49 protein-coding genes, 1 pseudogene and 1 riboswitch (1 of these 51 cut by a window edge) are annotated in these 56,996 nt (G+C 63.1%); of the genes and pseudogenes, 22 read left to right on the forward strand and 28 right to left on the reverse strand.

The window, feature by feature from the left end:
* The 8 genes in view from PQU96_RS06105 to PQU96_RS06140 are tightly spaced (at most 55 nt apart) and all read right to left on the reverse strand, a layout consistent with a single transcriptional unit that may run on beyond the window.
* Nucleotides 1-2,867, reverse strand: the 5' portion of a protein-coding gene (locus tag PQU96_RS06105; protein ID WP_272771354.1) for a glycosyltransferase family protein. The gene continues 1,102 nt to the left of window position 1, outside the view; the window shows 2,867 of its 3,969 coding nt (coding positions 1-2,867); its start codon is at nucleotides 2,865-2,867; its stop codon lies off the left edge, out of view.
* A 22-nt stretch (nucleotides 2,868-2,889) separates the two neighbouring features.
* Complete coding sequence (gene wecC / locus PQU96_RS06110; RefSeq protein ID WP_272771356.1) at nucleotides 2,890-4,146, reverse strand: UDP-N-acetyl-D-mannosamine dehydrogenase; 1,257 nt, start codon at nucleotides 4,144-4,146, stop codon at nucleotides 2,890-2,892.
* Nucleotides 4,147-4,201: 55 nt separating this feature from the next.
* Complete coding sequence (wecB, locus tag PQU96_RS06115) at nucleotides 4,202-5,338, reverse strand: non-hydrolyzing UDP-N-acetylglucosamine 2-epimerase (RefSeq protein ID WP_272771357.1); 1,137 nt, start codon at nucleotides 5,336-5,338, stop codon at nucleotides 4,202-4,204.
* Nucleotides 5,339-5,362: 24 nt separating this feature from the next.
* Nucleotides 5,363-7,039, reverse strand: coding sequence for a polysaccharide biosynthesis/export family protein (locus tag PQU96_RS06120; RefSeq protein WP_272771358.1), 1,677 nt, complete (start codon nucleotides 7,037-7,039; stop codon nucleotides 5,363-5,365).
* 5 nt (nucleotides 7,040-7,044) lie between these two features.
* Nucleotides 7,045-8,172 (reverse strand): KpsE/RkpR family capsule polysaccharide export protein, encoded by a 1,128-nt coding sequence (locus PQU96_RS06125; protein WP_272771359.1) that lies wholly within the window; start codon nucleotides 8,170-8,172, stop codon nucleotides 7,045-7,047.
* On the reverse strand, nucleotides 8,147-8,821 hold the full coding sequence (locus PQU96_RS06130; RefSeq protein WP_272771360.1) for an ABC transporter ATP-binding protein: 675 nt from the start codon (nucleotides 8,819-8,821) through the stop codon (nucleotides 8,147-8,149). The genes PQU96_RS06125 and PQU96_RS06130 overlap by 26 nt, the downstream gene beginning before the upstream one ends.
* Nucleotides 8,818-9,555 carry an ABC transporter permease gene (locus PQU96_RS06135; RefSeq protein ID WP_272771361.1) on the reverse strand — a complete coding sequence of 246 codons (738 nt, stop codon included), beginning with the start codon at nucleotides 9,553-9,555 and terminating at the stop codon, nucleotides 8,818-8,820. Before PQU96_RS06135 ends, PQU96_RS06130 begins: the two co-directional genes overlap by 4 nt.
* A gap of 35 nt (nucleotides 9,556-9,590) precedes the next feature.
* Nucleotides 9,591-10,574, reverse strand: coding sequence for a KpsF/GutQ family sugar-phosphate isomerase (locus PQU96_RS06140; RefSeq protein WP_272771362.1), 984 nt, complete (start codon nucleotides 10,572-10,574; stop codon nucleotides 9,591-9,593).
* Nucleotides 10,575-10,994: 420 nt separating this feature from the next.
* Between PQU96_RS06140 and PQU96_RS06145 the strand changes: the two genes are divergently transcribed.
* Nucleotides 10,995-11,474 carry a YbaK/EbsC family protein gene (locus PQU96_RS06145; RefSeq protein ID WP_120810687.1) on the forward strand — a complete coding sequence of 160 codons (480 nt, stop codon included), beginning with the start codon at nucleotides 10,995-10,997 and terminating at the stop codon, nucleotides 11,472-11,474.
* 60 nt (nucleotides 11,475-11,534) lie between these two features.
* Here the strand turns inward: PQU96_RS06145 and PQU96_RS06150 are convergent, their stop codons facing one another.
* From PQU96_RS06150 to PQU96_RS06175, 6 genes are all read right to left on the reverse strand, one after another.
* Entirely contained in the window at nucleotides 11,535-13,232 is a 1,698-nt protein-coding gene (locus tag PQU96_RS06150) for a methyl-accepting chemotaxis protein (protein WP_272771363.1), read from the reverse strand.
* Nucleotides 13,233-13,587: 355 nt separating this feature from the next.
* The gene (locus tag PQU96_RS06155; protein WP_272771364.1) at nucleotides 13,588-14,175 is read right to left on the reverse strand and encodes an SIS domain-containing protein; all 588 of its coding nucleotides are present in this window, start codon (nucleotides 14,173-14,175) and stop codon (nucleotides 13,588-13,590) included.
* Nucleotides 14,176-14,288: 113 nt separating this feature from the next.
* A complete protein-coding gene (locus PQU96_RS06160) occupies nucleotides 14,289-15,230 on the reverse strand; it encodes an ABC transporter ATP-binding protein (RefSeq protein ID WP_272771365.1) in 942 nt (313 codons plus the stop codon).
* Entirely contained in the window at nucleotides 15,214-16,785 is a 1,572-nt protein-coding gene (locus PQU96_RS06165; protein WP_272771366.1) for an ABC transporter permease, read from the reverse strand. The genes PQU96_RS06160 and PQU96_RS06165 overlap by 17 nt, the downstream gene beginning before the upstream one ends.
* A gap of 73 nt (nucleotides 16,786-16,858) precedes the next feature.
* Nucleotides 16,859-18,058, reverse strand: coding sequence for an RNA-guided endonuclease InsQ/TnpB family protein (locus tag PQU96_RS06170; protein WP_272771367.1), 1,200 nt, complete (start codon nucleotides 18,056-18,058; stop codon nucleotides 16,859-16,861).
* A 181-nt stretch (nucleotides 18,059-18,239) separates the two neighbouring features.
* Nucleotides 18,240-19,256, reverse strand: a complete 1,017-nt coding sequence (locus PQU96_RS06175; RefSeq protein ID WP_272771368.1) for a thiamine ABC transporter substrate-binding protein — start codon at nucleotides 19,254-19,256, stop codon at nucleotides 18,240-18,242.
* Between the two features lie 54 nt (nucleotides 19,257-19,310).
* A riboswitch (TPP riboswitch) is annotated at nucleotides 19,311-19,406 on the reverse strand.
* Nucleotides 19,407-20,038: 632 nt separating this feature from the next.
* On the opposite strand from PQU96_RS06175, the gene katG reads away from it, so the two are divergent.
* Nucleotides 20,039-22,225 (forward strand): catalase/peroxidase HPI, encoded by a 2,187-nt coding sequence (gene katG, locus PQU96_RS06180; protein WP_272771369.1) that lies wholly within the window; start codon nucleotides 20,039-20,041, stop codon nucleotides 22,223-22,225.
* A gap of 142 nt (nucleotides 22,226-22,367) precedes the next feature.
* On the opposite strand, the gene PQU96_RS06185 is transcribed toward katG, so the two are convergent.
* Entirely contained in the window at nucleotides 22,368-22,919 is a 552-nt protein-coding gene (locus PQU96_RS06185) for a hypothetical protein (protein WP_272771370.1), read from the reverse strand.
* Between the two features lie 333 nt (nucleotides 22,920-23,252).
* Here PQU96_RS06185 and PQU96_RS06190 point away from each other — a divergent pair, with 333 nt between their 5' ends.
* The gene (locus tag PQU96_RS06190) at nucleotides 23,253-24,101 is read left to right on the forward strand and encodes a hypothetical protein (protein WP_272771371.1); all 849 of its coding nucleotides are present in this window, start codon (nucleotides 23,253-23,255) and stop codon (nucleotides 24,099-24,101) included.
* A gap of 43 nt (nucleotides 24,102-24,144) precedes the next feature.
* Here PQU96_RS06190 and PQU96_RS06195 read toward each other — a convergent pair whose 3' ends face one another.
* On the reverse strand, nucleotides 24,145-26,082 hold the full coding sequence (locus PQU96_RS06195; protein WP_272771372.1) for a RecQ family ATP-dependent DNA helicase: 1,938 nt from the start codon (nucleotides 26,080-26,082) through the stop codon (nucleotides 24,145-24,147).
* Between the two features lie 148 nt (nucleotides 26,083-26,230).
* A complete protein-coding gene (ilvD, locus tag PQU96_RS06200) occupies nucleotides 26,231-28,087 on the reverse strand; it encodes a dihydroxy-acid dehydratase (protein WP_272771373.1) in 1,857 nt (618 codons plus the stop codon).
* Nucleotides 28,088-28,297: 210 nt separating this feature from the next.
* Between ilvD and lgt the strand changes: the two genes are divergently transcribed.
* Nucleotides 28,298-29,095, forward strand: a complete 798-nt coding sequence (gene lgt, locus PQU96_RS06205) for a prolipoprotein diacylglyceryl transferase (RefSeq protein ID WP_272771374.1) — start codon at nucleotides 28,298-28,300, stop codon at nucleotides 29,093-29,095.
* Nucleotides 29,096-29,135: 40 nt separating this feature from the next.
* On the opposite strand, the gene PQU96_RS06210 is transcribed toward lgt, so the two are convergent.
* The 3 genes from PQU96_RS06210 to PQU96_RS06220 all read right to left on the reverse strand — a co-directional run bounded on the left by PQU96_RS06210 (nucleotide 29,136) and on the right by PQU96_RS06220 (nucleotide 31,441).
* Nucleotides 29,136-29,828 (reverse strand): amino acid ABC transporter permease, encoded by a 693-nt coding sequence (locus PQU96_RS06210; RefSeq protein ID WP_272771375.1) that lies wholly within the window; start codon nucleotides 29,826-29,828, stop codon nucleotides 29,136-29,138.
* Nucleotides 29,825-30,562, reverse strand: a complete 738-nt coding sequence (locus PQU96_RS06215; RefSeq protein WP_272771376.1) for an amino acid ABC transporter permease — start codon at nucleotides 30,560-30,562, stop codon at nucleotides 29,825-29,827. Before PQU96_RS06215 ends, PQU96_RS06210 begins: the two co-directional genes overlap by 4 nt.
* Before the next feature lie 75 nt (nucleotides 30,563-30,637).
* Nucleotides 30,638-31,441 carry an ABC transporter substrate-binding protein gene (locus PQU96_RS06220; protein ID WP_272771377.1) on the reverse strand — a complete coding sequence of 268 codons (804 nt, stop codon included), beginning with the start codon at nucleotides 31,439-31,441 and terminating at the stop codon, nucleotides 30,638-30,640.
* Nucleotides 31,442-31,617: 176 nt separating this feature from the next.
* Between PQU96_RS06220 and PQU96_RS06225 the strand changes: the two genes are divergently transcribed.
* The 5 genes from PQU96_RS06225 to PQU96_RS06245 all read left to right on the forward strand — a co-directional run bounded on the left by PQU96_RS06225 (nucleotide 31,618) and on the right by PQU96_RS06245 (nucleotide 36,597).
* Complete coding sequence (locus PQU96_RS06225; protein WP_272771379.1) at nucleotides 31,618-31,962, forward strand: hypothetical protein; 345 nt, start codon at nucleotides 31,618-31,620, stop codon at nucleotides 31,960-31,962.
* 252 nt (nucleotides 31,963-32,214) lie between these two features.
* Nucleotides 32,215-33,060 (forward strand): putative selenate ABC transporter substrate-binding protein, encoded by an 846-nt coding sequence (locus PQU96_RS06230; RefSeq protein ID WP_272771380.1) that lies wholly within the window; start codon nucleotides 32,215-32,217, stop codon nucleotides 33,058-33,060.
* On the forward strand, nucleotides 33,057-33,851 hold the full coding sequence (locus PQU96_RS06235; protein WP_272771381.1) for a phosphonate ABC transporter ATP-binding protein: 795 nt from the start codon (nucleotides 33,057-33,059) through the stop codon (nucleotides 33,849-33,851). The genes PQU96_RS06230 and PQU96_RS06235 overlap by 4 nt, the downstream gene beginning before the upstream one ends.
* Complete coding sequence (locus tag PQU96_RS06240; protein WP_272771383.1) at nucleotides 33,845-35,419, forward strand: PhnE/PtxC family ABC transporter permease; 1,575 nt, start codon at nucleotides 33,845-33,847, stop codon at nucleotides 35,417-35,419. Before PQU96_RS06235 ends, PQU96_RS06240 begins: the two co-directional genes overlap by 7 nt.
* Before the next feature lie 107 nt (nucleotides 35,420-35,526).
* Entirely contained in the window at nucleotides 35,527-36,597 is a 1,071-nt protein-coding gene (locus PQU96_RS06245; protein ID WP_272771385.1) for a type I restriction endonuclease, read from the forward strand.
* Nucleotides 36,598-36,600: 3 nt separating this feature from the next.
* On the opposite strand, the gene PQU96_RS06250 is transcribed toward PQU96_RS06245, so the two are convergent.
* The gene (locus PQU96_RS06250) at nucleotides 36,601-36,789 is read right to left on the reverse strand and encodes an Lrp/AsnC ligand binding domain-containing protein (RefSeq protein WP_272771387.1); all 189 of its coding nucleotides are present in this window, start codon (nucleotides 36,787-36,789) and stop codon (nucleotides 36,601-36,603) included.
* Between the two features lie 197 nt (nucleotides 36,790-36,986).
* On the opposite strand from PQU96_RS06250, the gene PQU96_RS06255 reads away from it, so the two are divergent.
* Nucleotides 36,987-39,458 carry a putative bifunctional diguanylate cyclase/phosphodiesterase gene (locus PQU96_RS06255; RefSeq protein WP_272771389.1) on the forward strand — a complete coding sequence of 824 codons (2,472 nt, stop codon included), beginning with the start codon at nucleotides 36,987-36,989 and terminating at the stop codon, nucleotides 39,456-39,458.
* A gap of 85 nt (nucleotides 39,459-39,543) precedes the next feature.
* Here the strand turns inward: PQU96_RS06255 and astD are convergent, their stop codons facing one another.
* From astD to PQU96_RS06290, 7 genes are all read right to left on the reverse strand, one after another.
* Nucleotides 39,544-41,010, reverse strand: a complete 1,467-nt coding sequence (astD, locus tag PQU96_RS06260; RefSeq protein WP_272771391.1) for a succinylglutamate-semialdehyde dehydrogenase — start codon at nucleotides 41,008-41,010, stop codon at nucleotides 39,544-39,546.
* Between the two features lie 101 nt (nucleotides 41,011-41,111).
* Complete coding sequence (gene astA / locus PQU96_RS06265) at nucleotides 41,112-42,137, reverse strand: arginine N-succinyltransferase (RefSeq protein WP_272771392.1); 1,026 nt, start codon at nucleotides 42,135-42,137, stop codon at nucleotides 41,112-41,114.
* Complete coding sequence (gene astA / locus PQU96_RS06270; RefSeq protein ID WP_272771394.1) at nucleotides 42,137-43,177, reverse strand: arginine N-succinyltransferase; 1,041 nt, start codon at nucleotides 43,175-43,177, stop codon at nucleotides 42,137-42,139. The genes astA (PQU96_RS06265) and astA (PQU96_RS06270) overlap by 1 nt, the downstream gene beginning before the upstream one ends.
* Nucleotides 43,178-43,235: 58 nt before the next feature.
* Entirely contained in the window at nucleotides 43,236-44,474 is a 1,239-nt protein-coding gene (locus PQU96_RS06275; RefSeq protein WP_272771395.1) for an aspartate aminotransferase family protein, read from the reverse strand.
* Between the two features lie 136 nt (nucleotides 44,475-44,610).
* Nucleotides 44,611-45,582 (reverse strand): GlxA family transcriptional regulator, encoded by a 972-nt coding sequence (locus PQU96_RS06280; protein ID WP_272771397.1) that lies wholly within the window; start codon nucleotides 45,580-45,582, stop codon nucleotides 44,611-44,613.
* Nucleotides 45,579-45,701, reverse strand: a complete 123-nt coding sequence (locus PQU96_RS06285) for a hypothetical protein (RefSeq protein ID WP_272771398.1) — start codon at nucleotides 45,699-45,701, stop codon at nucleotides 45,579-45,581. Before PQU96_RS06285 ends, PQU96_RS06280 begins: the two co-directional genes overlap by 4 nt.
* 375 nt (nucleotides 45,702-46,076) lie before the next feature.
* Complete coding sequence (locus PQU96_RS06290; RefSeq protein ID WP_272771399.1) at nucleotides 46,077-46,307, reverse strand: DUF3079 domain-containing protein; 231 nt, start codon at nucleotides 46,305-46,307, stop codon at nucleotides 46,077-46,079.
* Nucleotides 46,308-46,584: 277 nt separating this feature from the next.
* Between PQU96_RS06290 and PQU96_RS06295 the strand changes: the two genes are divergently transcribed.
* From PQU96_RS06295 to PQU96_RS06350, 12 genes and pseudogenes are all read left to right on the forward strand, one after another.
* Nucleotides 46,585-47,349, forward strand: a complete 765-nt coding sequence (locus PQU96_RS06295) for a transporter substrate-binding domain-containing protein (RefSeq protein ID WP_272771400.1) — start codon at nucleotides 46,585-46,587, stop codon at nucleotides 47,347-47,349.
* 264 nt (nucleotides 47,350-47,613) lie between these two features.
* Complete coding sequence (locus PQU96_RS06300) at nucleotides 47,614-48,285, forward strand: hypothetical protein (protein ID WP_272771402.1); 672 nt, start codon at nucleotides 47,614-47,616, stop codon at nucleotides 48,283-48,285.
* A 17-nt stretch (nucleotides 48,286-48,302) separates the two neighbouring features.
* Nucleotides 48,303-48,815 carry an Lrp/AsnC family transcriptional regulator gene (locus PQU96_RS06305; protein ID WP_272771403.1) on the forward strand — a complete coding sequence of 171 codons (513 nt, stop codon included), beginning with the start codon at nucleotides 48,303-48,305 and terminating at the stop codon, nucleotides 48,813-48,815.
* Between the two features lie 87 nt (nucleotides 48,816-48,902).
* Nucleotides 48,903-49,970 (forward strand): homoserine dehydrogenase, encoded by a 1,068-nt coding sequence (locus PQU96_RS06310; RefSeq protein ID WP_272771404.1) that lies wholly within the window; start codon nucleotides 48,903-48,905, stop codon nucleotides 49,968-49,970.
* Nucleotides 49,967-51,382, forward strand: a complete 1,416-nt coding sequence (locus tag PQU96_RS06315; RefSeq protein ID WP_272771405.1) for an aldehyde dehydrogenase family protein — start codon at nucleotides 49,967-49,969, stop codon at nucleotides 51,380-51,382. Before PQU96_RS06310 ends, PQU96_RS06315 begins: the two co-directional genes overlap by 4 nt.
* Before the next feature lie 77 nt (nucleotides 51,383-51,459).
* A complete protein-coding gene (locus PQU96_RS06320; protein ID WP_272771407.1) occupies nucleotides 51,460-52,257 on the forward strand; it encodes an ABC transporter ATP-binding protein in 798 nt (265 codons plus the stop codon).
* A gap of 28 nt (nucleotides 52,258-52,285) precedes the next feature.
* Entirely contained in the window at nucleotides 52,286-53,065 is a 780-nt protein-coding gene (locus PQU96_RS06325) for an ABC transporter substrate-binding protein (RefSeq protein WP_272771409.1), read from the forward strand.
* Nucleotides 53,066-53,113: 48 nt separating this feature from the next.
* The gene (locus PQU96_RS06330; protein WP_272771410.1) at nucleotides 53,114-53,791 is read left to right on the forward strand and encodes an ABC transporter permease; all 678 of its coding nucleotides are present in this window, start codon (nucleotides 53,114-53,116) and stop codon (nucleotides 53,789-53,791) included.
* A gap of 11 nt (nucleotides 53,792-53,802) precedes the next feature.
* Nucleotides 53,803-54,489, forward strand: a complete 687-nt coding sequence (locus PQU96_RS06335; RefSeq protein ID WP_272771412.1) for an ABC transporter permease — start codon at nucleotides 53,803-53,805, stop codon at nucleotides 54,487-54,489.
* A gap of 35 nt (nucleotides 54,490-54,524) precedes the next feature.
* Nucleotides 54,525-55,694, forward strand: coding sequence for a trans-sulfuration enzyme family protein (locus PQU96_RS06340; protein ID WP_272771413.1), 1,170 nt, complete (start codon nucleotides 54,525-54,527; stop codon nucleotides 55,692-55,694).
* Nucleotides 55,695-55,738: 44 nt separating this feature from the next.
* Nucleotides 55,739-56,179, forward strand: a complete 441-nt coding sequence (locus tag PQU96_RS06345; RefSeq protein ID WP_272771414.1) for an Lrp/AsnC family transcriptional regulator — start codon at nucleotides 55,739-55,741, stop codon at nucleotides 56,177-56,179.
* 445 nt (nucleotides 56,180-56,624) lie between these two features.
* A pseudogene (locus PQU96_RS06350) lies at nucleotides 56,625-56,996 on the forward strand (transposase); the annotation flags it as partial.

Consider the following 56,996-nt stretch of genomic DNA (forward strand, 5'->3'; position numbering starts at 1 on the left):
GGGTAGTTATTGGTAATAACCAGATAAGGGTTGCATGTCAGTTGCTGGCAGGGGGTCTGCGGCTTGAAATCAAGAATGAGTGATGACAGCGAGGCCGAGCCGGCGGCATAAATCCGCAGGCCAAACTTGACAGACACCGTTCCTAGGGGAAGAGGGACCTCCACATTACGATTGGCAGGTTTCACCACATGGGAAATCCGCTCTTTGTTCCCATCCATAAAGAAGAGGACAAATTGCAGGTTCAGACCCGGAGAGGTCTCCATATGCAGACGCAGCTTGCCATTTTGCACATTGAGCTCGGACAGAGAGTGCTCTCGCTTGGCATACCAGTACTCATGCTTGCCGTCAGGCAATGAAGAGGTCAGTATCAGCAAACCGTTTTCCATCAAAGCAGAAACTTGGGTGTGCTTGGCCGGCTCCAGAAGTTCGTTCAGGGTTGTAGCGTGTAACGTGGGTAGATCATCGACCGCGCGCTCGAATGGCTGGCAATTTTCGGCGACCTGATTGAGCTCGGCCAGGCCATAGCCGGTGGTCAGTTTCGGCGCATTGAATGCATCAAAGCGTTCTGCCTCATCAGCACCATTCATGCAGTAGCTAAACTCATCCACCGAGAAGGCACGGGCATTCTCATAGTGATAGGTGTAAAGACTAGTGATCCACTCTCGAAGATTGTTTTCGGGGATCTGCGGGCCAAATGCAAGGCTACACCGAGCCGGCAGGCTGGACATCTCTTGATAGATGCATTCGCCATGATTCAGCTGCAGATTGCCATCCTTGAGCTTGTAAAGAGCGCCTTTCCCAATGACCTGGGCGTCGGTGTAACGCGTAGCAATGATGATATCAGTCAGATAATGGGGACCGTAATAGTCTTCCACCACCATGACCGATAGCCATGCTCCTCCACAAGTATCGCGCAGCCTGATCTGCTCGGCATCCGATGCGCTCAGCAGGGTGACATTGTCCTGAGGCTCTAGTCCGGTGGTATCCAGTCCATTGGTTGTCACGATAACGAGGCGCTTTTTGTCATATGTCTGACGAGTGAAGTGCTGCATCAAGGTGCCGCACTCTCCTATCGTTCTGGCATACCCAGTGACGCAGATTGCGGGCAGCATATTTTCCAGAGGTGTGCTGCTTACCTTGGAATAGATGTAGGCGAGCCGATCCTGGTAGGTATGCTCCAGCATGATCTTGCGCAGGGCCATCAGTCGTAGCTGCTTCACTTTCAACGGATTACCGGCGATGCTCTTCAACCGTCTGACCAACTCACTCCCCGAGTCACCCGTAAAGACCAGGTCGCCAAACATGGCACGGACCCCGCGGGAGAAGTTACTGACGGTGATAGTATTGGAGGCCAGCAGCTCAAAGACGCGGCGTGCAAACATCGACTGCGACTGCTTGATTGAATTCAGATTGATAGCGTAGTAATAGCCCTTGTAGGCCTTGTCGATTTCACTGTAGGGTAGCGTACCGACGATAAATGGCTGATACTCTGCCGGGAACTGGTAATTAGGATCGTTCTTACCATAGTTTCTGTCATATATTTCAACCGGTTTGAAACTGGGCAGACTCAGTAAGAAATCACCAAGATCACGGGTGCGATCAGGGTATTTTGCATAGTAAGCACCGGCAAAGCAGAACGCATCCCGACGTTGATAACTCTCTATTGGGTTGTTAACCTTTGGTTGGGCCGCGAATGGCAGGAAATAAACATGATCATGACCAAGTGCTGTCTTATATCGGCTGATGCAGTCAATATCCGTGGTAAATACATAGTCAAACAGCTTGGCTGTATTTAGGAAAGTCTCAAAATGAACCGGATCTTCTTTGTTCCAGAAGATGGTAGGCACATTCTTGCTGCGACACCACTCGACGATACTGACGACTTCCTGACTCATGTGTCCGACTTTACTGCCCCAGAGATCATTCTTACCGCGCCATGCCGACTCAATCATCAGTAATTCCGGGCGGAATGATTCGAGCTCGGTCAGCCAGTTCTGCGGAGTAAGCTGCAGCAGGTTGCATTCAGGCTCGTAGGAGAGATAAGTAAATTCATCCATAATGCTTGCGACTTTGAGACGTCGCAGTGCATTGGTGATACCATCACCAGTATCGAGCACAAGTTTTTCGATTGCACGTTCAAGATGAAGGATATCGGTCCGGGCGGTGATATCAGTCGTTTCAAGCAATGGCGTAGGTTGCATGCTCGGGGGAACAGGAATTCTACGCCTCTCCTTGGCAATTTTTTTCAATGCCAACAGCTTTAGGGGTAAAGAGAGGAGACCTTTCCAACTTCTGGTGGAAAAAATAAGCGCATGGCCAAGTTGGTAGGAAAGAGTATTTTTTAGATTAGCTGCTTTCAGGCGCTGCTCGCCCAGCTCGCCTTGAACACGTGCTAGTTCTTGTCTCATGTCATGAAGAGCAAGTCTGGAACGTAAAAACTCCATCTTCATGTGTTCTTGTTCAGACTGGATTGACTGTGTCACCGCCATATTGACTGACAGGGCACTATCTTTTTCCAAAAGGTTATTATTGAGCTGTTCAACCTGATGATTTAATAGAGCCAGTTGCTGTTCAATAACATCTCGTTGCTCAAGCGCCTCACCATATTTCTTTCCGATGAGCGATAACTCTTGCTTATAACCAGCAACTTGCTTGGTAACATTTCGGTATTTTATCCGAGCTTCGCGCAGTTGACTGGAGGATGCTTCAATTTCACCCTCTAGTATTTCAATTTTTTCTGCAGCCGCACTAGTTACCAGATCTAGTTTCTTTTCCAAATCAGCTTTGGACGTTGCAGTCACTTTTCTCTTAGTAACTCGATTGTTTTTTTGATTTTTCATTTTCACATATGATGTGAACGTGGCCATGCTAACATAGCCACATTGTTAATTACTGAATGGCGTTAACAAAGTCAAGTATTTTGCGGGACCTAGTGTCGTGCTTGGTCATGCCCAAGAACTGCTTGTGCTTAACCAGGATCACGATCACATCGGCTTGCTGCAGCACATCAGAGAGAGTGGAGAGCGCCACGTTATTACGGTTTTCCAGCGCGAGCGGCAAGGTCTCGATATTGGGCTCGACAGCCAAGATCTGGTAGGCAGAGTTGTTGGCCAGGGTCTTGGTGATATCTAGCGCAGGACTTTCACGCAGGTCGTCGATGTCCGGTTTGAAGGCCAAGCCCAGGCAGGCGATCTTCGGGTTAGCCAGACCAGCGACAGCCCGCTCGACCTTCTCGACCACATAGTGCGGCTTGTAGTCGTTAATAAGGCGCGCCTGGTGGATGATCTTGGCGGCATCCGGATTCTGGTTGACGATAAACCAGGGATCGACCGCGATGCAGTGACCGCCCACGCCGCAGCCAGGCTGCAGGATGTTGACGCGTGGGTGGCGGTTGGCCAGCGAGATCAGCTCCCACACATTGATGCCCTGTTTATCGCAGATCAGCGACAGCTCGTTGGCAAAGGCGATGTTGACGTCTCGGAAGGCGTTTTCGGTCAGTTTGCTCATCTCGGCGGTACGGGCGTCGGTGGCAATACACTCTCCCTTCTTCACAAACATCTTGTAGACCTGGGAAGCGGCCTCGGTGCTCGCTGCATCCATACCACCGATGATGCGATCGTTTTCGACCAGCTCACGGATAACCTGACCAGGCAGTACACGCTCGGGGCAGTGCGCCACAAAGATGTCAGGGATCTGACCTTCAGCCACGGTGTGCGGGAAGGTCAGATCCCTGCGCTCTTCGGCCAGCCACTTGGCCATCTGCTCGGTGGCACCAACCGGCGAGGTGGACTCCAGCACTACCAGGTTGCCCTTCTCGAGGATCGGAGCCAGCGCACGGGAGGCAGTCTCGATATACTTAAGATCCGGCTCGTGCTGCTCACCTTTGAAAGGAGTAGGAACGGCAATCAGGAAGGCGTCTGCTTTCTGCGGGGTAGAGTGGGCGCTCAGGTGGCCGTCGGCGACGGCCTGCTTGACCAGCTCCTCCAGACCCGGCTCAACGATATGGATCTTGCCTTGATTGATGGTATCGACTGCATGCTGGTTGACATCAACCCCGACTACTCGAATACCATTACTAGCAATAACAGCTGCCGTAGGCAAACCAATATAGCCAAGACCAACAACCGAAACAGTATTAAAATTCATAAAACCACACCCTATTTACAATATTAAGAATATTTATTTAAAAAATAATTATTAATTACGCGAAAATACGCTGTTTCTCGCCAACCAGAAAATCGACAATGCGCTGACTTGCTTGTCCATCTCCATATGGGTTATGTGCATGTGACATCTTGTGGTAACTAACCTCATTATCCAGAAGGTCGATGCAGCCACTAACGATACTATCAACCTGCGAACCAACCAGCTTCACTGTTCCCGCTGCAACCGCCTCAGGTCGCTCGGTGGTATCCCGCATCACCAGCACAGGCTTACCCAGCGATGGCGCTTCCTCTTGGATACCGCCAGAATCTGTCAAGATCAGCTTGGAACGAGTCATCAAGTAGACGAATGGCAGATAATCTTGCGGCGCGATCAAATAGACATTACTGATGTCAGCAAGAATTTCATTTGCCGGCCCGGAGACTTGCGGGTTGAGATGGACAGGATAAACAAAGTCGACATCAGGATAGCGCATGGCCAGTTTGGCAATTGCAGTACAGATATTACGGATTCCCTCACCAAAATTTTCACGACGATGCGCGGTAATCAACACCATGCTGCAACCTTCTCGCAAGAATGAAAAATCGCGGCTCACTTCTTTGCGTAAATTCAAGTCATTCTTCAGACGATCCTGAACAGTCAACAAGGCGTCAATTACTGTATTACCCGTCACCAACACCTTTTCGGGAGCGACCTGCTCTGCCAAAAGGTTAGCCATCGACTCTTCGGTTGGTGCGAAATGACAATCCGCCAGCACGCCAGTCAATCGGCGATTTCCCTCTTCAGGCCACGGAGAGGACATATCACCAGTGCGCAAACCGGCTTCAATATGGCCAACCCGAATCTTGCGATAAAATGCGGCCAGTGCAGCAGCAAAGGTCGTGGTAGTGTCACCATGAACCAATACATAATCAGGTTTGAACTGATCAAAGACATCGTTCATCCGCTCGACAATATCAATTGTGATTGACTGTAGGGTCTGACCAGCCTTCATGATATCCAGATCAAAATCGGGAGCAATCTCAAATAAATCGAGAACCTGATCCAGCATTTGGCGGTGCTGAGCAGTCACGCACACCTTTGTCTTTACTTCAGGGCATGCCTGGAGAGCATGCACCAAGGGTGCCATCTTGATGGCTTCTGGCCTCGTCCCAAAAACAGTCAATACCTTCATTTGCCCACACCTTTTAAATAAAAATCAAAGATTGAAAATCACTTTTGATGCAATCGCAATTTGGTAAAGAATCGCCGTTAAGCCACGGGTTATTTCAATATTCTTGGTTTCTACTTTAGGCAAAACCATAATTTCGTCGCCGGCAGAGATATCAGCAGAGCGGCTTAGCTCTTTCACTTCACCATTCTGTCGGACCAACATTACTTTTGATGCATCCGCCCCCTGGCTAAAGCCACCAACCCGGTCGATATAATCGCGGGCTTTCATCTCTTCTTCCCAACCCACTGCATTCGGGAACAGCACCTCGCCGTGCACCATCACCACCGACGTCTTTTCAGGGATGCGGATCACGTCGCCGTCTTCCAGCAGGGTGGTGGCTAGCGTTTTATCGTTGAGAACCACCTGCCCCTTGGGCTGGACATTGCGGGCACGCTTGACAAACTGCAGCACCAGTTCGGCTTCCTTCACCCGCAGATTGGCTTCTTCCGATGTGGCGGAGCGGGCCGACAGCACGCTCTCTTCCAGCTTGTTGAGGGCAACGTCCAGCATTTCCTTCTGGCGCTGTGCCACGCTCTTGCGGAACAGTTGCATGGCGTCGACACGCGACATGGAGTTGGCATTGATCTTGTCGAGCACATCCTTCATCGACGCACCGTAGGGCAATACGATAGCGTGCTCGCCGGAGTGGGCCCCCTCGATGCGGACCTGGATGGTGCCGGCGTAGCGGTCGGCTGACACAATCAGGCTGTCACCGTCCTGCAGCACAACGTTGGCCGCATCAGCCAATGGGTAGTACTCGCTGCGCTTTTGTGTACCCTGTCGTCGCACGATGCTAACGTGGGTGGCACCGGGCTTGGGGCGGGCAACCTGCAGGGCACGTGTCAGGGTGACGCTGGACTGGTCGAATTCGAAGTCGTAAGCGTTGAATACTTCTCCCTCGACACTGAAGGTGTGTTTGCGCGGGCCAACCACGATCACGTCACCATCATTGAACTGCACCAGATCAATATTGCCGTTGAGCAGGAAGTCGTACAGATTGATGCGACGGCGCACCACATCGCCACGCTTGACCACCACATCGACATAACTGCCACGTGCCGAATCGACACCACCAGCCTTGTCGAGATAAGACAGCAGCGAGTCGGACGCTACCCCACCGTACAGGCCCGGTTGTTTGACGAAACCGGTAACAAAAACCTTCACCGGTTGTGCCACATCAAGCGAGGCGTAAACCTGCACATTGGAGACATAGACGCGACGGATCTGAGCTTCGATCTGGCTATTGAGCTGGCCATTGCTCACTCCCGCTACCCGCACAGGCCCCACGTTGGGGACAAAGATATTGCCCTGCGGATCTACCACCAGCTGGCCATCAAACATGAACGCCCCCCACATGCGCAGCTGGATACGATCCCCGACGCTGATCTGGTAGCTGGGATTGAAGCCTGGCCCCAATGCGTTGCGGAACATGCCGCCGAACAGTTGCGCGCCGAACATGCGACTGGTCACCGGCGCGACTGGAGGCAACACCTCCGGCCCGGTTTCGACGTCTTTCTGGCGCAGCTGTGCTGCGGCGGCTGTTTGGCCAAATCCTGCTACATTGTCCGTTCCCGCTTGCGGGAGCAGTGATATCGCACTGGCTGGCGTGATCATCCCTGCCAGCATCAGTGCAAGGGGGATGGTTTTGTTGATTGGTTTCATCGGACTCAGTCTTTGTGATCTTCGACGATGGCGATCACCAGCTTGGTTACGCCATACAGCAAGAACAGGCACAGCAACAGCGTGCCCAGAATGTGGAATTTGCGCGGGTATTCAGCTTCTTCTGCCAGTTGGGGCGACACCACCACCACCAGGTTTTTCAGCTTGCGCGCGGCTTCGATGCGGATTTTCTCGACAGCAGTGAGCGACAGCCTGTAGAGATCGGCATTGAACTCGGCCTGCGCTTTGAGCTCCTGGAACTGGGCCGCCTTGCGGTTGAGTTTGTCGCCTTCTGGCGCGGTGAGCTTGGCTTTTTCCGCCGATATCTGCTCACGCAAGGCATTGATACCGTTACTGATACCCTGCACCTGCGGCGCATCAGTATTCAGGTAGGTCTGTAGGTTGCGCTGCTCGGCTTCCATCTGGGCGAGGCGCGCCTCCATCTCGGCAATCAGCTTGCTGGCGGCCTCGGCCTTGGCCTGTGGGTCAAGCACGCCGTTCTTGTTCTGGTAGGCAAGCAGTCGCTCCCGGGCACTATTCAATCGAGCATAGGACTGATCGAGCTCGCTCTGTGCATAGCGCATCTGTTCGCGGGCGATGCCATGCGAAAGCTCGTTGATGAAACGTTCCGACTCGGCCAGTACCGCCTTGTTGAAGCGCAAGGCGAAAACTGGAGTGAAACCGATGGTCCGGATGGTCAACAGCGAGCTTTTATCGTCGTAGCCGACCTCAACACGATTGCGGTAATACTCGAGAAATGCTTCTTGCGTGGCATCGGCCGGCAGATGGTGCAACAGGTCGAACCCTGCACTGCCGAACTCGTGGCGCAACTTCAGTTGTGCATCCAGCCTTTTCAGCATGTCGAGCGACAGGATGTACTCCTTGAGATACATCGCATCCTCGCGGGCAACAGGGTTGGCCGCCCCAAGCAGCATCCCAAGATTCAGTCCGGAGCCTTCGATATCACTGGAACGCTTGACCACAACGGTGGCCTGACTTACATAGCGATCTTTCGCAACGGCAACCAGATAGACAGCCGTGCACAGCATCGGCAGCACGATGAGCCACAGGAGCAGGTTCGCTTTACCCGGCGTACGCCGGAAGAGCAGGTCAGGCAGGCTTTTTATCAACTTCATGGGAGAGGTAGGTTTCGATGGCTTCATCAATGTTTTCGAAGTAGTGCGCGCCCTGGCGGTCAAGCAGTACCGCCACATCGCAGAATTGTTTGAGCGACCCAAGACTATGGGACACCATTATGAAATTGGCCTGTTCACGCTTTTGCGCCATCAGCGCTGCGCTCTTAGCCTTGAATGCCGCATCGCCCACCGCGGTCACTTCGTCGATCAGGTAGTAATCGAAGTCGAAAGCCATGCTGAGGCCGAAAGCCAGCCGCGAACGCATGCCGGACGAATAGCTCTTGACCGGCATGTCGAAGTACTTGCCGATCTCGGCAAACTCCTCGATGAAGTTCAGCTTTCTGGCAATGTTCTCCTTGCGGGAGTAGATACGGCAGACGAACTTGACGTTTTCACGCCCGGTCATGCTGCCCTGAAAACCACCAGCCAGGGCAACCGGCCAGGAAATGGTCTTGTCGGTAATCACCCGGCCGGAATCGGGCCGGTCGATGCCGCCCATGATGCGCAACAGTGTCGATTTGCCGGCGCCGTTATGGCCGATCAGGCCGACGCTTTTCCCCGATGGGATCACCAGGTTCAGATCGCGAAAGACGTGATGGCGTCCTTTCGGGGTCCGGTAGGATTTACTGAGATTGTGTAGTTCGATCATGTGGTCAACATCGCCTCCTCTCGATGGCGATACAGCACCAGCCCGACGAACAGCATCACCAGAGCCGAGACCGCAAGATAGCCAAGGCTGACGTGTTGAGCGTCGTACTGGTGGAAAACGGCATGGCGCGCCAACTCGATGGCATGCACCACCGGATTCCACAGAATGTAAGGGTGGTATTGCTCTGGGATCGAGTGCAGGGAAAACATAATGCCCGATACGAAATACAAGGGTTTGAGTGCTAGCGTAACCACCTTGGCGATTTCTTTTGACATGTCCCCGACAATCATCAGTACCAGACCAAAACCGAAGGAAAACAGCAGCAACAGCAGTAGCGACACGATCAGCAACGGTAGGTCGTCCAGCCGGATCGGATCGCCCAAAGCCCACATCAGCACGGTCAGCACAATGTAGACCTGACCGAAGATCAGCGACTCGACCCAACTGCGGGCAATCAGGGTATCGATGGGTTTGACTGGCCGATAACTGAACAGCCCGCTATTGGCCTCGATCGCATTCAGGGAACGGGTGGCCACACTGCTGAACAAAAGCCACGGCACAACACCGTTGATCAGGAACACCGGATAGGAAATATCGGGCATGACACGGGACATCAATACCCCGAACAGCACCAGCGTCAGGCCTATGTGAAAAACCGGCTCCAGCACCGCCCAGACATAACCCAGACGGTACTCACCAAAGCGCGTTCTTAATTCACGCAGAAAAAGCGCCATTACCGTGGCACTTTGTACCTCTAGACCAGTTCGTTTCATGATGCGTCGAAGAACTTGACGATCCCGACAGGTTTGCCTGCCTGATCTATAGCGATGATCGACGACAGTTTGCGACTCACCATAAGCGACTCGGCTTTGGCAAACATCTCGTCAGCACCGATGGTGACGGGTTTGGTGTGCATGATGTCACGCGCAGTTAGCTGCTTCAGGTCTTCGTATTTTTCAATGGCGCGACGCAGATCCCCATCGGTAATCACCCCAAGCAACTCGCCCTGTTCCGAGCAGACCGTGGTGATGCCAACACAACCTTGCGTAATGACGGAGACAACCTTCTTGAACGAATCGGCAGGCAAATTGCGGGGGAGCGGGCAATGCATCACATCCTGAACCCGGGTCAGCAACTTACGCCCTAGAGAGCCACCTGGGTGATAACGAGCAAAGTCGTGCGGCTGAAAATCACGCAGCCTGATCAGAGCAACTGCCAGCGCATCGCCCATTGCCATGGTGGCGGTCGTGGACGTGGTAGGTGCCAGGTTGTTAGGGCAGGACTCTTTCTCGACCCGGACACTCAGTGTGACATCAGCATTACGTGCCAAGGTCGAGTTGACATCCCCAGTCAAGGCAATGATTTTTGCATCAACATGCTTGAGGTACGGCAACAACTTGAGCACTTCGTCAGTTTCGCCACTATACGACAGAAGGATAACCACGTCGCCAGACTGGATCATGCCCAGATCGCCGTGATAAGCCTCGCCGGGGTGAACAAAGTGGCTTGCTGTACCGGTAGAAGAAAGCGTAGCCGCGATCTTGCGGCCAACGATACCGGACTTGCCCATGCCGCTGACGATGACCCGCCCCTGACATTGCAAGCAAAGATCAACCGCCAGTACGAAGGCGCTACCCAGCTTGTCACCAATCGCGTTCAATGCGGCAGCTTGCTGAAAAAAAACATTTTTAGCCGCTTCGATGACTTTATTTTGCATCTTTAGTTTTTTACTTGAAAAATATTCTTTTAACATAATACAACAAACCAGACTCGATGTGAATCCGTAGAAATACGAACAAGCAAAGGCGCAGTGCAGAGCAAACTATAAACAAATAATTTAAAATAAAAACAAAATTTAAATTAAATGCATTAGACATAATTTAAATGAAAAATATATGCAAAATATTTTTTTAAAATCAATAGAAAAGGCAAGTAATAAATTTTTTTGATAATTCCAAATTAATTCAAAATGATTGCATAGATGTTACGCCTTCACACCGAACACTCCTCACAACACAACAGATAACGGCCACTGTCACCATCGCGTCAATTTACCCCCTCGCACAGCATCCAATCAGGCGGCATCCGATACCCCACAACGTCCACCGCAGGGGATGTTCAAACCCCGCCGACCTTGTCAAGATAAGCGCTTCGCTATCGAGCCGAGGTCGCCATGAGTCTGCAATCCGTCCGTGAATTTTTTGCCGCCCGCCAACTGGATATCGCCATCATCGAGCTGGAAACCAGCACCGCCACAGTGGCGCTGGCGGCCGAGGCGCACGGGGTCGAGCCGGGACGCATCGCCAAGACGCTGGCGTTCCGCCTGGGCGACGGCCGGGTGGTGTTGCTGGTGGCGCGCGGCGATGCCCGCATCGACAACCGCAAGTTCAAGGAAGCCTTCGGCAAGGGCCGCATGCTGCCGTCCGACGAGGTGGAGGCGCTGACCGGGCACCCGGTCGGCGGCGTGTGCCCGTTCGGCCTCGCCACCGACTTGCCGGTGTATCTGGACAGCTCGCTGCAGGCTTTCGACGAGGTGCTGCCCGCCGCCGGCGACGTGCACACCGCGGTGCGCATCAGCCTGGCGCAGCTAGTCGCCGTGGTCGACGGCCACTGGGTGGACGTGTGCCAGCCGCAGGAAACCGTCGCCGCCTGAGTCGCCATAACAACACGGCCCCGCCCGGGGCCGTGTCGCCAGGCAAGGCCTAGCCCGACATCAGGCCGGCTGCAGCCGGCTCACCAGCGACGGCGTGAACGCCGTGTCACGCACCGGCGCGCTGGCGACGGGCAACGAGAAGAAGTCGATGGCCGCCTTCAGCTCGTGTGCCATCTGCTCCAGCTGGCCGGCCGATGCTGCCGTCTGCGCCGCGGCACTGCACGTTTCCTCCGACATCTGCGCCACCTGCTCGACATTGCCGGCGATGCCGCTGCCGGCCGCCTGCTGCTGCACCAGCGCCACCGAGATTTCGGCGATGGCGTGGTTGATGCGGCCAACATTGTCGCCGATGCCGGCCACCGCGCCCTGCGCCTGCCGGCTCTGCTGCAGGCCATCCTCCATCTGCCCGACCGTGCCGTGTATGCCGGCCACCACCCGCTGGCTGTTGTCCAGCATCTCGCCGATGATGCTGCTGATCTCGGCAGTGGAGTGCGCGGTGCGCTCCGACAGCTTGCGTACCTCGTCGGCGACCACGGCAAAGCCACGCCCCTGCTCGCCGGCACGGGCGGCCTCGATCGCCGCGTTCAGCGCCAGCAGATTGGTCTGCTCCGCCACGTCACGGATCACCTGCACCACGTTGGCGATCTGCTGCGACTTGTTGCCGAGCTGGTCCGCCTGGGCGCTGGCGTCGCGTGCCTGCTCTGCCACCTGCTGGATCGCGTACACGGTGCGCTCGATGACGCCCTGCCCCTGCTGCGCCAGGCTGCCGGACGCCTGCGCGTCAGCGGCAACATCACGGGCATTGTCGCTGACCGAGGCGATGCTCACCGACAGCTGCTCCACCGCGGCGGACATCGACGCCGCGGAGCGGGTCTGCTCCTCGGCGCTGACCGCCACCTGCTCCGAGGCGGCCGCCAGTTCCGACGCGTTCACCGTCAGCCGCGCCACGATGCCGTCCAGATTGCACACCAGCGCGATCAACGCCTGCTGCATCAGCGCCATCGACGCGACGATGCTGTGGCGGTCACCGGCGCGCACCGGCAGCTGCCGGCTGAGGTCGCCGCCGGCGATGTGCCCGGCCAGCGCCACCACATCATCCGGCTCGCCGCCCAGCTGCGACAGCAGGCGGCGGATGATGGTGTAACCCAGCGCCGCGCCCAGCACCATGCCCAGCAGCATCAGCGCCAGTGACACCCGCGCGCAGAAGGCGGCGTCGGCCTCGGCCGCGGCGTACTCCTGTGCCGCCACCTTCAGTTGCAGGTCGATCAGCGCGGAGATGCGCCCGGATACCGGATCCAGCCCCGGATAAAGCTGCGTGTCATTAAACGTCTGCAAACCGGCACTATCTTCGGCCACCACCAGTTCGCGCAGGCGGTCGACACTGTGATCCGCCTGCTTCATGCTGGTTTCGGCATCCTGCGCCAGCTGCAACTCCTGCGCGGTCAGCTCAGTGGCGCGATAGGCCTGCCACTGCTGGCGGATCTGCGCGCGGGCCCGGTCCAGATTGGCGAGGAAACCGTCGCGGTTCAGCGCGCCGGCGCGGACCTTGTGCGCGGCGTCGACAATGCTGACCGCGTAGCCGTCCGCCACCAGCTTCAGCTGCTGCAACGGCACCACGCGGTCGTGATAGGTGCTTGAAAAGTCGGCAAGAATCTTGGATTGGGTATACATGCCGTAGCCGCCGAGAAAGGCGGCAATGGCAAGGAGGACGACAACCAGAAAACTGAGACGCTGACCAATGGTGGGATTGCGCAGCATGGGGGTGGCTCCGGTGGGTTGAGCGCGTCAGCAGGGGTAATCCCGATGACATCACTGTTGATGTCTAGTGCCAACCCGGGCCTAGTGCAATGTGATCTTTCTGCACTCGGTGTTTTTACTTAGTTGCCAAAGGCATAGCCTATAAGCAATTTCATGACGAAATTTGTAATATTCAACGCACAATCCACAAGCCAGGCCTTGCCAGAACATACCGGAACGATTTTTATGCCAATCCTTAACTAATAAAGCCTGGACACCAGCAGAAAAGCACGAAGAAAAATCCGTAACACCATGTCGCAATTGAATAAAAAAAAACCTGCGCTGGCGCAGGCTTTATATTTCATGCAGATGACAATCAGGCGTAGTTTTCCGGGAATAGCTCGCGCTCTACCGACTCGATCAGGATGTGGATCACCTTGATGTGCAGCTCCTGCACGCGGTCGGCGTACTGGCCGCCGGGGGTGCAAACGTCGATGTCGGCCAGCTCGCCGATCACCGAGCCGGGGCGGCCGGTCAGCGCCACCACGGTGACGCCCAGCGCCTTGGCCGCGTTCACCGCGGCAAGGATGTTCTTGCTGCTGCCGCTGGTGCTGATCGCCAGCAGCACGTCGCCCTGCCCGGCGTGCGCCTCCAGATAGCGCGAGAAGATCGCCTCGTAGCCGTAGTCGTTGCCGACGCAGCTGATGTGGCTGGGGTCGCTGATGCTGGCCGCCGGCAACGCCTTGCGGTTCAGCCGGTAGCGGCCAGACAGCTCCTCGGCAAAGTGCATCGCGTCACACATCGAGCCGCCGTTGCCGCAGCTGAACACCCGCTTGCCCTGACGGAAGGCCTTCACCAGCGCATCACCGGCGTCGCCGATGGCAGCCAGCGCCGCCGGATTGGCCAGCAGCGCGTCCAGCGCACTGCGGGCTTGGTGGAGGGTGTCGAGAATATGCGGCTTCATGGTGCGTTCTTTCTGCAATTATCCGGAAACAGGCGTGGCAGTTTACACCAAAAGCCGCGCCCGGCACCTGTTCCGCCTCAAGCCCGGCGACGGACGCCTGCCACGTAACAGGGCTACCAGCGCAGCAACGCCGCGTGATCGATGCCCACCGCCAGATGGCCGCCGCGCTGCGGGTATGGCTGCGCGGCCAGCTCGCGCGCCGACAGCGACAGCACCCAGTCACCGTCGTCGCCGGCCACCACCACGCGGCAGCCCTCCACCCGCGGCTCGACCAGTTTCACCGTGCGCAGCGGCTGGCCGTCGCCGAGCCGGAACGCCGCCGGCGGGATGGCGTGATCGGCGGCGACGTTGTCGAAGCCGACGAAGCGCGCAACCCAGGCGCTGGCCGGTCGCGCCAGCACCTCGCCCGGGGTGCCGACCTGGATCAGACGCCCACCCTGCAAAATGGCGACGCGGTCGGCCAGCGCGAACGCCTCGTGGCGGTCGTGCGTCACCAGCAGCGTCGGCACCGCCATCGCGGACAGCCGCTGGCGCAGGTCGTCGATCAGCTGCTGCTTGAGATGGGTGTCGAGGCTGGAAAACGGTTCGTCGAGCAGAAACAGCGCCGGCTCGCCGATCAGCGCCCGCGCCAGCGCCACCCGCTGCTGCTCGCCGCCGGACAGCTGATGGCAGGCCGCCGCGCCACGGCCGGCCAGGCCCACCGCCGCCAGCGCCGCCTCGGCACGCTGCCGCGCGACGGCGCGCGGCACGCCGCGTTCCTGCAGGCCGAAGGCGACGTTGGCCGCGGCGTCGAGGTGCGGAAACAAGGCGTGGTCCTGGAACATCATCGCCAGCTGGCGCTCTTCCGGCGGCAGGCGGCTGATGTCGCGCCCACCCAGCCACACCTGCCCGCGCTGCGGCCGCAGCAGGCCGGCGACCACCGCCAGCAGGCTGGACTTGCCCTCGCCGGAGGGGCCAAGCAGGGCCACGGTTTCGCCGGCGGCCACCTGCAGCGACAGGCCGTCCAGCACGCGGCGGCCGGCAAAGGCCAGCGCCAGGTCACGAAGTTCGAGCATGGGTCTTCTCCGGCCACTCGATGGCCATGAATGCCAGCAGCGCCAGCAGCAACAGCACGCTGGACAACACCAGCGCCGCCTCAAGGTTGGCCGCACCGGGGCGGCCCAGATGCTGGTAGATCAGCGTGGTCAGCGTCAGCCACTCCGGGCGCGACAGGAACAGGCTGACCGCGAACTCGCCGACGGCGGTGGCGGCGGCAAACGCCATGCCGCGCCGCAGCGCCGGGCGCATCAGCGGCAGGCTGACGCGCCAGAATACGCGCCACGGCGACGCGCCCAGCGTGCGCGCGGCATTGGGCAGCGCCGCCGGCAAGGCGTCGCGGGCGCTGACCACCGCCTTGGCGACAAACGGGTAGGCCAGGAGCGCGTAGGCGGCCACCAGCAGCGCCAGCGTCGCGCTGTAGGCGGGATAGGCGAGCAGCAGGCCGAAGGCGACGCACACCGGCGACACCATGAAGGGCAGGAACATCAGCGCGCGCAGGCCGGCGCTGCTTCTGGCCGCCAGCCCGTGCAGCAGGCCCAGGAGAGTCGCCAGCAGCAGCGCCAGCAGCGAGAAACGCAGCGTATTGCCCAGCGCCAGCAGGGTGTCGTCCTGCAGCAGCACCTGCCACGCCGCAGCATCGGCCAGCAACGCGCGCAAGAGCACCGCCAGCAGCGGCGCGGCGGCGAACAGCGCCAGCACGAGCAGGCAGGCCAAGAGCAGCAGTCGTTGCGGCCAACCTTGCACCGGCTGGCGCAGCGGCGGGCTGCGCTTGTCCGGCCGCGCCAGCCGGCGCTCGATCAGCGCGTACAGCAACGCGATGACGGCGCCGAGCAGCAGCATCAGCAGCGCCAGCGCACCGGCGTCGGCCAGGTTCAGCTCGTAGGCGACCAGCGAGTAGATCTCGACCTCCACCGTGGCGTAACGCTGGCCGCCGAGCAGCAGCGCGAGGCCGAAGCCGGAGAAGCAGTACAGGAAGATCAGGCACAGCGCCGACGCCAGCCACGGCCGCACCACCGGCCACTCCACGCGCCAGAACGCGCGCCAGCGCGAGGCGCCCAGCGTGCGCGCCACCATCAGCCGGCTGGCCGGCACGTGGTCGAAGCCATCCACCGCGGCGCGGATCAAGAGCGGCAGGTTGTAGAACAGGTTGCCGTACAAGAGCAGCCACGGCGTGTCCTGCAAGTTCAGCCCGCTGACGCCGTGCGGGCCGAACAGCGCCAGCACGCCGAGGCCGGCGACCAGCGTCGGCATCACGAAGGGCAGCATCAGCACCCGCAACAGCAGCGCGCGGCCGCGAAACTCGAAGTGCGCCAACACCCACGCCAGCGGCAGGCCCAACAGCAGCGTCAGCCCGCAGGTGGCCGCCGCCTGCAGCAGCGACCAGCCGAGGCGCCACTGCAGGTAGGCGTCGCTCAGCAGCGCCGGGCTGAACGCCAGCCCGCCCTCGTACAGCAGGCGCGACAAGGGCAGCCCGACCAGCAGCAGCAGGAATGACAGCGGCGGCAAGGCCAGCCAGCGAAAATCAGACAAGGGCAACACTTTCTGCATCACGACAATGGAAAACGTTGACATCCTCCCCGTCCTCTCGCTATCGCTCGCCAGCCTCAAGACTGGGAAGGACGGGGATTCCTACCGCGGCCAGCCGCTAGGCGGCCAGATCGCCTCGGTGGGTTCCTGCTGCTGACGCCATTACCTCAGCGTTCACTTCACAGGCTAACCGGGCGTGTCCCGCCCTTAGTACATTGATCGCACCGACTACATCGGCGTTTTCATCGAGCCCGCACGCCACACACTCGAACCTTGCCTGCGTCCGTCGGTTATCTGCCGAGACATGATCGCAGCACGGACAGGTGCGGCTGGTATTGCGTGGCGGCACAGCGATCAGGTGTCCGCCCTGCCAAGCCAGCTTGTAGCTCAACTGCCGGCGAAACTCGAACCAGCTCTGATCCAAGATCGCTTTGTTCAACCCCGCCTTGGCGCGGACGTTCCGCCCTGGTTGTTCGGCGCTGCCCGCTGCTGACTTGGACATATTCCGCACCTTCAGGTCTTCGATACACACAATCGCGTGGTTTTGGCTGATTGCAGTCGTGGCCTGGTGCAAAAAGTCTTTGCGGACGTTGCTGATACGGGCATGCAGCCGCTGGACGCGGGCTTTCGCCTTTTTCCAGTTGTTCGAGAACTTGGTTTTCCGGCTTAACGCCTGCTGCGCCTTGCGCAGCCCAGCCTGGTGCCGTTTGAAGCTATTTGCCGGCGCGATGAAACTGCCATCGCTCAAGGTGGCAAAACGGGCGATACCCATGTCGATACCGACGATACCGCCTTGCGGGACAGGCTGCGCCACCTCACGCTCGGTCTGGATGCTGACAAACCACTTGCCAGCATGATGAGAAACCGTGATCTGCTTGATCTCGCCCAACACCTCACGGCTGTTGCGGTAGCGCAGCCAGCCGAGTTTTGGCAGGAAGAGGCGACTATTCGCCTGATCGATCTTGCAGCCTTGCGGGTAGCGGAAGCTGTTTCTTTGCCCCTTCTTCTTGAAACGGGGAAACGCAGCGCGTTTGGCGAAAAAGTTACTGTAGGCGCGGTCGAGGTCCTTGAGCGACTGCTGCAAAGCTTGGCTGGGTGTTTCGTTCAACCAAAGCGTTTGGGCTTGCTGCTTCCACTCGACCAACGCCTTGCAGATCGCAGCGTAGCTCAGTTTCTTCTCGCCCTGCGCCTGGCGATCCTTCTGCAACGCCAGCGCCTTGTTAAACACGAAACGGCACGCTCCGGCGAAGCGGCGCATGTTGCGCTGCTGTTCGCCGTTGGGCATGAGTTCGTATTTGAAGGCTTGAAGTCGTTGCATGGCGTTTAGTGTATCGCGTCCGCTTTAGAATCCTAAGCATTTGCCAAAAAGGACACCTGCTGCGTCCGCGCTATCCATCCCCGGCATGAATGCCGGGGCTTTCCGCGCAAACTGGTAACGGCCGCCGCCGTTACCGTTGCTTGGTACACCCGCTGCCGGAGCACGCCGGCAGCTTGCCGCATCACGGCGCGTTCTTGATCACCAGCCGCGTCCAGCGGCTGACCCAAGCGGCGGTCTTGTGCTGCATCGCCTTCAGATCCGGGTTGCTGAAGCTGGCCGGCTGCTCGGCGTGCTTGAACACCGGCGCCAGCGCCACGCCGGCCACCGCCGGGTACATCCACATGCTGGTCTGCAGCTCTTTCTGCACCGCCTCGCCGCGCAGGAAATCGACGAACTGCTGCGCGAGCGCAGGCTGCTGCCCGCCCTTGACCCTGGCCACGCCCTCCACCTGCATGAACACGCCGCCCTTCAGCGCCAGGTTGGCGGTCGGCGATTCGGCCAGTTTTTCCTTGCTGTAGAACACTTCCGCCGCCGGGCTGGTGGCATAGCTGACCACGATAGGCCGCGCGCCGCCGTTGCGGGTGAAATCGGTGTAGTAGGCCTCACTCCAGCCCTTGGCCACCTTCAAGCCGTTGTCGCGCAGCTTGCCCCACCACTGGAAGGCGCCCTCTTCACCTTTGCCGGCGATGGTCGCCAGCAGGAAGGCGAGGCCGGGGCTGGAGGTGGCAGGGTTTTCCACCACCAGCAGGTTCTTGTAGGCCGGCTTGGCCAGGTCGTCCAGCGTGGCCGGCAACGGCAGCTTGCTGTTCGCGAACCAGGCCTTGTCGATGTTGAGGGTGACGTAGCCGTAGTCGACGGCCACCGCGCCCGGCAGGCTGGCGGTGGCCACGTTGCGGCCAACCTTGCTGCTGGTCGGCTCCAGCACGCCGGCGGCGTTGGCCTTGCCGATCAGGGTGTTGTCGATGCCGTATACCACGTCCGCCACCGGATTGGCGCGGGTCAGGATCAGCTTGTTGAGCATCTCGCCGGCATCGCCGCCCTTGATGATGGCCAGCTTGGCGCCGCTCTGCTTCTCGAACTCGGCGATGCGCTCTTTGGGCAGGCTGAACGAGCTGTGCGTCATCACCCGCAGCTCGGCGGCCAGAGTGGTCAGGGAGGCGCCGGCCAGCGCCAGCAGCAGTACGGTCTTCTTGAACATTGCAGACATCCTCTTTTGGTAATGGTGCCGACCAAAAGAAGAAGCGGGACGCGGCCCGGCCGCGCATCACGCTCCCTCCGCTGGCATGACCCAGATCAGGTTCTGGGGTCTCTCTCAGTCTGCCTGTGGCAGACACCCCCGGTGATCGAAGCGGCGAGTATAGCGCGTTGCGCGGTATTGCTTAACCGCCTCGGCGCGCGCGCGGCGCAAAAAAATCGCCCGCCCCCAGCGCGGGAACGGGCGTGTCTAGCAGTATGCAGACCGAAGCAACGGGACAGACTCTCAAGCGAGGCGCAGCCACCACGGCTACCCTCGCCATTACTTCAGCAATTGCCGTGCCAGCAAAAAGCGCCTCCAGCCCTGCCAGTTCGCCACTTTGTCGCTATAAAAAGAATCACGACGGCATGGCGCATGCACCAGCACGGCGCAACGGGCACCCGATGCGGGCGGCATGACCGATAAAATAGCAAAAAACTAACACATCAAAAATAACAATCAATTTAACAAATAATTAACCACTATCCATAATCCAGTCATCAACTGATCTGCAAGGAGCAAGGCCATGAAACGTTTCTTCCAGCAGCACATCGCCCTCGACGAGATGTGGGCCAATCTGGTGTGGATGCAGTAAGCCGCAACGTTGGCCGCAACGCGCCGCCTGGCCCCTGCCAAGCCGCCGCCGGCCACCTCACTCACCCCAAGTAATCCAGCTAATCCAAACAAGCCGCCACGGACCCGCCAGCGCGGGCGCCACCGGCAACCAAAACCAACAGGAGATAACCATGTCGACAGAAGCCAAGTGCCCGTTCTCGGGTAGCGCCGCCCCGCACACCGTAGCCGGCGGCCCCTCCAACGGAGACTGGTGGCCGAACCAGCTGAAGCTCGGCATCCTGCACCAGCACGGCGCCGAATCCGACCCGATGGGCTCGAGCTTCGACTACGCCGCCGAATTCAAGACCCTGGACCTGGACGCCGTGGTCGCCGACCTGCACGCGCTGATGACCGACTCGCAGGACTGGTGGCCGGCCGACTGGGGCCACTACGGCGGCCTGATGATCCGCATGGCCTGGCACGCCGCCGGCACCTACCGCATCGCCGACGGCCGCGGCGGCGCCGGCACCGGCAACCAGCGCTTTGCCCCGCTCAACAGCTGGCCGGACAACGGCAACCTCGACAAGGCACGCCGCCTGCTGTGGCCGATCAAGCAGAAATACGGCCGCAAACTGTCGTGGGCCGACCTGTTCATCCTCGCCGGCAACGTGGCGCTCGAATCGATGGGCTTCAAGACCTTCGGCTTCGGCGGCGGCCGCCCGGACATCTGGTCGCCGGAGGAAGACATCTACTGGGGGCCGGAGAGCACCTGGCTGGGCGACAAGCGCTACAGCGGCGAGCGCGAGCTGGCCAACCCGCTGGCCGCAGTACAGATGGGCCTGATCTACGTGAACCCGGAAGGCCCCAACGGCAACCCGGACCCGGTCGCCTCCGGCCGTGACGTGCGCGAAACCTTCGCCCGCATGGCGATGGATGACGAGGAAACCGTGGCACTGGTGGCCGGCGGCCACACCTTCGGCAAGGCGCACGGCGCCGGCGACCCGGCCCTGGTCGGCCCGGAGCCGGAAGGCGCACCGATCGAGGAAATGGGCCTGGGCTGGATCAACCGGTTCGGCAGCGGCAAGGGCGTGCACACCACCACCAGCGGCATCGAGGGCGCGTGGAAACCCAACCCCACCACCTGGGACAACGGCTACTTCGATACCCTGTTCGGCTACGAGTGGGAACTGACCAAGAGCCCGGCCGGCGCGCACCAGTGGGTAGCCAAGGACGTGAAGCCGGAACACATGATTCCGGACGCGCACGACCCGAGCAAAAAGCACCCGCCGATGATGACCACCGCCGACCTGTCGCTACGCTTCGACCCGATCTACGAACCGATTGCCCGCCGCTTCCACCAGGACCCGGCTGCGTTTGCCGACGCCTTCGCCCGTGCCTGGTTCAAGCTCACCCACCGCGACATGGGCCCGCGCGCCCGTTACCTCGGCAAGCTGGTGCCGCAAGAAGAACTGATCTGGCAGGACCCGGTGCCGGCGGTGGACCACCCGCTGGTCGACGCGCAGGACATCACCGCGCTGAAGGCCAAGGTGCTCGCCTCCGGCCTGAGCACGGCACAGCTGGTTAGCACCGCCTGGGCCTCCGCCGCCACCTTCCGCGGCAGCGACAAGCGCGGTGGCGCCAACGGCGCCCGCATTCGTCTGGCACCGCAGAAGGACTGGGCCGTCAACCAGCCGGCGCAACTGGCGCAGGTACTGCAAACGTTGGCCGCGATCCAGCAGGACTTCAACGCCGGCGCCGCCGGCGACAAGAAGATCTCGCTGGCCGACCTGATCGTGCTCGCCGGCGGTGCCGCCATCGAGGCCGCCGCCAAGCAAGCCGGCCAGCAGGTGACCGTACCGTTTGCACCGGGACGCACCGACGCCACGCAGGACCAGACCGACGTCGCCTCTTTCGCGGTGCTGGAGCCGCGCGCGGACGGCTTCCGCAACTACGTGCAGCCGGGGCTGGAGGGCGCCGCGGCCGAGTTGCTGATCGACAAGGCACAGCTGCTGACGCTGAGCGCGCCGGAAATGACGGTCCTGATCGGCGGCCTGCGCGTGCTGGGCGCTGGCCAGACGCAGCACGGCGTATTCACCCAACGCCCCGGAACCCTGAGCAACGATTTCTTCGTCAACCTGCTCGACATGGGTACCAAGTGGCAGAAATCCGCCACCGACGGTGTACTGGAAGGCCGCGACCGCGCCACCGGCGCGCCGAAGTGGACCGCCACCACCGTGGACCTGGTGTTCGGCTCCAACTCGCAGCTGCGGGCACTGGCCGAGGTGTACGCCTGCAGCGACGCGCAGCAGAAGTTCGTCAACGACTTCGTGGCGGCGTGGAGCAAGGTGATGAACCTGGACCGTTTCGATCTGGCGTGAGCATCAGGCCGGGCTGGCGTGACAAGCCGGCTGGTCTGCTCTGAAAGGGCAAATGGCTGCTTCCGGTGACGGAAGCAGCCATTTTTCATTGCGTACTGATTGAGCTTGGCCGGCACATCATGGTTGGCCGCAACCGCGCTGCCTAGCCGGGACTCGCACGAAAGCGTGCCTCGGCCTCCCGAAACAGCGACTTGGCGTGCTCGACATTCCATGGCGCTTCGATGAGCGTTTCGTGATCCCATTCACTGCGCGGTACAGGGGGAGCGAAGAAGTCCCCACCATAGACGTGTATCGCACAAGTCATTTTTCCGATCGGATTCAGCACGGAATGGATGACGTCGTGGTCGAGCGTGGCAACATCTCCAGCCCCCAGCGACCTGGCACCGACTGCCGCGATCGTCGCTCCCGCCCGCTTCCAGAAGACGTTGTCCTCGCGTCCGGTATAGATGCCGACGACCGAAAACATCTGGTGATTGTGCGGCATCAGGCTCATGCACGGCGCCCACACAAAGCTGATGACGGTAAGCTCGGGGGACCTGAACAGCGGCGTAAGGCCGGCATGTACCGGCTCGCCAAGCTCGGCCATCACCCCGGCGCTATCCGACACCGCTTCGGCCACCAGCTCACTAATCGCCTCATGGCCTCCGGAAACGGCACTCAGGCAATCCTGGATAAAACGATCCTTGTTGAACATGACTCCATGCCCTCCCGATCGGGTTCATCACCCCCAAGAGGCCCCTCGTGAGCGGAGGATTCTTGGGCTACTGACCAAGATATAGACCAATCCGGGCAGGCGGACAGAGACCTGTTTTTTTGCAAGTTTCCGGGAGAGCATTCGTGCAAGAAGCCATCTTCAAGATGGCAGTGCACAACCGATCGCTCATGGCAGACCGCTGCCTTGCCGTCACAAAAGTAGCCAACGCCCGCCAGCGAAGGCCGCAATGGCAATGCCCCCCGCCCTCGTTTCCTGACGTCCGGCAGCCAATGGTGTACGCTAGCCGCCACGCACGATTGAAACCATGCCGCCATGTCCAGCCGAAGCCTGAAAACGCCACCCAGAATCGACAAAACCGCCAGCGAGCCGGAGGCTATCCCCTTGCCGTCGCCGGAGGACGAGAGCCATCTTGCCGGGCGCAGCACGCCGCAGGCGGAGCAGCTGATCGCGCTGCTCGACAACGGGGTGCCGATCTACCTGTTCAGCCGCATCAGCAGCGGCCATACCTTCCAGTCCGATTTTTTCCGCATCCAGTTCGTCACCTTCGCCCGTGCCGAGGGCAGCCAGTGGCAGCCCATGCGCGGCGAGGCGTCCGAGTGGATGAACACCCGCAACTGCCTGCAGGTGACGGTCGATCATCCGTCGCACACGGTGTCGTTCGGGCCGAAATCCGGCTTCAACCTCAGCCCCGAGATCGCCGGCCTCGGCCTGTCCGGCTACGCCTACTCGCAGGCGATCAACTGGCTGAAACAGCGCTACCCGGACTACCGCGTACTGCCGAGCGTGCTGCCAGCGCCGGAGGCGGAGGGCGAAGAGGCGCGCACGCACCGCAACAGCCGGCTGGCAGCGCACGGTTTCGATTTCGAGTGGGACGACAGCACCCAGGTGCACGGCCGCTACCACAAGGCGCGGGTGCGGCAGCTGATCAGCGGCTGGGACACCGCCAAGGTGACCGAGGTGTCACTCAACGCGCTGCTGAGCACGCTGTCACGCCACGACGAGGAGCGCGCCGAGCTGCAGCACAAGCTGCACAGCCTGCAGTCGCAGGAGCGCTCGCTGGAGACCTCTCTGCACAAGGAAAAGCAGACCAATCTGCTGCTGACCGGCATCACCTGCTTCGTGCTGATCTTCAGCCTGCTGGGCGCGCTCGGCTTCTACTGAGCATCCAGACCTTGCGGCCAACGTTGGCCGCAACGCCCTCCCCTTACGCCATCCCCACCGACAACAGCTCACGCACGCGGGCAAACGGATAGCCGGCGAAGCGGCCGAAACCGGGTAGCCGCGCCGCGCGCAGCGCCGTCAGCCGCGGCAGGGTGATGCCGCACAGGAAGCAGGCCGCCAGATGCGCCTCCGCGGCCGCGCCCAGTTTGTCGTGCAGCGCCGCCAACGCGCCGTGCAGCGTGGCGGCGTCCAGCGTACTTTGCTCCGGTGCCGCCGGCAGCCGCGCCGGCTTGCCGCGACACACCAGGCAATGGCCGCACTCGCGCGGCGCCGCGCTGTCGCCGAAGTAGCTGGCCAGCGCGAAGCTCAGACAGCTTTCCGTTTCGAACAGGCTCAGCATCTGCTGCAAGCGCATAAGCTCGCTGTCCTCGCGCGCCTGGAACTGGCGATAGAGACTAGCGGCCAGCGTGGCGACATCGAACGCGGCGTCATTCACCGCGTACACCTCGGTCATCTGCTTGGTTTCCAGCGTCAGCCAGCCACGCTCATCCATGAATTCCAGCGCCGTCACCGCGCGCTGACGCTGGCCGGGGAAGGCCTGCAGGAAGCTGTCGAAGTCGAACGCGTACCAGCTGCGCCCGAGCTTGCTGTGCGCCAGCAGCGCGGCGACGAACTCGCGGCGCTCGTCCTTGAAGTGCGCCAGCAGCGCATCTTCGTCCTCGCGCAGCTGGAAGCGGTACTCGCTGTAGTAGCTGTACTGCGCCTGCAGCACGCCCTGCACCTCCAGATACACCAGCAGCGTCTTCAGCGGCAGCTGGCGGATATTGCTGTCCGCCGACAAGCCGTATAGCGTCATCTCCCACTGCCCGTGCTGCGCCTCGTCGCGGATGCGCTGCAAGACCAGCGCGATCGACGCCTGCTGCGGCGTGTCGCCGTAGACGAAGTTCTCCAGCACGTGCAGGCCGTCGCGGTTGCCCAGCAGCGTGCACAGCGATACCTCGCCATCGCGGCCGGCGCGGCCGATTTCCTGGCTGTAGTTCTCCACCGATTTCGGCAGGTCGTAGTGGATCACCTGGCGGATATTGCCCTTGTCAATGCCCATCCCAAAGGCAATCGTCGCGACGATCACCGGCGTGTCGCCGCGCATGAACTCGTCCTGGATCTGCTCGCGCAGCGCGCTGTCCAGCCCGGCATGGTAGGCGGCGGCGCCGACGCCCTGCGCCAGCAGCCGTGCGGCCAACGTTTCGGCAGTCTGCTGCTGGGTGACGTACACCACGCAGGCGGCGCCTGGCGTGCGCGCCAGCAGCTTCAGCAGCATCGCGTCCTTGTCCGCCTGCGCCACCGCGCGCACGTGCAGGTGCAGATTGGGGCGGTAAAAGCCGGTAACGGTGATGTGCTCGGGGGCGATATCGAAGCGGCTTGCCATGTCCTGCATCACCGCCGGGGTGGCGGTGGCGGTCAGCAGCAGCACCTGCGGGATGGCCAGCTGCTCGCGGTACTGCGGCAGCTTGAGGTAATCCGGCCGGAAATTGTGGCCCCACTCCGAGATGCAGTGCGCCTCGTCCACCACCAGCAGCGACAGCGGCACCTCGGCGATAAAGCGGCGGAAGCGCTCGTTCTTTAGCCGCTCCACCGACACCATCAGCACCTTGATGCGCCCGGCGCGCACGTCGGCCATCACCTGCTGCGCCTCGTCGCGGCTCTGGCTGGAATCGATCGCCGCGGCGGCGATGCCCTTCTGCTGCAAAAACGCCAGCTGGTCGCGCATCAGCGCCAACAGCGGCGAGATCACCAGCGTCAGGTGCGGCAGCTGCGTCGCCGCCAGCTGGTAGCACAGCGACTTGCCGGAGCCGGTGGGGAAGATCGCCATCGCGGAATGGCCATCCAGCAGCGCCTGCACCACCTCGCGCTGGCCGTCGCGGAAGCCGTCAAAACCGAAATACTGCGCCAGCGCGGCGTCAAGCGGGGAAGGTGGGATCATCGGTGGCTCCGGCGGCAAAGGCGCAAGGAGAACACACTCCCCGCCCGCTGCCAAGGTTGGCCGCAAGCCGGACGCGATGAAAAACGGCAGCCCGCGGGGGCTGCCGTTGTGACGAATGCGGCCAAGGTTGGCCGCAACGGGGATGGGCTTACTTGCGCTCGACCTGCGACACGTCGCGCACCGCGCCGGTGTCGGCGCTGGTGGTCATCGCGGCGTAGGCGCGCAGCGCCGGGCTGACCACGCGCTGGCGATCCAGCGGCTTCCACGCCTGCGCGCCGCGGGCTTCCTGTGCCGCGCGGCGTGCGGCCAACGTTTCGTCGGATACCGCGAGATGGATACCGCGATTCGGGATGTCGATCTCGATGCGGTCGCCCTCTTCCACCAGGCCGATGGCGCCGCCCTCCGCCGCTTCCGGCGACACGTGGCCGATGGACAGGCCGGAGGTCCCGCCGGAGAAACGTCCGTCGGTCAGCAGCGCGCACTCCTTGCCCAGGCCCTTGGACTTCAGGTACGAGGTCGGGTACAGCATTTCCTGCATGCCCGGGCCGCCTTTCGGGCCTTCGTAGCGGATCACCACCACGTCGCCGGCCACCACGCTGTCGGCCAGAATCGCCGCTACCGCGTCGTCCTGGCTCTCGAACACGCGGGCGCGGCCGGTGAACTTGAGGATGGAATCGTCGACGCCGGCGGTCTTCACGATGCAGCCGCGCTCGGCGATGTTGCCGTACAGCACGGCGAGGCCGCCGTCCTGCGAGTACGCGTGTTCCTTGTCACGGATGCAGCCCTCGGCGCGGTCGTCGTCCAGCGTCGGGTAGCGCATGCTCTGGCTGAAGGCGATGGTGGTCGGCACCCCGCCCGGCGCGGCGCGGTAGAAGCGGTGCACCTCGCTGTCGGCGTCGTGGCGGCGGATGTCCCACGCCTCCAGACCGGCACCCAGGGTGGCGCTGTGGATGGTCGGTACTTCGCGGTGGATCAGGCCGGCGCGGTCCAGCTCGGACAGGATGGCGACCACGCCGCCGGCACGGTGCACGTCTTCCATGTGGTACTTCTGCGTCGCCGGCGCCACCTTGGACAGGCAGGGCACGCTGCGCGAGATGCGGTCGATGTCGGTCATCTTGAAGTCGACACCGGCTTCGCTGGCGGCCGCCAGCAGGTGCAGCACGGTGTTGGTGGAGCCGCCCATCGCCACGTCCAGGCTCATCGCATTCTCGAACGCCTGCTTGGTGGCGATGCTGCGCGGCAGCACGCTGTAGTCGTCCTGCTCGTAGTGGCGCTTGGTGATCTCGACGATCAGGCGGCCGGCGCGCAGGAACAGTTCCTTGCGGTCGGCGTGGGTAGCCAGCATCGAGCCGTTGCCCGGCAGCGACAGGCCCAGCGCCTCGGTCAGGCAGTTCATCGAGTTGGCGGTGAACATGCCGGAGCAGGAGCCGCAAGTCGGACAGGCGGAACGCTCCACCTTGTCCACGTCCTCGTTGGAGATCGCGCTGTTGGCGGCCTCGACCATGGCGTCGACCAGGTCCAGCTTGCGCTCGGTGCCGCGCCAGTTGACCTTGCCGGCCTCCATCGGGCCGCCGGACACGAACACCACCGGGATGTTCAGGCGCAGCGCGGCCATCAGCATGCCGGGGGTAATCTTGTCGCAGTTGGAGATGCACACCAGCGCATCGGCGCAGTGGGCGTTGACCATGTACTCCACGCTGTCGGCGATCAGGTCGCGGCTAGGCAGCGAGTACAGCATGCCGCCGTGGCCCATGGCGATGCCGTCGTCCACGGCGATGGTGTTGAATTCCTTGGCCACGCCACCGGCCTTCTCGATCTCGCGCGCCACCAGCTGACCCATGTTATGCAGGTGCACGTGGCCGGGTACGAACTGGGTGAAGGAGTTGGCGATGGCGATGATCGGCTTCTGGAAATCCTCGTCCTTCATGCCGGTGGCGCGCCACAGGGCGCGGGCACCCGCCATGTTGCGGCCGGAAGTCGAGGTCTTGGAGCGGTATTGAGGCATGATGTGTCCTTGAATGCAGTAATGGCTTTGTCGCTTTGATCTGGGCGGCGCGTCGCGGGCCGGGCGGGATAGTGCCCGGCCGGTAGAACTTGCGGGTGCCGGCATGTTCTACACATAAGGCGTCGCACCGCGGGTAGCCGCGCGACGACCGGTAACGCTTTCCGTATAATTTATCCCTATCCTTTTACCGCAAACGCCCATACCTGACAAATGCTGATCCATCCCCAGTTTGACCCTGTCGCCATCCAGCTTGGCCCACTGGCCATCCACTGGTACGGCCTGATGTACCTCGTCGGCTTCGGCCTGTTCCTGTGGCTGGGCCATGTCCGCATCAAACAGCAGCCGGATTGCGGCTGGACCAGCAAGGATCTCGACGATTTCCTGACCTGGGCGGTGCTCGGCGTCATCGCAGGCGGCCGCCTGGGCGAGGTGCTGTTCTACCAGCCCGGTTACTACCTGCAACACCCGGCCGAGATCCTGATGGTGTGGAAAGGCGGCATGAGCTTCCACGGCGGCTTTCTCGGCGTGCTGGCGGCCATGCTGCTGTTCGCGCGCAAGAAAGGCGTCAGCTTCTGGCAGATCAGCGACTTCGTCGCACCGCTGGTGCCGACAGGGTTGGCCGCAGGCCGCATCGGCAACTTCATCAACGGCGAGCTGTGGGGCCGCATCGCCAGCCACGACCTGCCGTGGGCGATGATCTTCCCGCATGTCGACGCCATGCCGCGCCACCCGTCGCAGCTGTACCAGGCGGCGCTGGAAGGCCTCGCGCTGTTCGTGATCCTGTGGCTGTTCTCGGCGCGGCGCCGGCCGCTGGGCCAGGTGTCGGCGGTGTTCCTGATCGGCTACGGCAGCTTCCGCTTCATCGCCGAATTCTTCCGCACCCCGGACGCCGGAATCTTCGGCCAGTCCGACATCATCAGCATGGGCCAGTGGCTGAGCGTGCCGATGATCGTCGCCGGCCTCGTGCTGTACCGCTGGGCCGCGAGGCGTGGACAGGCTGCGGCCTGACCCCGCACACCCGACAAAACCCGGCTGCGGCCGGGTTTTGTCATTTGTGGCCAACCCTGACGTAGTGCGCCTCCCAGCGCGCGCCCAGCCACACCAGGCCGCTGCACCACAGCCAGTACAGCAATGCCACCGTGGCGAACACCGGCAGCGGATACACCTGTTCGCGGTTGTTCACTTGCGAGGCGACAAAGGTCAGTTCGGCCACGCCGACGATATAGGCCAGCGAGGTGTCCTTCACCAGCGTGATCCACTGGTTGACGAAGGACGGCACCATGATGCGCAGCGCCTGCGGCAGCACGATCAGGCGCAGCGTCTGCCAGCGGCTGAAACCCAACGACAGCCCGGCCTGCCACTGCCCGGCGCCGATGGCGGCAATGCCGGCGTGCACCGCCTGCGTCAGGAAGGCGCCGCCGATCAGCGCCAGCGCCGCAATCACCGTCAGCGTGCCCGGCACGTCGATGGCAAACAGCACCGGCAGCAGGAAGTAGCACCAGAAAATCAGCATCACCACCGGAATCGCGCGCAGCAGCGCGGCGGATACCGCCACCAGACGCCGCAGCAGCGGAGACCCCAGCGTCAGCACGATGCCGCCCGCCAGCCCCAGCAGCGACGCTAGCAGCGCCGCCGTCAACCCGATTACCACACTCAGTGCCATGCCGCCCAGCGGCCCGGCCGGCCAGCTGCCCAGCAGCAGGTAGTCCAGATTGGCGCTGATCACCTCGACCGCCGTCATCGCCCGCCCCCCAAGGTTGGCCGCGCCCGCCCGCCGGCCAGCTGCGCGCCCAGCACCAGCAGCAGGTACAGCAGCGTGGCGACGGCAAAGGCCTGGAAGGTCAGCAGCGTCTCGCTCTCCACCTGGCGCGAGCTGTACGACAGCTCGGCCACGCCGATGGCCATGGTCAGCGAGGTGTTCTTGATCACGCCCAGATACTGACCCAGCAACGGGCGGCACACCACGCGCAGCGCCTGCGGCAACACGATGTGGCGGAACACCTGGCGCGGCGTCATCCCCAGCGCCAGCGCCGCCGCGTGCTGCCCCGGCGCGACACTGCGGATGCCGGCGCGGATTTCCTCGGCGACAAACGCCGCGCTGTACAGCGACAGCGCGATCAGCGCCGCCACAAACTCGAACGACGGCCAGGCCAGCGTCCAGCCGGCCAGCGTCACCTCGTGCGGCGCATTCAGCCACAACATCACCGCTTCCGGCAGCAAGCCGGCCACGCCGAAGTACCACAGCAGCAGCTGCACCATCAGCGGCGTATTGCGATGCAGCGACAGAAAGGCCCGCACCGCCAGGCGCACGCTACGCCAGCGCTGCTCGTAACCGGCGGCCAGCAGCACACCCAGCAGCGTTGCCAGCCCACACACCAGCAGCGCCAGCCACGCCGTCAGCGCCGCGCCCTGCAGCATCCAGCCGATGAAATGCGGCTCCAGCCAGCCATAACCCAGCCATGCAGGCGGTGTCATGATTTACTCCCTTCAGCAAAGAAAAACCGCCAGGCAAGCCCGGCGGCAGCACGAATCAGCCGAGTCCGTGGCGGGTCAGGCCTTGTCGCCGATCCTGAAATCACGCGGCAGCGGCGCCTTGGTGCCGGGGCCGAACCAGTGGTCGTAGATCTTTTTCGCTTCGCCGTTTTTCTCCAGCCCCAGCAGCACCTCGTTGACCACCTTCAGCAGCCGCGCCTCGCCCTTGGGCAGGCCGATGGCCTGGAATTCGCGGGTCAGCGTAAACGGCGCGATCTCGTACTTGTCCTTGTCCGGTGCATTGGCCAGCAGGGCCGCCAGCTTGGAGCCGTCCTGGGTGATCGCGGTCACGTTGCCGTTGCGCAGCGCGGCAAACGCCAGCGGCGTGTCGTCGTAGGACACCACCTTGGTGGCCGGGTATTTCTCGCGCAGCGTGATCTCCTGCGTGGTGCCCTTGTCCGCACCCACGCGCAGGCCGGCCAGCTGTGCCGGCGTGGCCAGCGTGCCCTTGCGGCTGATGAACTGCTGGCCGGAGGCAAAGTACGGCAGGCTGAAATCGACCTGCTTGGCGCGATCCGGCGTCACGGTGAAGTTGGCCGCAATCAGGTCGGCCTTGCCCGACATCAGCAGCGGAATACGGTTGGCCGGATTGGTCGGCACCAGCTCCAGCTTGACGCCGATCTTGGCGGCGATGTGGCGCGCCACGTCCACATCCAGCCCGGTGATCTGGCGGCTCTGCGCGTCGAGGAAGCCGAACGGCGGGTTGCTGTCGAAGGCGGCGACACGCAGCACGCCGGCTTTCTTGATGTCGTCGAGGCGGTCGGCCAGCGCGGAGGTAGCGGTCACGGCCAGCAGCAGGGCCAGGGTCAGTTTGCGTTTCATGGTCGGCTTTCATTCAGAGGTCAGGAGAAGATGGGCCATCATAAAACGATGACAAAACCATACAAACCAATGAATTTTGTATTCTTTATCCACCAAAGGAATAACCGCCACCCGGCCACGCCGGCAGCGCGGCGGGCTAAACTGTGGGTATCGGCATTGCGCCACGGGACGCCCTCATGAACCGCCTGCTTGTGTTGCTGAGCCTCGCTCTGCTCAGCGCCTGCGCCACTTACCAGTGGCGCCACGCCACCCGCTACGACGCCAACTTTGACGAAGACAGCTTCCAGTGCAAGAAGGAAGCGGCGCAGGCCTTCCCGCCGCTGGCCGGCGAGCGCGTCACCCGGCCGCCGCGCTTCAGACCGTCCTGGTTCTGCTCGCCCGCCGACACCCGCTGCAGCCGCACGCTGCCCTACTGGCAGGACGCCGAAACCGAGAGCTACGACATCAACGAGCGCGCGCGCGACGACCTTTACCGCAGCTGCCTGCAGGCACGCGGCTGGATCCGCTACCGCGTCGACTGAGCGCCCGCCCCGCCTCCGACCGCACCGTCGTGGCCTTGCCCGCGACAAGGTTGGCCGCAAGCGCCGCGCACATCCGGCAATGCCGGCGCGCCACCCCCCGTTTTATGCTGACGCGATTAGGCGCGCGCGCCGATCTGGCATAAAATACGGCCACTTTGGCGGCTTATCGTCCGCCTGCACCGAGCAGTCCGCGCGACTGCTTTTTTGATGGTGGCGGCCTGTTGCCCGCCTAACCCGAAAGACAATCCGCTCATGAACATTGCCAAACTGTCCGTGGCAGGCCTGCTGCTGGCCGCCGCTACCCTGTCCCACGCCGAAGCGCTGCTGAAAGTCTCCGCCATTCCCGATGAAGCCCCGACCGAGCTGCAACGCAAGTTCGCGCCGCTGGGCCAGTACCTGGAAAAAGAGCTGGGAATGAAGGTGCAGTTCGTGCCGGTCAGCGACTACGCCGCGGTGGTCACCGCGCTCAACGCCGACCAGATCGACATGGCGTGGCTGGGCGGCTTCACCTTCGTGCAGGCCAGCCAGCGCGGCAAGGTGGTGCCACTGGTGCAGCGCGAGGAAGACTCGCGCTTCACCTCCAAATACATCGTCAATGCCGACAGCGGCATCAGCAAGCTGCAGCAGCTGAAGGGCAAGAGCTTTGCCTTCGGCTCCGCCTCGTCCACCTCCGGTCACCTGATGCCGCGCTACTTCCTGCAAAAGCAGCACATCAAGCCGGAAACCTTCTTCAAGAGCGTCGGCTACTCCGGTGCGCATGACGCCACCGTGGCCTGGGTTGCCTCCGGCAAGGTCGACGCCGGCGTGCTGAACGCCTCGGTATGGGACAAGCTGGTCGAGGCCGGTAAGGTCGACCAGAGCAAGGTCAAGCTGCTGGGCACCACCCCGCCGTACTTCGACTACAACTGGACGGTGCGCGGCAGCCTGGATAAAAAACTGCAGCAGAAAATCCAGCAGGCGTTCCTGAAGCTGAATGCGACCAACCCCGAGCACAAGGCCATTCTCGATCTGCAACGCGCCAGCAAGTTCATCCCGACCAAGGCCGCCAACTACAAGGGCATCGAAACCGCTGCCAAGGAAGCCGGCCTGCTGCAATGAGCCTGCGTCTTGACGCGGCCAGCCTGAGCCTTAACGGCCACCGCATCCTGCAGCCGCTCACGCTGCAGCTGGCGCAGGGCGAGCAGGTGGCGCTGATCGGCCCGTCCGGCGCCGGCAAGTCCTCGCTGCTGCTGCTGGCGGGCAGCGGCCACCGTCCCGACGGTGGCAACGTGCAGCTGCTAGGGCAGGACCCGTGGCAGCTTCGCGCGCCGGCACTGCGCCGGCTGCGCAGCCGCATCGGCAGCGTGTACCAGCATCCGCCGCTGCCGGCGCTGCAACGGGTGGTCACCGCGATCGGCGCCGGCCAGCTCGGCCAGCTGTCAACCTTGGCCGCACTGCGCCGCCTGCTGTGGCCGCAGGATGTCGCCGCCATCCGCGACGCGCTGCAGCGGGTACAGCTGGGCGACAAGCTGTGGCAGCGCTGCGACCGTCTGTCCGGTGGCCAGCGTCAGCGCGTGGGCATCGCCCGCGTGCTGTACCAGCAGCCGGAGCTGCTGCTGGCCGACGAGCCGGTGTCGGCGCTGGACCCGCGCCTGGCCGACGACACCGTGGCGCTGCTGTGCGCCGACGCCCGGGCGCGCGGCGCCACGCTGCTGGTCAGCCTGCACTCGGTCGAGCTCGCGCTCGCCCACTTCCCGCGCCTGATCGGCCTGCGTGACGGCCAGATCGCCTTCGACCTGCCGCGTGCCGAGGTCACCCCGTCGCTGCTGACGGCGCTGTACGCTGGCGAACAGCCGGCCACCGCCGACGAGCCGGCGCTGGGCAGCGGCATCCGGATCGCGCCATGCTGAGCGCCAGCCTGCACGACCCGGCCCGCGCGTCGCGGCTGGCCGGCCTCATCGCCACGCCGCTGTTGCTGCTGGCGGCGATGGCCTACACCGGCTTCAACCCGCTGCTGCTGGCCGATGGCGACACCGCCGGCACGCTGTGGCGCTTTGTCGCCGACTTCTTCCCGCCGAGCACCGACGGCGCCTTCCTGCATGACCTGCTGCGCGAAACCGCCACCACGCTGGCCATTGCCAGCAGCGGCCTCGCGCTGGCGGTGCTGCTCGGCCTGCCGCTGGCGCTGCTGACCAGCCGCGCGCTGGAGCGCGACACGCTGTGCGGCGAGGCACCGGCCCGCGGCTGGCAATGGCTGCAACGCCTGCTGCGCGGCGTGCTGATCGTGCTGCGCGGCGTGCCGGACCTGGTGTGGGCGCTGCTGCTGGTGCGCGCCGCGGGTCTTGGCAGCCTGCCGGCGGTGCTGGCGCTGGGGCTGGCCTACGGCGGCATGCTGGGCAAGGTCTACGCCGAAATCCTGGAATCGCAGCCACCGCAGGCCGCGGCGGCACTGGCTGCCAGCGGCGCGTCGCGGCTGGCCATCTTCGGCTACGCACTGCTGCCGCAGGCGGCGACCGAGCTGATCAGCTATAGCGTCTACCGCTGGGAATGCGCGATCCGCGCCTCGGCGGTGATGGGCTTTGTCGGCGCCGGCGGCCTCGGCCTGCTGCTGGATACCTCGCTGCGGATGCTGAACGGCGGCGAAGTCGGCAGCCTGCTGCTGCTGTTCGCCGCGCTGGTGGCGCTGACCGAGGGCGTCAGCCGCGTCAGCCGTGCCGCCATCCACAGCCGCGCCGGTGGCGCCGGACTGGCCGCCGGCACGCTACTGCTGCTGACCCTGTCGCTGCTGTGGCTGTGGCCGCAATGGCGCGAGGCCCCGTTCGATGTCGCCGGACTATGGCGCTTCGCCCAGGAATTCCTGCGGCCAACCTTGCACGCTGATTTCCTTGTCCAGGTCGGCAACGGCGTGCTGGAGACACTGCTCGTCTCGGCGCTGGGCAGCGCGCTGGCCTTCATCGGCGGCGCGCTGCTGGCGTTGCCAGCCAGCAACCGCGGCCCACGCTGGCTGCGCGCGCCGGTGCAATTGCTTCTCAACCTGCTGCGCGGCACGCCGGATCTGCTGTGGGGCGCGCTGGCGGTACTGGCGCTGGGCCTCGGTCCGGCCGCCGGCGTGCTGGCGCTGGCGGTGCACACCAGCGGCGTGCTGGGCCGGCTGTTCGCGCAGACGCTGGAAAACACCCCGCCGGACGCGGAAGCCGCGCTGCGCCACAGCGGCGCCGGTCGCCTCGCCTGCCTGTGCTACGGCCTGCTGCCGCAGGCGCTGCCGCAGTGGGTCGCCTACACCCTGTACCGCTGGGAAAACAATATCCGCATCGCCGCCATCCTCGGCCTGGTCGGCGCCGGCGGCCTCGGCCAGCAGCTGTATCTGGCGCTGTCGCTGTTCCAGCTGTCCAACGCCGCCACGCTGATCCTGGCCATGCTGCTGCTGTCGTGGGGGGTGGAGAGCTTCAGCCGCTGGCTGCGGCAGCGGCTGGGCTGATGGGAGTGCTATTGTTGAGTGACTGTTTTGCATCAATGATTGATAAAACGCTCATTGCATAGCTTATGCATAAGCGTTTACTGTATGACAATCAGCATGGAGGTCATATGGAACTCATCAATAAGCTCAGCGCACTTTCCGCCAAAGTTCAACAGCAGGCAGCGATCATCAACACTGAAGAAGCAACCAAAAACGCTTTTGTAATGCCTTTTATCCATAGCGTTCTTGGGTACGATGTTTTTGATCCCCAAGAGGTTGCCCCAGAATACGTCTGCGATATCGGCACGAAGAAGGGGGAGAAGATTGACTACGCCATTCTTAAGGAAGGCGTGGTTCAGATTCTCGTTGAGTGCAAAAAAATTGGTGAGCCACTCAATCTGAACCATGCATCTCAGCTGTTTCGCTACTTCCATGTAACCAACGCAAGGATATCCATCCTTACCAATGGCCAAACATACAAATTCTTCACTGACCTAGACGCGCCCAACAAAATGGACGAGAAACCATTTTTGGAGCTTGATTTGGTCGACATAGATGAAAACGTTGTACCTGAGTTGGCTAAGCTGACAAAATCGGCTTTTGATGTTGAATCGATCATCAATGCTGCCGGTGAATTAAAATACGTAAGTCAAATAAAGAAGCTGATAGCTGCACAGTTTTCTGCGCCAGAAGAAGATTTCGTAAAATTCTTTGCTTCTCGCGTATATGATGGAATGATCACGCAAAAGGTGCGTGACCAGTTTCTTGAGCTAACCAAGAAGGCCACGAATCAATTCCTGAATGACCAGATCAACGACAGGTTGAAGTCAGCTATCAACGGAAACATCAACATACCAGCTCCTGCACCAGAACCACAAGCGACTGAAAGTGCAGAGGATACCGATGTAAAGATTTTGACAACACAAGACGAGATGGATGGCTTTCATATTGTTAAAGCCATCATCAGGGAAGTGATTGAGGTAAAACGCATTGCGCATCGCGATACGCAAAGTTATTTTGGCATCATAATTGACGACAACAATAGAAAGCCAATTTGCCGGCTACACTTCAATCGAGCACAAAAATATATCGGTCTTTTTGACGAAGATAAAACCGAGACTCGCCACCCGATTGCGACAGTCGATGATATTTTCAATTTTGCTGCTCAATTGAAAACAACTGCCAGCCAATACCAGTAAACACTACCCCGCCAAAGCGAAGGCTAACCAAATAAAAGGGTAGCCCTCGCTTTTTATTTTGGCGGCAACACAGCCCGGTTGCTGAAGGTGCAACACGTTGCGCACCAGCACACGAAAGACGCAGGAATCGACACCGGTCACGTGGTGGCACTCCTGCACTTCCACCATTGCGGCCAACCTTTCCAGCGGCACGGCACCGACGCAGCACCCTGGCAACCGACGGCGTCCCCCGTTGTCAGCCTTGCCACACCGGCGGCGGTGTCAGATCAAGTTCCGGCACGCTGTCGCGGCATGACGGGCATGACTTAAGGTAAAGTGATAACTTGCCGCCGGCACCGGACGGCGCTGCCTGACCACCCTTTTGCGACCCCAGCCGAAAGCCCGTCCGCATGTTATCTCTGTCCTGGCCCGCCAGTACGCCGTCCGCCAACAGCGCGTCACCGCTGCCACTGGCGCTGCTGCTGTGCTTCCTGATCTCGCTGATGCTGCTGTTGCAGCTGGTGTCGCCCGGCTGGGCGCGTCTGCCCGGCTACGCCGCCATCCACACCATGCTGGAAATCCTGTCCATCGCGATGAGCCTGCTGGTGGCGGTGATGGCCTGGTTCCGCACCGACAGCAGCCGCCCGCTGCGGGTGCTGGCGGTCGGTTTCGCGGTGATCGCGGCGCTGGATACCCTGCACACCGTGTCCTACGCGCTGCTGCCGGCCTTCGTCACCGCCAACACGCCGCAGAAGGCCATCGTGATATGGCTGGGCGCGCGCGCGATGGTGGCGCTGGCCATCCTGTGCATGCTGTTGCCCACTCCGCAACAGCGGCGCGCCATTCCGCTGTTGTGGCTGTACGGTGCGCTGGTGGCGCTGCTCGGCGTCGGCCTGTACGACAGGCTGCCGGTGCTGTATCAGCCGGGCAGCGGCCTGACGCCGCTGAAAATCTCGCTGGAGTGGCTACTGGTGGGCGCCTACCTGCTGCTGGCCTTTCGCGTGCACCGCGCGCAGCAGTCCATCTTCGCCGGGCAGTGGCTGACCGCCGGCCTGCTGGTGCTGGCCTTCGGCGAGCTGTTTTTCTGCTTCTACCAGCTGGTGGACGACGTCGCCAACGGCCTCGGCCACGTGTTCAAGGTCATCGGTCAGGGCTTCTTCCTGCGCGGGGTGATCGAGACCCGCCTGCTGCAACCCTACCAGCAGCTGACTGTGGAAAAGACCGCGCACGAGGACGCGCGCAACCGTCTGCACGCGCTGGTTTCCGGCGCGCCGCTGGGCATTCTGGTGGTGGATCAGGACGGCCGCATCGTCAGCAGCAATCCGGCGGCGGAACAGCTGTTCCATGCCGCGCCGGGCGCGCTGGACGGCAGCCAGATCGAGCAGCTGGTGCCCAGCACACTGCGCGGCACGCACCGCCAGCACCGTGGCGACTACCACGCCGACGCCCGCGTGCGCCGCATGAGCGAGCGCCAGCAGGTGACCGCCGCACGCTGCGACGGCAGCCAGTTTCACGCCAGTGTCGAGCTGGCGCCGCTGCAGTGGGGCCAGCACGCCTATGTGCTGGCCTTTGTCAGCGACATCAGCGTACAGGTGCAGCAGACCTCGCAGCTGCAGTGGCTGGCACTCAACGACGAGCTGACCGGCCTGCCCAACCGCCACGCTACCATCCAGCAGCTGGACACCAGCCTGCAGCAGCGCCAGCACGGCGCGCTGCTGCTGTGCAATATCGACGCGCTGGGCCGCATCAACCAGGTATTCGGCCACGACAGCGGCGACGCGCTGCTGGTGGCCGGCAGCCAGCGCCTGCTGCGCCTGCTGCACCCCGACGAGCAGCTGATGCGCTTGCAAGGCGACAGTTTTGCCGTGCTGATGCCGGGCCAGCACGAGCCGCTGCAGCGCGCGCAGCAACTGCTGGAGGCCTTTGCCGCGCCCTTCGTGCTGCCCGGCGGTATCGAGCTGCAGGCCGGCGCCCGTGCCGGCTACTGCCGCTATCCGGAGGACGGCGACCAGGCCGGCCAGCTGCTGCAAAATGCCGAAATGGCGATGACTGCCGCCAAGCACAGCGTCAGCACCCCGGTGGTGGCGTTCAGCGATTGCGAGCCGGCACGCACCCGCCGCTGGCTGCAGCTGGCCGGCCAGATGGCGCTGGCGCTGCAGCAGCAGCAATTCGCGATGGTGTACCAGCCGCGGGTGCGGCTCTACGACAGCAGCGTCGCCGGCTTCGAGGCGCTGCTGCGCTGGCAGGCGGCCGAGGGCGCCATCAGCCCCGGCGAGTTCATCCCGGTGGCGGAGGAAACCGGTTTCATCCTGCGTCTCGGGCGCTGGGCGCTGGATCAGGCCATCGCGCAGCGTGCCGCCTGGCAGCGCGACGGCTACCAGGTTGGCCGCATGGCGATCAACCTGTCACCGCGCCAGCTCGGCGATGCCGGGCTGCGCGACTGGCTGCTGCAAAGCTGCCAGCGCCACGGCGTGGAGCCGGTGCAGCTGGAGCTGGAAATCACCGAGACCGCGGCGATGGAAAACCTGCAGTGGGCGCTGCCGGTGCTGCAGCAGCTGCGCGCGCTGGGGCTGCACCTCGCGCTCGACGACTTCGGCACCGGCTACTCCTCGCTCGCCTACCTGCAACAGCTGCCGGTGTCGGTGCTGAAGATCGACCTCGCCTTCGTGCGCAATCTCGACCGCGAGGAAGGCCGCGCGGTGGTGCGTACCATCATCACCCTGGCGCAACAGCTGGCCTGCCACACCGTGGCCGAGGGTGTGGAAACCCCGGCGCAGCAGGCCTGGCTGCTGGCCAACGGCTGCGACGAGATGCAGGGCTTTCTCGAAGCCCGCCCGTTGCCGCCGGCGGCGGTCGCCGACTACCTGCGCGGCAAGCCCTGATCCTTTGCGGCCAACCTTGCGCAAGGTTGGCCGCACGCAAAAAAGCCCGCACGTGGCGGGCTGTCAATGAGCAGAAACAACACCCTCAGAAAGTCATGCCCGGCGACAGCTGGGCCGGCAGCGCCAGGCTGCCCGCTTCCACCGACGCCATCGGGTAGGCGCAGTAGTCGGCGGCGTAGTAGGCGCCCGGGCGGTGGTTGCCGGACAGGCCGGTACCACCGAACGGTGCGGCGGAAGAGGCACCGTTGGTCGGCTTGTTCCAGTTCACCACGCCGGCGCGGATGTCCTGGTTGAAGCGCTGCCACAGCGCTTCGTCGTCGGCCAGCAGCGCGGCGGACAGGCCGTACTGGGTGCGGTTGGCGATCTGCAGCGCTTCATCGAAATCGTGGTAGCGGATGATCTGGCTCAGCGGGCCGAAGTATTCCTCGTCCGGCAGCTGGGCGGCGATGTCGGTCACATCCAGGATGGCCGGGGTAACGAAAGCCTTGCCGTCTTCCAGCTGGCGCATGGCCAGGATGGACTTGGCGCCCATGGCCAGCAGTTTGTCCTGTGCGGCCAACATGTGCTGCGCGGCTTTCAGCGACACCATGGCGCCCATGAACGGCTGCTGCTCGGCATCGTATTCGCCAACGGTGAGCTTGGCGGCTACTTCGGCAAAGCGGGCGATGAAACGGTCGCCGAACTCGCCGTGCGGCACCAACAGGCGGCGCGCGCAGGTGCAGCGCTGGCCTGCCGACAGGAAGGACGACTGGATGGCGTGGTGTACGGCGCCGTCCAGGTTGTCGACTTCAGCCACCAGCATCGGGTTGTTGCCACCCATTTCCAGCGCCAGCATGAAGCCCGGGCGGCCGGCGAACTGCTTGTGCAGTGCCACGCCGGTGGCGGAGCTGCCGGTAAACAGCAGGCCGTCGAGTGCCGGGTGCTGCGCCAGGGCGATGCCGGTATCGCGCTCGCCCTGCAGCAGGTTGATCACGCCAGCCGGTGCACCGGCTTTTTCCCACAGCTGCACGGTCAGTTCGGCTACCAGCGGGGTGAGTTCCGACGGCTTGAACAGGATGGTGTTGCCAGCGATCAGCGCCGGAACGATGTGGCCGTTCGGCAGGTGGCCGGGGAAGTTGTACGGGCCGTACACCGCCATCACGCCGTGCGGACGGTGGCGCAGCACGGTGGTATCGCCGGCCAGTTCGCCACGCTTTTCGCCGGTGCGGTCGTTGTAGGCGCGGATGGAGATGTCGATCTTGCCCACCATGGCCGCCACTTCCTGGCGCGATTCCCACAGCGGCTTGCCGGTTTCCACGCCGATAGCGCGGGCCATGTCTTCCTTGTGCTCGCCCAGCACTTCAGCAAAGCGGCGCACCAGCGCGATGCGCTCGTCCAGCGAGCGGCGGCGCCAGTCGTCAAAGGCACGGCGCGCGGCGGCGCAGGCGGCGTCGATGTCGGCGGCGGAAGCCGAGTGGCCTTCCCATACCGGCTGGCCATTGGCCGGGTTGAGCGATACGAAGGATGCGCCACTACCGGTGGTCCAGGCGCCGTCGATGAATAGTTTGCTCATTATCGTGTTCCTGTCTGGGCACCTCGAAAAAAACCCCGTTTTTCGAGGTGCCCGTTGGTGTTGGTAAGCCGGCAGCGCTGGCTGCCGGCAAAAGTCCTGGTTTATTTGGCCGGGTTCTGCAGCATCACGCGCACGTTGTCGCCGGCCTTCACCTGCAGCGCGCGCGCCTGTTCGGCACTGAGATACACCACGCCATCCGCCTCGTTGGCCGCAGCCAGAATCACGCGGAAGTCGGCCAGCTCGCCGTTGGCCACCAGCTGGCGCGGGGCATCGGCGGCGGTTTCGGCCACGATTTCCACCCGGCGCAGGCCGCTGTCGCGCATCACGCGCAGGTCGTCGATGCGGGCTTCCAGCACCGGGCCGCCTTCGAAGATGTCCACGTGCTGCTCCAGGCGCAGGCCTTCCACTTCCAGCAGGCGGCGCGCCGGTTCGGTTTCCTTGTGCACCTTGCCGATGCAGTCGCGGGCGTCCTGCGGCAGGAAGTCGATGTACACCGGGTAGCGCGGCATCAGCTCGGCCAGGAAGGATTTCTTGCCCAGCGCCACCAGGCGGTCGGCCTCGTGGAAGTCGATGCGGTAGAAGTGCGCACCCAGCGCCTTCCAGAACGGCGATTCGCCGTTGTCGTCGAAGTAGCCGCGCATTTCGGCGCAGATGCGCTCGGCAAAGCGTTCGCGGAACTGGCCGATGAACATGAAGCGCGCTTTGGACAGTAGCGAGCCGTTGCCGTTAACGCGGTAGTCCGGGTCCAGGAACAGCGTGCACAGCTCGGAATAGCCGGTAAGGCCGTGCGACATGTGCAGCTTGTCCATGCGCGTCCACAGCCCCAGCTCGCGGCTGGCGTGCACGAAGGTATCCATGCGGTAGGTCCAGAACGCCTGGTCCAGGCCCACGGCCACTTCGATGCCGCACACCCCCACCACCTTGCCGCTGGTGGTGTCTTCCAGCACGAACAGGTAGCCCTGCTCCGGCAGCTCGGCGGTGCCGGCAATGGTGCGCTGCACGCGCTGCAGGCGCGCGCCCTGCGCATCCGGGTCGGGTTTCAGGGTGGTGAGACCGGGGCCAGCCTTGTGGCCCAGTTGTACCAGCGCGTCTATGTCATCCGGCCGGCTCATACGCAATACGAACATCAGCGGGCCCCTTCGCTATTCAGCGGGACGCAACGCACGGCGTCGCCATCCACGATTTCCAGTGCATCTGCCACTTGCGGCGGCAGGATCACTTCGTCGCCCAAGAGCGGCGGCAGGTCCACCAGCAGGCAGCGGAAGTCGGCGGTCAGCGTGTTGCTGACCAGGTGCGGCACGGTGTCGCCGCTCACTTCGCCACGGCGGGCGGTATGCAGGCGGCTGTAGCGTACCGAGCGGCATACATCCAGCTGCGCGGTGAGCACCGGGCCGGCGTCGAACAGATCGACAAAATGATCCGGCTCCAGGCCTTCGGCCAGGTGGCAGCGGTAGTTGATGCGCGCGCCGGCGTGCGGCTCGCCCATCACGCGTTGTGCGTCTTCGGCGATCAGCGGCACGTACAGCGGGTCCACCTGCATCATTTCGGCGATGAAGGTGCGGCTGCGGCCACCGGAGGCCATTTCCATCTCGGCAAAGTCGCGACGGAAGAACTTGAAGCCGACGGCGTCCCAGAACGGCGAGCGGCCGTTGTCGTCGGTCACGCCCGGCAGCACCGAGAAGATCTCGTTGTTGAAGCGTTCGCGGTGCTGGGCAATGAACATCATGCGGGCGCGCGACAGCAGCTGCGGCAGCGCCATATTGCGGCCCAGCGCGGCTTCGTCGTAGTAGAAGCCGGTCAGGCGGGTTCGGCCGGTCAGCTCGTGCGAGGTCACCAGCGCGTGCACGCGGTGGTTCACTTTCAATTCGCGCGAGGCGTGCACCAGCACTTCGTTGCGGAAGGCGTAGAACGGCTCGGAGTAGCCGGCCACGGCCATGATGCCGGCGGTGCCGTGCAGCTGGCCGCTGGCGGTGTCTTCCAGCACGAACAGGTAGCTTTCTTCGCCGGGGCAATCGACATCGGCGCGCAGCGAATGCACGGAATCGTTCACGCGCTGCTGCAGGCGTTCGCGGTCGGGCGGCAGGGAGTGCAGTACCGGGCCGTCAGAGCGCGCCATGCGCTCGATCTGCGGCAGGTCGGACAGCTTGCTGGGGCGGACAAGAAGCATGAATCTTCCTCTGTAGGGAAAAACGGCGGCGATACTTGGTCGCCGCCGTGTGTGGGTATTACGCTGGTTGCGCCTGTTTGGCTTCCACCTTGCTCACCAGTTCGGCGACGGTCGCTTCTAGACGGGCCAGGCCTTCCTGCAGGTCGGCTTCCGGAATGATCAGCGACGGCACGATACGCAGCACGTTGGTGCCGGCTACCAGTACCAGCAGGCCGTGCTTGGCAGCGGCGTTGACGATGTCCTTGGCCTTGTTATGGAACTCGCCCTGCAGCTCGGCGCCCATCAACAGGCCCATGCCGCGCACTTCCTTGAAGATGCCGTATTTGGCGTTGATGCGCTCAAGGCCAGCCTTGATCAGGTCATGACGCTTGCCCACACCAGCCAGCACTTCCGGAGTGTCGATCAGTTCCAGTACCTTGTCGGCCACGACGCAGGCCATCGGGTTGCCACCGTAGGTGGAACCGTGGGTGCCGACCACGAAGGAGGCGGCGACCTTGTTGCTGGTCAGCATGGCGGCTACCGGGAAGCCGTTGCCCAGGGCCTTGGCGCTGGTCAGGATATCCGGGGTCACGCCGTAGGCCTGGTAGGCGTACAGCGCGCCGGAGCGGCCAACACCAATCTGCACTTCGTCGAAAATCAGCAGCGCGTTGTGCTTGTCGCACAGCTCGCGCAGCTTCTGCAGGTAGGCCTTGGTGGCCGGCAGCACGCCGCCTTCGCCCTGTACCGGCTCCACGATCACGGCGCAGGTGCCGGCGTTGATGGCGGCCTCGGCGGCTTCCAGGTTGTTGAATTCGATGTGGTTCAGGTCACCCGGCAGCGGGGCGAAGCCTTCGGTGTACTTCGGCTGGCCACCCACCGACACGGTGAACAGGGTACGGCCGTGGAAGGCCTGCTTGCAGGACACGATACCGGTCTTGCTGCCGCCGAAATGGTCGAAAGCGTAACGACGCGCCAGCTTCAGCGCGGCTTCGTTGGCTTCGGCGCCGGAGTTGCAGAAGAACACCTTCTCGGCAAAAGTGGTTTCGGTCAGGCGACGGGCCAGGCGCAGTGCCGGCTCGTTGGTGAAGGTATTGGACAGGTGCCACAGGCGGTCCACCTGCTCGTGCAATACCTTGGTGAGTTCCGGGTGCAGATGGCCCAGGCTGGTCACGGCGATGCCACTGGCGAAATCGATGTATTCCTTGCCCTGCTGGTCCCACAGGCGCGAGCCCTCACCCTTTACCGGAACGAACGCGGCCGGGGCGTAGTTGGGAACCATCACTTCATCAAAGGTTTGGCGGGTAACAGGAGCGGACATCTGGGAATCCTTCATCTGGCGTTGAGATGGAGCCATTCTAGGGAGGCGCGTCAAACTTTCCATCCAGAATCAAGACACGCAGCTTTCTGTTTGGGCCAGCCTGTCACGGTTGCGGCCAACGTTGGCCGCAAGCGGCTCAGGTCTCGTCGGCGAGGTCGCTGTCGCCCGGGAAACGCTCCTCGCGCGGCGAGATGCCGAAATGGGTACGGTACACGGTGGAAAAGTGCGGTCCGGAAGAAAAACCGCACAACAGCCCGATCTGCACCACCGACTTGCCGGTGTTGCGCAACAGATGACGCGCGCGCTCCAGCCGCAGCTGCAGGTAGTAGCGCGACGGCGAATCGTCGAGGTATTGCTTGAACAGGCGCGCCAGCTGGCGGCGCGACTGGTTGGTGAGCCGCGCCAGCTCGTCGGTGGTCAGCGGCTCCTCGATATTGGCTTCCATCAGCATCACCGCCTCGGTGAGCTTGGGGTGCTTCTCGCCCACCCGCGCCAGCAAGGGCACGCGCTGGCGCTCGTCACTGCCGCGCACGCGCTCGGCGCACAGCAGCGCGGCGATGGACTCCACCAGCTCGACGCCGTGCTGGCGCCCGATCAGCGCCAGCGTGCCGTCGATCTGCGCGAGGCCGCCGGCACAGGTGAAGCGACCGCGATCCAGCTCGTACACGTGCTGCGACGCCAGCACGTTGCGAAAGCGCTCGGCAAAGGCCGGCTGTTCCGGCCAGTGGATGGTGGCGTGGTAGCCGTCGAGCAGGCCGGCACTGGCCAGCCACCAGGCGCCGCAGTGCACCCCGCCCAGCAGCGACACGCGCGACGCCAGCAAGGCCAGCGCGTGGCAGCACAGCGCGGCGTCGCTGAACGGCAGCACGCCCTCGCTGAGTACGAACAGCTGGTCGCAGGCCTCGGCGTCGCGCAGCGCACCGCTCACCGGGTAGCGCATGCCGCCGGCCATCGGCAGCGGCTGGCCGTTCCAGCTATAGAAGCGCAGCTGGTACAGCGTCTTGCCGGCCAGGCGGTTGGCCTGCAGGAAAGGCTCGGCAAAGCAGCCGATGCCGAACGGCGAACACGGCGGCAACAGCAGCACCGCCAGTTGCAGCGGCGCCGTCATCGCCCTGCCCCTACGACAGCCGCGGCACGGCCACCGGCCGCCGGCGACGCGAACGGCAACACCGCGACGATGGCGGTGGCGGCTGACAATTGCCGGTCGGCAACGACTCGCAGGGACATGCTTCACTCCTTGGCAAGCGGGATGAAATGAATCGGGATCGGGGCGCCACGCGCGCAGCTGGCAGAGGCCGTCGCGGCCGAGCGCGCGCATGGGCACCCAGCCTGTTGCGTACGCATCATTTCAGCAATCCCCGCCGCTCACAACACCCCGCGACGCGACTGGTGCAACGCAGCAAATCGCCAAGGAAGAAAATTAGTCCTTCATTATCAACAGGATAATTTTTTTCGACGCGCAAAGCGGCAAGCGGCAATGGTGCCGCTTTTGTACAGCGATGTCACTTGTGCGTAATTATCCGGCGTCACCACACGCCGTTGAGCGGCCACGCGGACACGCAGCCGGCGCCCGGGTAGTGGAAAAACCTGGCGCGCCAGCGCTCAGCGCGAACGGTCAACGATCGGGATCACCGGCGCCGGTGACGCCGCATCGCCGTCCGGGGTGATGCCCCAGTCGCCCCACAGATACCAGTCGTCGCCGAGGATCTCGGCCGGGTGCTGGGTGCGCCCGGAACCGTTGCCACACTGCAATGAGCCGGCCGGGCAGTACTTGTCGCAGCCCCAGCACAGACGCTCGGGGTGCTTCGGGTGCAGCGGGAATTTCTTGGCCATGGCGTGATCGCGGGTGGTGCCGGGAAGCCGTCCCGGCCCGGAGTCGCGCCAGCTGCGCGACCACCGGCAACCATTGTAGCCACCGCCCCCTGTCCGGCATTGATGGCGGTCAAGCCGAAAAAAATGGCTGCCCGCGGATTTTTTATCTCGCACTGGCAAAAATGCCGCAAATTTGTATATACAAATAACTCGCGGTTGGCAGGCCCACGGGATTAAGATAGAAACAGCCGCTGATTGCGATGCCTACACCGCGACGACAAAGGAAAACGGAGACAACATGAACTACAAACACCTGCTGGCGCTGACCGCCATCTGCTCGCTGCCGCTGCTGGCACAAGCCCAAACCATCCGCATCGTCACCGATGTCAGCTACCCGCCGTTCTCGAAACAGGCCGCCGACGGCAGCATCACCGGTTTCGACCCGGACATCGCCCGCGCCATCTGCGCCGAAGCCAAGCTGCAGTGCGAACTGAAGGCAATGGACTTCGACGGCATCGTGCCGGCGCTGCAGGCCAAGAAGTTTGAAGTCGCCATCGCCTCGATGAGCATCACGCCCGAGCGCGCCAAGATCGTCGACTTCAGCGACATGTACTTCAACGTGCCCGGCCGCCTGCTGGCCAAGGAAGGCACCCAGATCAACGACGCCTGGTACAAGGGCAAGAACATCGGCGTGCTGCGCAGCGCCGTGCAGCAGCAGGAAGCCAACGACAAGCTGAAGCCGAAAGGCGCGCAGATCAAGGTCTACGGCAAGATCACCGACGCCTTCCTCGACCTGTCCAGCCAGCGCCTGGACGCGGTGTTCCTGGAGTCCACCGTGGGTGAGGAAGACTTCCTGAAAACCGGCAAGGGCAAGGGCTACGCCTTCGTCGGCCCGGTGTTCAACGATCCGAAGTACTACCAGGGTTGCGGCATCGCGGTACAGAAAGGCAACAAGGAACTGCTGGCCAAGATCAACGTGGCGCTGAAGAAAATCCTGAAGGACGGCACCTACAAGAAGATCCAGGCCAAGTACTTCACCAACGACATCTACCCGTTCAAGTAAGCCACGCCACACGGTCTTACCCTGCAACCCGCACCGCTTCCGGTGCGGGTTTTGTTTTGCCCGGACCCGGCATCCGCCACGCCTCGATTGCCATCGTCATCGCGCCGTTTTTTCGGAACGAAACCACAAAAAATGGCGCAATTACGGAACACAACAGCCTTACATTGCGCTTTTTCCGCGAGCACTCTCGGCATAATTAAAGACAGTTAAGTCACTACCAGACACCGGTTCACCCGGGAGGCGACAGCAAGACGAGAGGTGTGTATGCGTGATCCATCTTCCCCCCGCGAGCAAGCGGCGGCCGCGATGCCGGCCGGCGACATCATTACGATGCCGCCAGGCCCGCAGTGGCACTGCCAGCTGTTACCGGCGCCCGGTGTGGCAAGTGGAAGCCTGTCTGCCGCGCAGCGGCAACAGGCGCGGGCGCTGCTGCAACAGTTGCGCCCCGCCGGCATCACGCTGGAGCAGCACCGTCCGCAGCATCCGGCGGGCGAGCTGTACCACTCCCGCCCCGACAGCACCGGCCGGGTGCAGGCCTACGCCCTGCTGCGCTCAGGCCAGGGAGTGGAAATGGCCGCCGTGCTGCCCAGCGGCTGCTGGCCGCCCCACGCCCATGCCTGGTGGCCGGGCAGTTATGAAATTCCGCTGTTGCAGCAAGTTGCCACGCTGCTGTTGCCGCTGGCCGCAGTGCTGGCGCTGCCCGCCCCCTGCACCCTGCGCATGACACTGCAGGCACTGCAGGGCTCGGCGCTGATCGCCAAGAGCCGGCAAGGCTCGGAACAGGCCTATCCGATACCACCCGGCATGACGCACATCGCACTGCCGGCAGTGAGTCTGGACGGCTTCAACGCGGCCAGCAAAGCCAGCCTGGTACAGGCTCTGGACCAGGTCCGCATTCGCGCGGGGGCCGCCACGGCCACCGCTTTCTATCTCTGACTTTCCGGTTGACTGCCATGACTACTGCCCTTGATTCGTTTGACCAGAAGATCCTCACCATCATGCAGCGCGACTGCTCGGTCAAGGCGGAGGTGATCGCCGAAGCCATCGGTCTGTCCGCCTCCGCCGTGCAGAAGCGCCTCAAGCGGCTGCGTGCCGAAAAGATCATCAGCGCCGAAGTGGCCGTGCTCGACCGCGCGCTGGTCGGGCGGCCGATGAGCTTCGTCGCCGCCATGGAAATCGAGCGCGACAACTACGACACCGTCAACCGCTTCCGCGAGTGGGCGAAGCAGATCGACGCCATCCAGCAGATCTACTACGTGACCGGCGCCGCCGACCTGATCGTCATCATCACCGCCCAGGATGTCGAGGCCTACGACCGCCTGACGGCGCGGGTGATGGAGAACAACCCGATGATCCGCCGCATCACCACCAACGTGGTGCTCAACACCCTGAAAACCTCGCTGTTCATCCCGGTGGAAGGCGATGGGCAAAGCGCAGCCGACAGCAGCCAAATCGCAACAAAATAACCGTTTTTAGCGTCATTTTGTCGATTGTTGCCGTCATTTTGACACCGTAACATGAAGTTCCACACTCGAACACGAAGGGATCTAGCGATGACTTTCCGATTGGCACTGATTGGTTTCGGCGGCGTTAACCAGGGCCTGGTGTCCCTGCTCAAGGCCAAGCAAGGCAAGCTCGGCGACCTCGACATCCGCATCACCGCACTGGCCGACCTGCGCCTGGGCGTGGTCAGCAACCCGCAGGGGATCGATCTTGACGCGCTGCTGGCCACCGCCGACAGCGGCTTTACCACTGACGCGCTGCGCCGCGACCCCGCCACCCGCATCAGCGAACACATCGACCTGGCCGCCACTCTGGAGCTGGTCACCGCCGACTACGTCGACGTGGTGGTCGAGGCCACCTTCACCGACCCGCACACCGGCGAACCGGCGCTGTCGCACTGCCGCGCCGCACTGAGCCACGGCAAGCATGTGATCACCACCAACAAGGGCCCGATCGCGCTGGCACAGCAGTCGCTGACCCAGCTGGCCGCGGCCAACGGCGCCGCCATCAAGTATGAAGGCGCAGTCATGAGCGGCACCCCGGTACTGCGCCAGATCAGCACCACGCTGCGCGGCTGCGAGATCAACGGCTTCGCTGGCATCCTCAACGGCACCTCCAACTTCGTGCTGGAGCGTCTGGCACAGGGCCACGACTTCGACGCCGCAGTGCGCGAGGCACAGGAACTCGGCTACGCCGAAGCCGACCCTAGCGCCGACCTTGGCGGCGGCGACGTGCAGCTAAAGGTAGTAATTCTCGCCAACACCCTGTGGCAGGCCGGCCTGACCCGCTCCGATGTCAGCTGCCGCGGCATCACCGGCCTCACCAGTGCCGACATCCGCGCCGCGCAGGCAGCCGGACGCAGCTGGCGACTGGTCGGCGCCGCCACCCGTCATGCCGACGGCAGCGTCAGCGCCAGCGTCGAACCGCGCGAACTGCCGGCCGGCCATCCGCTGGCGGCGATCGGTGGCGTCACCAACGCCATCACCTTCGACACCGACGTGCTGGGCGGCGTCACCATCAGCGGCCCCGGCGCCGGGCGCGTGGAAACCGCCTTCGCCGTGTTGTCCGACCTGATCGAGCTGGCCGGCCAGACCCGCGGCCAGGAGGTGCAAGCATGAACGCGCCACTCAAACACCAGGCCATGCACTGCGAAGTGCAGTCGCCGTTCGACGGCAGCGTGGTCGGCAGCGTCGAGCTGACCCCTGTCGAGGAACTGCCGGCCGTCGTAACCCGCGCCCGCCACGGTGCAACGTTGGCCGCAGCGCTGCCGCGCCACCAGCGCGCAGAACTGCTGCAACGCGCCGCGACCATGGTGGAACAACAGGCCGCCGAGTTTGCCCGCACCATCGTGCTGGAGTCCGGCAAGGCGCTGCGCCAGGCACGCAAGGAAGTGGCTCGCTGCGTCAACACCCTGCGGCTGTCGGCGGAGGAAGCCAAACGCCACGGCGGCGAGATCATTCCGTTCGACGCCTACGCCGGCGCAGAAGACCGCAGCGGCTATTTCACTAACGAACCGCTGGGCGTGATCCTCGCCATCACCCCGTTCAACGACCCGCTCAACCTGGTCGCCCACAAGCTGGGCCCGGCACTGGCCGCCGGCAATGCGGTGATCCTGAAGCCGTCGCTGCTGGCGCCGCTGTCGGCGGTGCGGCTGGCCGAGTGCCTGTGGCAGGCCGGCGTGCCGCGCGACGCGCTGCAGCTGGTGCACGGCGGCAGCGAGGTGGCCGCGCCGCTGGTACGCGACAAGGCGATCCGCATGGTCAGCTTCACCGGCGGCCCTGTCAGCGGCGAAGCCATCACCCGCGAGGCGGGGCTGAAGAAACTGGCGATGGACCTGGGCGGCAACGCACCGGTGATCGTGATGGCCGACTGCGACCTGCGCGACGCCGCCGAATCCTGTGTCTCTGGCGCCTTCTGGGCCGCCGGTCAGAACTGCATCGGCACCCAGCGCCTGCTGATCGCCCGCCCGGTGTACGAGCTGTTCACCCGCTACCTGACCGAGCTGACCGCCGCGATGCGGGTCGGCGACCCGCTGGACGAGGCCACCGACATGGGACCGATGATCAGCGAGGCGCAGGCCTGCCGCATCGAAAGCTGGGTGGACGAGGCAATCGCCGAGGGCGCCACCGTGCTGTGCGGCCACCAGCGCCAGGGTGCGCTGTACGCGCCGACCATCCTCGCCGACGTGCCGACCACGGCCCGCGTCTGGCGCGAGGAAGTGTTCGCGCCGGTAGTGATCGTCGCCCCGTTCGACGACCTGGAGAGCGCGTTGGCTGCGGCCAACGATAGCGAAAGCAGCCTGCAGGCCGGCATCTTCACCAGCCACCTGGAGACGGCACTGGGCGTCGCGGAACGGCTGCAAGCCGGCGGGGTGATGATCAACGACTCCTCCGACTTCCGCTTCGACGGCATGCCGTTCGGTGGTTTCAAGTACGGCTCGCTGGGACGCGAGGGGGTGCGCTTCGCCATCGCCGAAATGTCGCAGCCCAAGGTGATCTGTTTCAAACGCAAGCGCCAGACCGCGCTGTGAGTCGTGCCGGCGGCAGCTGCCGCCGGCTGTAGCACATAAAAAAAGACGTCCGCAAATCGAGAAAGAGAGGATCACCCATGACATCCCTAGCCCACCCCGCTTTTTCACCGCCGGCGCCGGTGCTGGCCATCGAGGACCTGCACAAGTCGTTCGGTAGCGTCGAGATCCTGAAAGGCATTTCGCTCACCGCGCACAAGCACGACGTGATCTCGATCCTGGGCAGCAGCGGCTCCGGCAAAAGCACTCTGCTGCGCTGCATCAACCTGCTGGAAACCCCGGACTCCGGCCGCCTGACCATCAACGGCGAGCATCTGGAGATGAAGGCGACACGCGACGGCGGACTGACGCTGGCCGACCCGCGGCAGATCACCCGCATCCGTCGCAAGCTGGCCATGGTGTTCCAGCAGTTCAATTTGTGGGCGCACATGACGGTGCTGCAGAACGTGATGTTCGTGCCGCAGAAGGTGCTCGGCCTTGGCCGCCAGGAAGCCGAAGCCAAGGCGCTGGAGATGCTGGAAAAGGTCGGCATGGCCGCCAAGCGCCACGCCTACCCCGGCCAGCTCTCCGGCGGCCAGCAGCAGCGGGTGGCGATTGCCCGCGCACTGGCCACCGACCCGGAAGTGCTGCTGTTCGACGAGCCGACCTCGGCACTGGACCCGGAACTGGTGGGCGAAGTGCTGAAGGTGATGCGCGCGCTGGCCGAGGACGGCCGCACCATGCTGGTGGTCACCCACGAGATGGGCTTTGCGCGCGAGGTCGCCAGCCGCGTGGTGTTCGTGCACCAGGGCAAGATCGAAGAAGACGGCTGCCCCGACGAAGTGTTCACCCGCCAGCAGTCGCCCCGTTTCCAGAAATTCCTGTCCAGCATCCTGTGATCCCCGACGCCACGCAAAGGAAATCGCCATGAAAAAGCTCGTGTTCTCCGCCCTCACCGCCCTGACCCTGATCAGCACCGCCAGCCACGCGCAGGAGGTGGTCCGCATCGGCACCCTCGCCGACTACGCCCCGTTCGAATACAAGGACGCCTCCGGCAAGCTGCAGGGGATGGAGATCGAAATCGGCAACAAGATGTGTGCCTCGATGAAGGTGACCTGTCAGTGGGTGACCATGGACTTCGACGCGCTGATCCCGGCGCTGAAAGCCCGCCAGATCGATGCGGTGCTGGCGCAGATGTCGCGCACCGCGGAACGGGAAAAATCGGTGGACTTCAGCCGCATTTTCACCACCGCGCCGGTCCACCTGGTGGCGAAGAAAGGCAGCGGCATCAGCAACCAGCCGGCCACGCTGCGCGGCAAGACGGTCGGCGTGCAGACCGCCTCCACCCATGAAAGCTATTTCCGCAACCGCCTGCCGACCAGCAGCAGCGGCATCAACGTCAAGGTCTACCAGTCGCTGGACTCTGCCTGGCTGGATCTGGAATCCGGCCGCATCCAGGCGGTGTTCGCCGACAGCACCGTGGCCCACGACTGGCTGAGCAAGGGCGGCCAGCAGGCAGGCTTTGCGCTGGCCGGCCAGGCCATCTCCGATGACGCGATCTTTGGCGCCGGTACCGCCATCGCCGTGCGCAAGGGCGACAGCAAGCTCAAGGCGCAGTTCGACCAGGCCATTCTCGGGGTGCACAAGGATGGCTCCTTCCAGGCCGTCAACAAGCGCTACTTCCCGTTCAGCATCCTGCCGCAATAACCCCACCCGCCGGGCCGCCAGCACGGCGGCCCGCACTGGAGACTCCCCATGGCTGCACTATTCGACTACAGCGCCCAGCTGCTGGAAGGCGCTGCCCTGACACTGGAACTGGCATTCACCTCGCTGTGCTTCGGCCTGCTGCTGGGGCTGGCCGGCGCTGCCGCCAAGATGTCGGCACTGCCCTGGCTGCGACAGAGCGCCCATCTGGTCAGCAACGTCCTGCGCGGCATTCCCGAATTCCTGATCCTGCTGATCTGCTACTTCGGCCTGTCCAACCTGATCAACACCCACTTCGCCGGCACGCTGAGCCTCAGCCCGTTTGCCGGAGGCGTGGTGGCGCTGGCGCTGGTATTCGGTGCCTACGCGTCGGAAGTATTCCGCGGCGCCTTCCTGGCGGTACCCAAGGGGCAGCTGGAGGCGGCACGTTCCTACGGCCTGTCGCGCTGGCAGATCTTCTGGTGCGTGCAGCTGCCGCAAGCGTGGCGCATCTGCCTGCCCAGCCTCAACAACATGTGGCAGAACCTGCTGAAGGACACCTCGCTGGTGTCGATCGTCGGGCTGGAGGACATGCTGCGCAAGGCTAATATCGCCGCGCAATTCACCAAGCAGCCGTTCTTGTTCTATGCCGCGGTGGCAGTGGTCTACCTGCTGCTGCTGGCCGCCTCCAACCCCGCGTTTGCCTACTTTGAAAAACGCGCCAACCGCGGCTATGCCAGCCCGGCGTGAAAGGAACCCTCATGGACCAACTTGCCTTGCTACTGAGCCAATCGTGGCCGGCCCTGCTCGACGGACTGTGGATCTCGTTACAGTTGCTGGTGCTCTCCTGCGTGCTCGGCTTCGCGCTGGCGGTGCCGCTGGCGGTGGCGCGCAGCTCGCCGCAGCGCTGGATCGCGCTGCCCAGCCGCCTGTTCATGTCCGCCTTCCGCGGCACGCCGCTGCTGGTGCAGATCTTCATCCTCTACTACGGCCTGGCGCAGTTCGAGTGGGTGCGCGACTCCGCACTGTGGCTGCTGGTCGGCGATGCCTTCCCCTGTGCGCTGTTGGCGCTGACGCTGAACCTGGCCGCCTACATGGCGGAAGACATCCGTGGCGGCATCCTCGGCGTACCGGCCGGTGAAAAGGAGGCCGCCACCGCCTTCGGCATGAGCCGGCTGATGGTCACCTGGTACATCGTGGTGCCACGCGCCATCGGCATCTCGGCGCCAACGCTGGGCAACGAGATCGTGCTGCAGCTGAAGTCCACCGCGCTGGCCAGCACTATCACCGTGCTCGACCTCACCGGCGTGGCGCGGCGGCTGTCGATCGAGTCCTACACCACCGACGCACTACTGCTGGCCGGCCTGATCTACATCGTCATCGCCGCCGTGCTGTCGCTGCTGACCCGGTACGGCGAGATGCGTCTGAACCGACACCAACCGCGCTGACCCCGTCCGCGCGCAACCAACCCAGCGAGAACAATATGGACTATCAACTGGAAACCATGGTGATCCATGCCGATGCCGACCTCACCGACGAAAAAGGTGTCGCGCCGGCTATCCACTACTCGGCGGTGTTCAAGGCCGAGGACAGCGCCGAATTCATCGCGATGTCCAGCGAGCCACAGCACCCGCGCAACTACACCCGCTACGGCAACCCGGTACACGAACGGGTGAAAACCGTGATGGCGCAGCTGGAAGGCACCGAGACGGCACTGGTGACCGCCTCCGGCATGGGCGCCATCGCCACCACGGTGCTGGCGCTGGTCAAGGCCGGCGATCACGTCATCGGCCAGCGCCGGCACTACATGAGCACCAGCAAGCTGCTGGACGACATGCTGCCGCGCTTCGGCATCGAGGTGACGCTGGTAGAGCAGGAAGACGCCGCAGCCTTCGAAGCAGCGATCCGCCCCAACACGCGGCTGATCCTGCTGGAAAGCCCGGTCAACCCGGTGCTGATGCTGACCGACATCGCCGCCGTCACCCGCGTGGCCCGCGCGCACGGCATCCTGACCCTGGCCGACAACACCTTCTCCTCGCCGATCAACCAGCGCCCGCATGATCTGGGCGTGGACATCGTGATCCACAGCGCCACCAAATACCTGGGCGGCCACCACGACATGAGCGGCGGCGTGATCTGCACCAGCAAGGTACTGGCCGAGGAAATCTGGCACACCCACATCACGCTGGGTTCGGTGCTGTCGCCGATGGACGCCTGGCTGCTGCTGCGCGGCCTGCGCACGCTGCCGATGCGCGTCGAGCGCATCAACGCCAATGCACTGGCACTGGCCCGCTTCCTGGAGCAGCAGCCGCAGGTCGAACGCGTGTACTACCCGGGACTGGAGAGCCACCCGCAGCACGAGCTGGCACGCACGCAGATGCAGGGCTACGGCGGCGTGGTGGCATTCGGCGTGCGCGGCGGCTACGCCGAGGCCGAGCGCTTCGTCGCTGCGCTGCAGATCCCGCACAACGCCGGCAACCTCGGCGGCGTCGACTCGCTGGCCATCCACACCGCCGCGATGTGGGCCGGCACCATGAGCCCGGCGCAGATGCAGGCCGCCGACATCCCGCTCAACTTCATCCGCTACTCGGTCGGCATCGAGAATGTCGAAGACCTGAAGCGCGACGTACTGCAGGCGCTTGCCACACTGTGACCCCTAGCGGGCGGTACCACCGCCCGTTCCGGAGCTGACCGACCATGAAACTCGACGCAATCGACCATCAAATTCTCGATGAGCTGACTGCCGACGCCCGCATTCCGCTGGCGACGCTGGCCACCCGGCTGGGCCTGTCGCGGCAATCGGTGCGGCAACGCATCGACCGCCTGGAAGGGCAGAAGGTGATCAGCGGCTACACCATACGCCGTGCCGGCCACAGCAGCGCGGACACGGTACGCGCCGTGATGCTGGTGTACCGCAAGGACCGCATGCGCGGTGCCGATGTCACCAGCGTCATCGCCAAGATCCCGGAGGTGGTGGACTGCGCCATCCTCAGCGGCGAGATCGACCTGATGGTGCGACTGGAAGCCGACTCCCACGAGCGCATCAACCAGATCTGGAGCCAGATCAGCACCCTGCCCGGCGTGCAGAACATCAATACCTGCTTCGTGCTGTCGGCGCTGGTGCAGCGGAGCAACTAGGAAGAAAGAAGCCGCGCTCTCTGTCGGCCAACGTTGGCCGCAAAGAGATTCGGCCGTAACAGCCAGCAAAATCAAAAAGGCAAGCCGCTCTGGCTTGCCTTTTTGCATGCTTGGAATACGCGTTTCTCATCACTCACTGCAGGGGACATCCCCTGCACTCACATCCCCTGTCGTCATGCCCCACCCCGCACCCCAGAACAAGACAACAACCATGAACAGACATGGGACCGTGACAATTCGTCAGGAGTACGAGCTGCCCGCCGACAACCTGCTGGCACAAGGACTGGACCTCGCCAAGGGGTTATTCAACCGCTGAACACGGTGGCGGTTGTCGGCCCTATGTCCCGACAAGGCGGGCAAGGTTGGCCGCAACCCTCCGACGTCCCCCCGGTATTGAGTAGCACGTGACTTTAGAGTCCAATTCACCATGACACGGAGATTGGACATGAAGAAGCGTTTCACCGAAGAACAGATCATCGGTTTCCTGCGCGAAGCAGAAGCCGGCATGCCCGTGGCCGAGCTGTGCCGCAAGCACGCCTTCTCGGAAGCCAGCTATTACCTCTGGCGCAGCAAGTTTGGCGGCATGAACGTCTCGGAGGCCAAACGCCTCAAGGAACTGGAAACCGAGAACGCACGGTTAAAGAAGCTCTTGGCCGAGACGATGCTCGAAAACGAAATCGCCAAAGAGGCCCTGCGAAAAAAGTGGTGAGCGCACCGTCACGGCGGGAGCTGGTGCGCCATCTCGTGGGCAAGGGGCTCAGCGAGCGTCGATCGCTGCGCCTGGCCGGCATGAGCCCCAGTTCATTCCGTTACCAGC

Origin of the sequence: Vogesella margarita, assembly GCF_028548475.1 — a bacterium.
GTDB classification, from domain to species: Bacteria; Pseudomonadota; Gammaproteobacteria; order Burkholderiales; family Chromobacteriaceae; genus Vogesella; species Vogesella margarita.

Coding starts and splice junctions, on each gene's coding strand:
- wecC (WP_272771356.1), bottom strand. CDS start 4,146: ATGAATTTTAATACTGTTTCGGTTGTTGGTCTTGGCTATATTGGTTTG.
- wecB (WP_272771357.1), bottom strand. CDS start 5,338: ATGAAGGTATTGACTGTTTTTGGGACGAGGCCAGAAGCCATCAAGATG.
- PQU96_RS06120 (WP_272771358.1), bottom strand. CDS start 7,039: ATGAAACCAATCAACAAAACCATCCCCCTTGCACTGATGCTGGCAGGG.
- PQU96_RS06125 (WP_272771359.1), bottom strand. CDS start 8,172: ATGAAGTTGATAAAAAGCCTGCCTGACCTGCTCTTCCGGCGTACGCCG.
- PQU96_RS06130 (WP_272771360.1), bottom strand. CDS start 8,821: ATGATCGAACTACACAATCTCAGTAAATCCTACCGGACCCCGAAAGGA.
- PQU96_RS06135 (WP_272771361.1), bottom strand. CDS start 9,555: ATGGCGCTTTTTCTGCGTGAATTAAGAACGCGCTTTGGTGAGTACCGT.
- PQU96_RS06140 (WP_272771362.1), bottom strand. CDS start 10,574: ATGTTAAAAGAATATTTTTCAAGTAAAAAACTAAAGATGCAAAATAAA.
- PQU96_RS06145 (WP_120810687.1), top strand. CDS start 10,995: ATGAGTCTGCAATCCGTCCGTGAATTTTTTGCCGCCCGCCAACTGGAT.
- PQU96_RS06150 (WP_272771363.1), bottom strand. CDS start 13,232: ATGCTGCGCAATCCCACCATTGGTCAGCGTCTCAGTTTTCTGGTTGTC.
- PQU96_RS06155 (WP_272771364.1), bottom strand. CDS start 14,175: ATGAAGCCGCATATTCTCGACACCCTCCACCAAGCCCGCAGTGCGCTG.
- PQU96_RS06160 (WP_272771365.1), bottom strand. CDS start 15,230: ATGCTCGAACTTCGTGACCTGGCGCTGGCCTTTGCCGGCCGCCGCGTG.
- PQU96_RS06165 (WP_272771366.1), bottom strand. CDS start 16,785: ATGTCAACGTTTTCCATTGTCGTGATGCAGAAAGTGTTGCCCTTGTCT.
- PQU96_RS06170 (WP_272771367.1), bottom strand. CDS start 18,058: ATGCAACGACTTCAAGCCTTCAAATACGAACTCATGCCCAACGGCGAA.
- PQU96_RS06175 (WP_272771368.1), bottom strand. CDS start 19,256: ATGTTCAAGAAGACCGTACTGCTGCTGGCGCTGGCCGGCGCCTCCCTG.
- katG (WP_272771369.1), top strand. CDS start 20,039: ATGTCGACAGAAGCCAAGTGCCCGTTCTCGGGTAGCGCCGCCCCGCAC.
- PQU96_RS06185 (WP_272771370.1), bottom strand. CDS start 22,919: ATGTTCAACAAGGATCGTTTTATCCAGGATTGCCTGAGTGCCGTTTCC.
- PQU96_RS06190 (WP_272771371.1), top strand. CDS start 23,253: ATGTCCAGCCGAAGCCTGAAAACGCCACCCAGAATCGACAAAACCGCC.
- PQU96_RS06195 (WP_272771372.1), bottom strand. CDS start 26,082: ATGATCCCACCTTCCCCGCTTGACGCCGCGCTGGCGCAGTATTTCGGT.
- ilvD (WP_272771373.1), bottom strand. CDS start 28,087: ATGCCTCAATACCGCTCCAAGACCTCGACTTCCGGCCGCAACATGGCG.
- lgt (WP_272771374.1), top strand. CDS start 28,298: ATGCTGATCCATCCCCAGTTTGACCCTGTCGCCATCCAGCTTGGCCCA.
- PQU96_RS06210 (WP_272771375.1), bottom strand. CDS start 29,828: ATGACGGCGGTCGAGGTGATCAGCGCCAATCTGGACTACCTGCTGCTG.
- PQU96_RS06215 (WP_272771376.1), bottom strand. CDS start 30,562: ATGACACCGCCTGCATGGCTGGGTTATGGCTGGCTGGAGCCGCATTTC.
- PQU96_RS06220 (WP_272771377.1), bottom strand. CDS start 31,441: ATGAAACGCAAACTGACCCTGGCCCTGCTGCTGGCCGTGACCGCTACC.
- PQU96_RS06225 (WP_272771379.1), top strand. CDS start 31,618: ATGAACCGCCTGCTTGTGTTGCTGAGCCTCGCTCTGCTCAGCGCCTGC.
- PQU96_RS06230 (WP_272771380.1), top strand. CDS start 32,215: ATGAACATTGCCAAACTGTCCGTGGCAGGCCTGCTGCTGGCCGCCGCT.
- PQU96_RS06235 (WP_272771381.1), top strand. CDS start 33,057: ATGAGCCTGCGTCTTGACGCGGCCAGCCTGAGCCTTAACGGCCACCGC.
- PQU96_RS06240 (WP_272771383.1), top strand. CDS start 33,845: ATGCTGAGCGCCAGCCTGCACGACCCGGCCCGCGCGTCGCGGCTGGCC.
- PQU96_RS06245 (WP_272771385.1), top strand. CDS start 35,527: ATGGAACTCATCAATAAGCTCAGCGCACTTTCCGCCAAAGTTCAACAG.
- PQU96_RS06255 (WP_272771389.1), top strand. CDS start 36,987: ATGTTATCTCTGTCCTGGCCCGCCAGTACGCCGTCCGCCAACAGCGCG.
- astD (WP_272771391.1), bottom strand. CDS start 41,010: ATGAGCAAACTATTCATCGACGGCGCCTGGACCACCGGTAGTGGCGCA.
- astA (WP_272771392.1), bottom strand. CDS start 42,137: ATGTTCGTATTGCGTATGAGCCGGCCGGATGACATAGACGCGCTGGTA.
- astA (WP_272771394.1), bottom strand. CDS start 43,177: ATGCTTCTTGTCCGCCCCAGCAAGCTGTCCGACCTGCCGCAGATCGAG.
- PQU96_RS06275 (WP_272771395.1), bottom strand. CDS start 44,474: ATGTCCGCTCCTGTTACCCGCCAAACCTTTGATGAAGTGATGGTTCCC.
- PQU96_RS06280 (WP_272771397.1), bottom strand. CDS start 45,582: ATGACGGCGCCGCTGCAACTGGCGGTGCTGCTGTTGCCGCCGTGTTCG.
- PQU96_RS06285 (WP_272771398.1), bottom strand. CDS start 45,701: ATGTCCCTGCGAGTCGTTGCCGACCGGCAATTGTCAGCCGCCACCGCC.
- PQU96_RS06290 (WP_272771399.1), bottom strand. CDS start 46,307: ATGGCCAAGAAATTCCCGCTGCACCCGAAGCACCCCGAGCGTCTGTGC.
- PQU96_RS06295 (WP_272771400.1), top strand. CDS start 46,585: ATGAACTACAAACACCTGCTGGCGCTGACCGCCATCTGCTCGCTGCCG.
- PQU96_RS06300 (WP_272771402.1), top strand. CDS start 47,614: ATGCGTGATCCATCTTCCCCCCGCGAGCAAGCGGCGGCCGCGATGCCG.
- PQU96_RS06305 (WP_272771403.1), top strand. CDS start 48,303: ATGACTACTGCCCTTGATTCGTTTGACCAGAAGATCCTCACCATCATG.
- PQU96_RS06310 (WP_272771404.1), top strand. CDS start 48,903: ATGACTTTCCGATTGGCACTGATTGGTTTCGGCGGCGTTAACCAGGGC.
- PQU96_RS06315 (WP_272771405.1), top strand. CDS start 49,967: ATGAACGCGCCACTCAAACACCAGGCCATGCACTGCGAAGTGCAGTCG.
- PQU96_RS06320 (WP_272771407.1), top strand. CDS start 51,460: ATGACATCCCTAGCCCACCCCGCTTTTTCACCGCCGGCGCCGGTGCTG.
- PQU96_RS06325 (WP_272771409.1), top strand. CDS start 52,286: ATGAAAAAGCTCGTGTTCTCCGCCCTCACCGCCCTGACCCTGATCAGC.
- PQU96_RS06330 (WP_272771410.1), top strand. CDS start 53,114: ATGGCTGCACTATTCGACTACAGCGCCCAGCTGCTGGAAGGCGCTGCC.
- PQU96_RS06335 (WP_272771412.1), top strand. CDS start 53,803: ATGGACCAACTTGCCTTGCTACTGAGCCAATCGTGGCCGGCCCTGCTC.
- PQU96_RS06340 (WP_272771413.1), top strand. CDS start 54,525: ATGGACTATCAACTGGAAACCATGGTGATCCATGCCGATGCCGACCTC.
- PQU96_RS06345 (WP_272771414.1), top strand. CDS start 55,739: ATGAAACTCGACGCAATCGACCATCAAATTCTCGATGAGCTGACTGCC.